Source organism: Streptomyces sp. 3330, from assembly GCF_031456635.1.
Classification (GTDB): Bacteria; Actinomycetota; Actinomycetes; order Streptomycetales; family Streptomycetaceae; genus Streptomyces.
Genome location: NZ_JAVDVA010000022.1, coordinates 57,672 through 115,342, shown reverse-complemented (window position 1 = coordinate 115,342; position 57,671 = coordinate 57,672). Strand labels below are relative to the sequence as shown.

The window sequence follows — 57,671 nt, the reverse complement described above, 5'->3', positions numbered from 1 at the left end:
GTTCTCACATCATGGGACGCCGGTGTGCTGGTGATCACACGGAAGAGCGGCGAGAGCGTCCGCGTTGACGCGTCCTCGCTGGTCGCCGGGAAGGTCGTGCCGGCCGCCCCGGCGCGCCGCCGGGGGCCGGCCGCCGGCTACCGGGAACTCGCGCAGGTCGCCTCCCGGGCCTGGCGTCCCGTGGAGAGCGCGCGGCTCGGCGAGTGGGAGCTGCGGGCCGCCGCCGGGTTCACGCGCCGGGCGAACTCGGTGCTGCCGCTCGGCGAGCCGGGCGTCCCGCTCGACGAGGCCCTGGACGCCGTCCGGCACTGGTACGGCGAGCGCGGGCTGCCCGCCTACGTGCAGACCGCGACGGGGGCCGAGGGCGCCCAGGAGATGCTGTGCGCCGAGCTGGAGCGGCGCGGGTGGGTGCGTGAGGTGAGCGCCGAGCTGTGGATCGGGGCACTGGCGCCGCTCGCCGACCGGGCGGAGGCTGAGGGAGTGGTCCTGTCCCGCGAGGCCGACGCGGCGTGGCTGGCCCGGTATCAGCGCAAGGGGGTGAGCGAGGTGGCCCTGAAGGTGCTCGGAGCGGGACCGTCGGTGTGGTTCGCGTCCGTGCCCGGGGAGTCAGGCGAGGCTCCCGCCGCCATCGGGCGGTGTGTCGTGGACGGGCGCTGGGCCGGGTTCGCGGCGGTCGAGGTCGATCCGGCGCGGCGGCGCCAGGGGCTGGCCACCGTCGTGATGGCCGCGCTCGCCCGGCGGGCACTGGCGGAGGGGGCGTCTGCGGCCTGGCTCCAGGTGGAGGAGGAGAACGCGGGGGCACGGGCGCTGTACGCCGGGGCGGGGTTCGCGGCGCATCACGCGTACCACCACTACCGGGAACCGGCGTGAGCGGGCTCGGGGCCGTGGAGGCGCGGCGGCGGTTCGCCGAGGAGGCGCGGGCCGAGCGGCCCGACCTGGCCCTGCTGTGCCTGCTGATCGGCGCCGAGCCCGACCCGGAGCTGGACGAGGCCGCCCTGGACGCGGCGCAGATCGAGCTGGACCGGCTGGCGGGAGAGCTGCCGTACCGGCCCGGCGGGCCGCGGGCGTGGGCGGAGGCGCTGCGGGAGCTGCTCGGCGAGCGGTACGGGTTCCGCGGCTCGGCCGCGGACTACGAGCGGCTGGACTCGTCGCTGCTGCACCGGGTGCTGGCCCGGCGCCGGGGCCTGCCGATCCTGCTGTCCGTGGTGTGGGTGGAGGTGGCGCGGCGGGCCGGGGCGCCGGTGTACGGGGTCGCGCTGCCGGGGCACTTCGTGGTGGGGTTCGGGCCGCCCGCGGACCTGGGGCGCCAGGTGCTCGTCGATCCCTTCGACGGGGGCCGGATCCTGTCTGGCGATGACGCGGAGTCGCTGGTCATCGGGGCGACGGGGGCGCGGCTCGAACCGTCGATGCTGGTCCCCGCGGAGCCGTTGGACGTCGTGATGCGCGTCCTGAACAACATCCGGTCGTGGGCGGTGGCCCGGCCGGAGCGGTCGGATGTCGCGCTGTGGGCCGTGGAGCTGGCGCTGGCCGTGCCCTCCCATCCGGCCCGGTTGCGGTACGAGAAGGGGCAGTTGCTGGTGCGGCGGGGGGACTTCGTCGGCGGGGCCGTGGAGCTGGAGGAGTACGCGGGGCTGGTGGAGGTCGTGGACGAGGGCACCGCGGAGCGGGTCCGCAAGGAGGCGTTCGCCGCGCGGGCGATGCTGAACTGAGCACCGCGGAAGGGCTTTCGCGGGCCCGCCGGGGCGCCGCCCCTACAGCCAGCCCTTCTCCCGCGCGGTCCGCACCGCCTCGGCCCGGTTGCGCACCGCCAGTTTCTGTATCGCCGTCGACAGGTAGTTGCGGACCGTGCCCTGGGACAGGTGCAGGGCCGCCGCCAGTTCCGCGTTCGTCGAGCCGTCGGCCGCGGCCCGCAGCACCTCCCGTTCGCGGTCGGTGAGGGGGTTGGCGCCGCCCGCCAGGGCCGCCGCCGCGAGCGTGGGGTCGATGACCCGCTCGCCCGCCAGGACCTTGCGGACCGCCTCCGCCAGTTGGGCCGCGGGCGCGTCCTTGACGAGGAAGGCGTCCGCGCCGGCCTCCATCGCGCTGCGCAGATAGCCGGGGCGGCCGAAGGTCGTGAGCACGACCAGCTTCAACCCCGGCAGTTCCTTGTGGAGTTGCGCGGCCGCCTCGATGCCCGTCGCGCCCGGCATCTCGATGTCGAGGAGCGCCACGTCGACGTCGTGGGCGCGGGCGGCGGCCAGGACCTCGTCGCCGCGTGCCACCTGGGCGACCACCTCGATGTCGTCCTCCAGGCCGAGCAGGGCCGCCAGGGCCTCGCGGACCATCGACTGGTCCTCGGCCAGCAGGACCTTGATCATGCCACCACTCATGAGCGGGATCCTACGTCCGGCACCGGGCCGGCCGGGACCCGGGCGGTCAGCCGGAAGCCGCGCCTGACCCGGCCCGCCTCCAGGGTGCCGCCGGCCTTCTCCAGGCGCTCCGTGAGGCCCGTGAGACCGTTGCCGGGGCCCTTGCCCGAGCCGCCGGACCCGTCGTCCTCGACGGAGAGTTCGAGGACCGGGCCGTCCAGGGTCTGGCGCCGCACCAGGTCCACCGTGCAGCGGTCGCCGGCGCTGTGCCGGACGACGTTGGTGATCGCCTCGCGCAGGGTCCAGGCGAGGGCGGCCTCGCTCTCCTCGGGGACGCCGGCGAGGTCCGGTTCGGCGGGGATCGCGGCGGTGAGGCCGGCCGCCGTCAACGCGACCTGCGCGCCCGCGAGTTCGGCGGCGAGGCGGGGGCGCCGGTAGCCGGTGACGGCCTCGCGGACGTCCACCAGGGCCTGGCGGCTGACCTGTTCGATGTCGGCGACCTGCTGGGCGGCCTTGTCGGGGTGGGCGGGGAGCATCCGGCCGGCCAGCTCGCTCTTCAGCGTGATCAGGGAGAGCGAGTGGCCGAGCAGGTCGTGCAGGTCCCGGGCCAGGCGCAGCCGTTCCTCGTTGGCGGCGAGCTGCGCGACCGTGGCGCGGGCCTTGCGCAACTCCACCGTCGTGCGCACCAGTTGGCTCACCCCGGTCATCGCGAAGCCGATGAGGAGGACCAGCAGGAGCAGGTTCAGCGCCTCCTCCTCGCCGGTGCGCAGACCGACGAGGAGCATCACCGCGGCCGTGCCCGGGATCGTCCAGAACGCCACCCGCAGCGGGAGCACCGTCCCGCAGGCCACGGAGACGTAGCAGTACAGGCCGAGCCAGGCGGAGCCGAGGGTCAGGCACAGGACGGTGGCGAGCACCGCCATGGAGCCGATCAGCGCGGCGACGAGCCGGTCGGGGTAGGGCGCGGCGCCCATGTCCCGGAAGAGCAGGGACAGGTAGACGGTGACGAACACCGCCAGGCCCAGCCAGCCCGCCACCGTGCCGCCGGTGGTGTGGCCGCCCGCGACGAGGTCGTGGACCGGCGAGCTGAGGAACACCAGCCAGACGCCGATCCACAGCACCTTGCGCCGCCACAGCTCGCGTGTCGTGCGGGCGGTCTGGCCCAGCGCGATCGGCGATCCGCCCCGGGCCTTCTCCGACAACCGGTCGTCCGTCATGACGCTCACGCCTTCAGCGTGTCCTTCCGGTACAGCCAGGCCGCGCCGCCCGTGAACAGGGCGAAGAAGACGGCCAGGATGACGATGTCCTTGGCATGCGGGGCCTGACTCTGCTCGATGGACTGCCCCAGGGCAGCGTACGCGTGCGTCGGAACCCATTCGGCCAGGTCCTGCAGCCAGGCCGGGAAGGTCGTCGTCGGCATCCACAGACCGCCGAGGATCGACAGGCCGAAGTAGGTGATCATCGTGATCGGGCGGACCGCGTCCCCGGTCGCGAGGTAGCCGATCGCCACGCCCAGGGCCGCGAAGACCAGGCTGCCGGCCCAGATCGCGCCGGTGAGGGCGCACCACTGCCAGGCGTCCAGCCGGACGTCCTTCACGGCGGCGGCGACGGCGAAGACGACGACGATCGAGGGCAGGCTGACCACGGCCGCGCTCGCCGTCTTGGCGAGGACGTATCCGCGGCCCGGGAGCGTGGTCAGGCGCAACTGCCGCACCCAGCCGCTCTGGCGCTCCTTGGCGATGCGTTCGCTGTTGCCCATCAGGACGGCCGTGAGGGCGCCGAAGGAGGCCATCGAGACCATCATGTAGGTCGGCAGGGTCAGGCCCGTGCCGTCGACCTTCTCCGTGCTGTCGGCGCTGCCCGCGATGAGCAGGAACAGGACCGACGGGTAGATCACCGAGAAGAACAGGAACTTGCGGTTGCGCAGGGCGCGGGTGAGTTCCAGCCGGATCAGTCCGTTCACCTGGACTTCGCCTCCTCGGCGGTGGTGAGGGCGACGAAGGCCTGCTCCAGGCCCAGCCCGGCGACCTCGAGGTTGCGGGGGTAGAGCCCGAGGCCGTAGACCGCGTGGACGGTCGCGTCGGCGTCGGTGGACTGGATGCGGACGGTTCCGCCGGAGCCCGCGGCGGAGCCGCTGTGGGACACCGTCAGGGTGGTGAGGAAGGGCAGCGCGCGCAGCGCCGTCTCGTCGATGCCGTCCTCGAGGTCGAAGGCGATCCTGCGCGCCCCCGCCTTGGCCTTGATCTCGGCCGCCGTGCCGTCGGCGAGGAGCCGGCCCCGGTGCAGGACCAGTACCCGGTCGGCGATCGCGTCGGCCTCTTCGAGGTAGTGGGTGGCGAACAGGACCGTGCGGCCCTGGTCGGCCTGCTCGCGCATGGTGGCCCAGAACGCCTGCCGGGTCGTGACGTCCATGCCGGTGGTGGGCTCGTCCAGGACGATCAGGTCGCTGTCGCCCGCGGTGGCGAGGGCGAACCGGACCCGCTGGGCCTGGCCGCCGGAGAGCTTGTCGACCTTGCGGTCGGCGATCTGGGTGACGCCCGCGCGGGCCAGCACATCGGCGACCCGGTACGGCCTGGGATGCAGTCCGCAGGCCAGCGTGACCAGTTCGGCGACGGTGACCTCGTCCATCAGACCGCCGCTCTGGAGCATCGCGCCGACCCGGCCGGCGACGATCGCCTCGCGCGGGCCGGTGCCGAGGACGCGGACCGTGCCGCTGTCGGGCTGCTTGAGGCCGAGGAGGAGGTCGAGGGTGGTGGACTTGCCCGCCCCGTTGGGGCCGAGCAGGGCCACGGTCTCCCCCGGGCGCAGCGCGAGCGTCAGGCCGTCCACGGCCCGCACGTCCCCGAAGCTCTTGCTCACCTGGTCGAACCCGACCACCGGTGCTGTCGTCGTCATGCACCGATCGTCGCCCCGGGGGCCGGGCCGCCGGCAGTGTCGGCCGTCCTCGGTGCCGCATGACATCTGTCATGCGGCACCGCGTCGGGTCAGCTCGGGTCGGTGTCGATGACCCCGGTCCGGTCCGTCTCGCTCTTCAGGGCCGGGCGCAGGGCGCTGATGACGTCCTGGACCGTGACGGCCGTCTTCTGGCCGGTGCCGCGGGTGATCAGCACACCGTTGAAGGTGCCGCCGTAGAGCTCGGTCAGCGCGGCCTGGTCGTAGCTCTCGACGAGCTTGCCGTTGACCGCCTTGACCTGGAGGAACTTCCAGAGGGAGTTCTTCGGGCTGAAGGAGACGGTGTGCGCCGCGTCGGTCATCACGGTGACCTTGCCGGACATCGCCGGTTCGGCGAACTCCTTCATCATCCGGTCGACCTCGGCGTTCGAGATCGTCGGCTGCTTGTCCTTCGTCGGGACCTGCACCGCGGTGGCCGTGCCGGTCTCGACCTGAGTGCGGTAGGCCTCGACGACGGCCTCCTGGGCCTGCGCCGCGTCGATGCCCTTGCCCGCCTTGCCGTAGACGGCCACGGCCTTGCCGGACTCGAACTTGATCGTGCCGTCGGTGGCCGAGCCGGAGCCGCCCGCGGCCGTCTCGAGGGCCGCCTGGAGCTTCTCCTCGTCGACCGGCATCGCCGGCTCGACGACCCGGTGCTGCCCGAACAGCGAGCCGATCACGGAGACCGGGTTGTAGTCGCTCTCGGCGGCGTCGTCGACGGTGGCCTGCAGGTCGAACTGGAGGCCTGCCTGATCCGGCTTCAGGGTGACGGCGTCGCCGTCGACGGACAGCTTCAGCGGCTGGGTGACCCGCTCGCCGAAGGCGTCGTCGAGCTTCTTGACGGCGTCGTCGCTGGTGCCGCCGCCGATGTCGACGCCGAGCACGGTGGTGCCCTTGGGCACGTCGGAGTGGTTCATCAGCAGGCCGGCGCCGTAGAGGCCGATCCCCGCGACGACCACCAGACCGCCCAGCAGCGGCAGCTTGCCGCGGCCCTTCTTCTTTTTCTTCTTGGCGTTCCTGGAGTCGCCCGCGGGCGCGCTCTGCGGGGCCGGGGCAGGACCCTGCGGCGGGGTGTGCGGCAGCGGCCCGTCGGTGCGCGTGCCGGTCTGGCCGCCGGGCACGACGGGGATGCCGCTGGTGACGGTGTTTCCGGAGACGTTGTCGGCGGGACGGCCGCCGTAGCCGCCCGGGCCCGGTTCGGGGGCGGGCTTCTGCGGTGTGAGGATCGCGGTGTCGTCGCTCAGCCCGCCGCCGGGGAGCCGGCCGGTGCCGGGACCCGCGCCGAGGGCGCCCGGGCCGCCGGGACCCGCCGGGCCACCGGGGCCTGCCGGGCCACCGGGGCCTGCCGGACCGCCGCGGCCGTTCGGGCCACCGGGGCCGGAGGGCACGCCGGGCACGCCCGGCGGACGGGTCGCACCGGGAGCGCCGGCCGCGCCGTGCGGGGCGCCGCCCATCGGGGGCACCATGGGGCCGTCGCCGGTGACCGGGCCGCCGGTCGGGCCCGCGGGGCCGCCCTGCGGGCCGCCACGTCCACCGGGGCCGCCGGGTCCGTCCGGGCCGTTGAAGTCGTAGGAACCGCCGGGACCGGACGGGAGACCGCCCTGGGGGCCCTGGCCGGGCGTGCCGTTCGGCGCGCCGAAGCCGTTCTGGCCGTTCTGGCCGTTCTGGCCGTTCTGAGCGTTCTGGGCGTTGCCGGAGAAGTACGGCAGGTTGTCACGCCGCGGCTCGGCACCGCCGGCGCCCTGCCCCTGCCCGGGTCCTTGCCCCTGCACCGGGGGCCGGCCCGGCTGGCCCGGCCGGGGGCCGTTGCCGTGCGGGCCCGCCGCGAGCGCCTCGGTGACGTCGAAGGAGCCCGTGCCGCCGCCGTGTCCCGGAGCCACGGGACCGCCGGTGGCGCCACCGGGGATCCCGGCGCCGTTGGTGCCGCCGGGACGCGAACCGCCCGGCACGCTCATGGAGCCGACCACACCACCGGGACGGCCGTTGCCCGGCCGCGCGCCGCCGGGCGCACCGGCGCCGGGTGCGGCACCCGGCCCCGCGGGGGCGGCGGGCGCGCCCGTACCGGGGGCGGAACCGCCCGGCAGGCCCGCGCCGTTGGTGGAGCCGCCGCCCTGTCCGCCCTTGCCCGGAGCGGACTTGCGTGGCGCGAACCAGTCGCTCGTCTTCTCCTCGGCGGCGGGCGCGGGCTCGGCGGGCAGCTCGAACGAGCCCGTGTCCGACGAGGAGTGGCCGCCGGCGGCCGCCGGGGCGGCCTGCTGCGGGTCGGCGCCCGCGGGGGCGTTGCCCTCGGGGCCCTCGCCGCCCGCGTTGTCCGTGTCGGCGACGGGTGTGCGCACCACGACCGGCGGAATCGGCCGCGAACCCGGGATGTTGATGCGGATCCGGGTCGTCAGCGTGGTCTCGGTCTTGCGTTCCTCCGGCTGCGCGGACGAACGGCCCGCGTCCGCACCGCCGTCGGACACCACGGGGGTGCCGTACGGCGGCGTGCCCGAGGGGTATGCGGCTCCGCCGCGCCCGTTGGGCCCGGAGGACGGACTGTCAGTTTCACGACTCAAGGCAGGTTCTCCAGGTTGGCTCCGCCGCCCGCACGGCCTCACGGGCAGCTCGGCGGCGCGCACCACCATACTGGCCACTTCTGGCCCGTATCCCACGACCGCCGGGGAAACCCGCACGGGACTCCCACCGGCACGCCACGGTGAAGTGGTACGTCACTTGCCAAGTCGGACGTCGCCGCCGACCGGTTGCCGCCCCGAAACAATGGTGGCGCAGATCACAGCAAGTGCCATGCCGCCGAGCAGGAAGAGGTAGGAACCGCCTCCCGCGCCGAACAGGAAGTCACCCTCGGGACGGCCCGCCGTGCACAGGATGACGGAGATCATCCAGCCGGCGGCGGGCGCGACGGCCCCGGCACGGCTGCCGAGCGCCCGCGCCCCGCCGAGGAACAGTCCGGCCGCGCCCGCGAGCGCGAGGAGCAGTCCGCCCGGGAACCAGCCGGCCTGGACGAGCGCCCCCGCGAGACCGGTGACGGCGCCGAGCAGCAGGAGCCCCGCGTAGGCGGCGGTCCGTCCGGCGGGGGGCATCCGCAGCGGCTGGGCGAGCATCGAACCACGGTCGGACATCACGCCTCCTCTTCCGCGTCGCCCGTCCCGGCGAACAGGTCGGTCTCCCTCTTCCGGCCGGACTCACCGCGTACGAGTTCGTAGTACTCGGTCGGGAACAGGGGCTGCGCCAGCGCGTTGGAGAGAGCGAAGTACTGCTCGCCGGGGGCGACTTCGACCTGGGTGGCGTGCGCGCGCATCGCGGCGGCCTTGGCGGCCGCGTACTCGGGGCCGCCGTCGATCACGGCGGTGACCAGGCCGTCGTCCACCACGCCCGGCACGTCGGAGACGACCGCGCTCTCGGTGAACGGCAGCCCCGGCAGCTCCTCCCGGAGCCGTGTGAAGGCGGCCCCGACGACGGAGCGCGGGGCGCGGTTGACGTACACCTTGGGGATGCGCCACCCGGCGTCCTCGGCCAGCTCCGCGGCCCGCATGGCGACACGGTGGGCCTGGATGTGGTCGGGGTGGCCGTAGCCGCCGTTCTCGTCGTAGGTGACGAGGACATGGGGGCGCACGTCGAGGATGACCTGGACGAGGGACGCGGCGGCCTCGTCGACGTCGGCCCGCCAGAAGCAGGCGGGGTCGTCGTTGTCGGGGAGGCCCATCATCCCGGAGTCGCCGTAGCGGCCGGCGCCGCCGAGCAGGCGGAAGTCGTCGACGCCGAGCGCGGCCATGGCGGCGGCGAGTTCCCCGTGCCGGTGCTCCCCGAGGGCCGCGCCGGTCAGGTGCCGCAGCTCCGGCGGGATGACCTCGCCGCGTTCGCCGAGGGTACAGGTGACCAGGGTCACCTGGGCGCCCTCGGCCGCGTACCTGGCCATGGTCGCGCCGTTGTTGATCGACTCGTCGTCCGGGTGCGCGTGCACCAGCAGCAGACGCCGAGCGGCGCGAGAGGGGGTTCCCCCCGGCGGGAGGCCGGGAGAGGGGCGTTCCGTCATGGAGCCAACCCTACGAGGCGGGACTACATCTCCCGCGCAGGGGCAGACGCAGGGTCGGCACGCGTCAGAACTTGATGCTGCCGATCATGCTCGCCACGCTCGTCGTCAGGTCGCTGATCGTCGGGGCGATCGTCGAGGAGGCCAGATAGAAGCCGAGCAGGATGCAGACGACCGCGTGACCCCCTTTCAGTCCCGACTTCTTGACCAGCAAGAAGACGATGATCGCCAGCAGCACCACCGCCGAAATCGAGAGTGCCACGGCGGTTCACCTCCAAGGACCCGGGAACGTGGGGGCAAAAGCAGAACAAGGGAACTTGTAAATCCATACATCAGCCAGCAGGTTCATACCCACACTGCGCCAGTGATCATAACTATGTGTGGGTGCGCATCTCGCGGCGCACAGCCGCACAAGGGGGTCGCATGGCCAATATGGTCGGAGGATGACGACCGAGTCCGACTCCTTCCCCCGCAGGCACGCCCGCACCCAGCGTTTCACCCTCGGCGCGCCGCGTTCGTTCACGGTGGCCCCCGACGGCTCCCGGGTCGTGTTCCTGCGCTCCGGCTCCGGCACGGACCGCGCGGGCGCGCTGTGGGTCCTCGACCCGGCGGACGGCACGGAGCGCCCGGCGGCCGACCCCCGTGCCCTCCTCGGCGGCGCCTCCGAGGACCTCTCACCGCAGGAGCGCGCCCGGCGCGAGCGCAGCCGTGAGGGCGGCGCCGGGATCGTCGGCTACGCCACCGACGAGGCCGTCGAGCTGGCGTCTTTCACCTTGTCAGGGCGGCTTTTCACGGCGGAGCTGCGGGCCGGAACGGCGGCCGAACTCGCGGTCCCGGGGCCGGTGATCGACCCCCGTCCGTCCCCCGACGGGCGGCTCGTCGCCTACGTCGTCGGGGGCGCTCTGCGGGTGGTGGGCGCCGAGGGCGACGGCGACCGGGCGCTGGCGGAGCCGGAATCGGACACGGTTTCCTATGGATTGGCCGAGTTCATCGCGGCCGAGGAGATGGGCCGCTCGCGGGGGTTCTGGTGGTCTCCGGATTCGGATCGGCTGCTGGTCACACGGGTGGACGACACGCCGGTGGAGCGGTGGTGGATCTCCGATCCGGCCCAACCGAAACGTGACCCACAACACGTGGCCTATCCGGCTGCCGGGACGGCCAACGCGGAGGTGCGGCTCTTCGTGTTCGGGCTCGACGGGGTACGCACGGAGGTCGTGTGGGACCGGGCCCGCTACCCGTATCTGGCGCGAGTCCACTGGTCAGGGGCGGGAGCGCCGCTGCTGCTCGTACAGGCGCGCGACCAGCGCAGTCAGCTGTTCCTCGCGGTGGACACCGAGTCCGGGGCGACCCGGATGGTGCACGCCGACGAAGATCGGATTTGGCTGGATCTTTTTCCTGGCGTTCCGTGCTGGAGCCCGTCGGGGCAGCTGGTCAGGATCGCCGACGAGGGCGGCGCCCGGGTGCTGGCGGTCGGCGAACGCCCGCTGACGGGAGCCCAGTTGCACGTACGTGCGGTACTCGACGTCACGTCCGACGACGTGCTGGTGGCCGCCTCGGCCGGGGCGGACGCGGCCGCGCCGGAAACCGGCGAGGTGCACGTCTACCGCGTCAACGAACTCGGCGTCGAGCGCCTCTCCCAGGAGCCCGGGGTGCACTCGGCGGTGCGCTCGGGGGCCGTGACCGTCCTGGTGTCGGCGGTGCTCGACCGGCCGGGCAGCGTGGCGCGGGTACTGCGGGACGGGAAGCCGACGGCCACCGTCCGGTCGTATGCCGAAGATCCCGGTCTGTCCCCCCGCGTGTTCCTCACCGAGGGGGGCGCACGGCGGGTCCCGTGCGCCGTGCTTATGCCTACGGACTACCCCGGTGACACCCCCCTGCCCGTGCTCATGGACCCCTACGGCGGTCCGCACGGGCCCCGGGTCCTCGCCGCGCACAACGCGCACCTGACCTCGCAGTGGTTCGCCGACCAGGGCTTCGCGGTGGTCGTCGCCGACGGGCGGGGCACCCCGGGCCGCTCCCCCGGCTGGGAGAAGGCGATCCACCACGACCTCACGGTCAGCCTCGACGACCAGGTCGAGGCGCTGGAGGGGCTGGCGAAGGACCATCCCCTCGACCTCTCCCGGGTGGCGATCCGCGGCTGGTCGTACGGCGGCTGGCTCGCGGCGCTGGCGGTGCTGCGCCGCCCCGACGTCTTCCACGCCGGCATCGCGGGCGCCCCGGTGACCGACTGGCGGCTCTACGACACCCATTACACCGAGCGCTACCTCGGCGACCCGGCCACGGACCCGGAGGCCTACGCGAAGAGCTCGCTCGTCACCGACGAGGGGCTCTCCGCGGCCGCCGGACCCCACCGGCCGCTGATGATCGTCCACGGTCTGGCCGACGACAACGTGGTCGTCGCCCACGCCCTGCGGCTCTCCTCGGCCCTGCTGGCCGCCGGCCGCCCGCACGAGGTGCTCCCCCTGTCGGGCGTGACCCACATGACCCCGCAGGAACAGGTCGCGGAGAACCTGCTGCTGCTCCAGGTGGACTTCCTCAAGCGCTCACTCGGACCGGCGTGACGCCGTAGGCACGGCAACGGGCCGGGAGACATGGCGCTCCCGGCCCGTTTACGGCACCCGCACGGCCGTACGCTGTCCAGAGTGGCCCGTCCGTATATCGGAATCGGGTCGGTCAAGTTGCCTGCGTGTTAACGCGGTTGATGCGCCTTTGGGTGCCTATGGCGCCCCGTCGCCGTGATCGTCCCGCGATCCTCCCGGCGGTTCCTCCGGGGGGACCACCTGCTTCTCCTCCGCGAAGTGGCACGCCGAGGGGTGGGCCGTCGGGCCGGTCGTGAGCCGGAACAGGTCCGGTACCGCCAGCGCCGGCACCTCCACTTCGCACCGCTGCTGCGCCTTCCAGCAGCGGGTGCGGAAGCGGCAGCCCGAGGGGATGTTCGTCGGGGACGGGACGTCGCCCGCCAGGATGATCCGCTCCCGGTGCTCGCGCGCCTCCGGGTCCGGGACGGGCACCGCGGAGAGCAGCGCCTGGGTGTACGGGTGCGTCGGGTGGTCGTAGATCTCCGCGTCGCGGCCGATCTCCACGATCCGGCCGAGGTACATCACCCCCACCCGGTCCGAGATGTGGCGGACGATCGAGAGGTCGTGGGCGATGAAGAGGTAGGAGAGGTCGAACTCGCTCTGGAGCCGGTCCAGCAGGTTGATCACCTGCGCCTGCACCGACACGTCCAGCGCGGACACCGGCTCGTCGGCGACGATCACCTCCGGGCGCAGGGCCAGCCCCCGCGCGATGCCGATCCGCTGCCGCTGGCCGCCGGAGAACTGGTGCGGATAGCGGTTGATGTACTCGGGGTTGAGCCCGACGACGTCCAGCAGGTCCCGGACCTTCTTGCGCCGGTCGCCCTTGGGCGCCACCTCGGGGTGGATCTCGTACGGCTCCCCGATGATGTCGCCGACGGTCATCCGCGGGTTCAGCGAGGTGTACGGGTCCTGGAAGACCATCTGGATGTTGCGCCGGACCGCCCGCAGCGCCTTGCCCGAAAGGCCGGTGACGTCCTCGCCCTTGTAGCGGATCTCCCCGGCCGTCGGCTTCTCCAGGTTCACCAGCATCTTGGCGACCGTGGACTTGCCGCAGCCGGACTCCCCGACGATGCCCAGGGTCTCGCCGCGGTGGAGGGTGAAGTCGACGCCGTCGACGGCCTTGACCGCGCCGACCTGCTTCTTGAACAGGATGCCCTGGGTGAGCGGGTAGTGCTTGACCAGCCCGCTCACTTCGATGATCGGCTCGGCCGATGCGGAACTAGCCATGCAGGCACTCCCTCCAGAAGTGGCACGCGCTCGTGCGGTCCGCGTCGGACCCGCCGGCCTCGTCGACCTCGTACAGCGGGGGCACGTCCGTACGGCACACGTCCTGGGCCATCGGGCAGCGCGGGTTGAAGGCGCAGCCCGGCGGGATGTGCATGAGGTTGGGCGGCAGGCCCTTGATGGCGTAGAGCTCCTGGCCCTTCTGGTCCAGCCGTGGGATGGAGTCGAGCAGGCCGCGGGTGTAGGGGTGGGCCGGCGCCTTGTAGATGTCGTGGACCGGGGCCGACTCGACGATCCGGCCCGCGTACATCACCGCGATCCGGTCGGCCACGTCCGCGACCACGCCCAGGTCGTGGGTGATGAGGATCAGGCCCATGTGGTACTCGCGCTGCAGTTCCGCGAGCAGGTCCATGACCTGGGCCTGGACGGTGACGTCGAGGGCGGTGGTGGGCTCGTCGGCGATGATGAGCGCCGGCTCCAGGGCCATCGCCATCGCGATCATGATGCGCTGGCGCATGCCCCCGGAGAACTGGTGCGGGTAGTCCCTGACCCGTTCCCGGGCGCCCGGGATGCGGACCCGGTCCATCAGCTCGACGGCCTTGGCCCGCGCGTCCTTCCTGGACATCCCCCGGTGCACGACGAACATCTCGCCGAGCTGGTCGCCCACCGACAGCACGGGGTTCAGGGACGACAGGGCGTCCTGGAAGATCATCGCCATCTCGGCGCCGCGGACCTTGCGGCGTTCCTCCTCCTTGAGCCGCAGCAGGTCCGTGCCGCGGAAGAGGATCTCGCCGCCGGTGATGCGGCCGGGCGGCATGTCGAGGATGCCCATGATCGCCTGGGCGGTGACGGACTTGCCGGAGCCGGATTCGCCGAGCACGGCGAGGGTCTCGCCCGCGTCCACCCCGTAGCTGACGCCGTTGACGGCCCTGGCGATCCCGTCCCGGGTGCGGAACTCCACGTGCAGGTCGCGTACTTCGAGCAGCATCCGGCCGTCACCTCAGCTTCGGGTCGAGGGCGTCGCGCACCGCGTCGCCGAGCATGATGAACGCCAGGACCGTGAGGGCCAGGGCGCCCGAGGGCCACAGCAGGGCGTGCGGGGCGTTGCGGATGTAGGGCGAGGCGGCGGAGATGTCGATGCCCCAGGAGACGGTCGGCGGTTTCAGCCCGACGCCGAGATAGGACAGGGTCGCCTCCAGCGCGATGTACGTGCCGAGCGCGATGGTCGCCACGACGATCACCGGGGCGACCGCGTTCGGCGCGATGTGCCGCAGCAGCAGCCGGGAGTGGGTGGCGCCCAGAGCCCGGGCCGCCTGGACGTAGTCGTTCTGTTTGGCGGTGATCACCGAGCCGCGGGCGATCCGGGAGATCTGGGGCCAGCCGAGCAGCACCATGAACCCGATGACCGGCCAGACCGTATTACTGGTCACCACGGAGAGGAGGACCAGGCCGCCCAGGACGACCGGGATGGCGAAGAAGATGTCGGTGATCCGGGACAGGATCGAGTCCCCGACGCCGCCGAAGAACCCGGCCAGGCCGCCCAGCACGCTGCCGAAGAGGGCGACGCCGAACGTGGCCAGGAAGCCGACCGTGACGGAGGTGCGGGCGCCGTAGACCGTGCGCGTGTAGACGTCGCAGCCCTGGCCGTCGAAGCCGAACGGGTGACCGGGCTGGGAACCCTCCTGGGCCTTGGCGAGGTCGCACTTGAGGGGGCTCATCCAGGTGATGGCCCCGGGCCACAGGGAGATGAAGACCAGGAAGAGGATGACCAGGCCGGAGATGATGAAGACCGGGTTGCGGCGCAGGTCCCGCCAGGCGTCGGACCAGAGGGAACGGGCCTTCTCGGACGGCCCCGTGCCCTGCGGCCCGCCGGGTGTCTTCTCGAGGGTCTCCCCCTCCGCCGTGGCCAGGTCCATCGCGCCGCCCATGCCGGTGTCGGCGATGGCGCCCTCCTCCGGGGTGCGGCCCGCGCCCGGCAGGTGCTGCTCCGGCGGCATCGGCTCAGGCATAGCGGATCCTCGGGTCGAGTACGGCGTACAGGAGGTCGACGAGCAGGTTGGCCACCAGGAAGACCAGCACGAGGACGGTCACGAAGCCGACGACGGTCTGGGTGTTCTGGCGGAGGATCCCCTGGTAGAGCTGGAAGCCGACGCCGTGGATGTTGAAGATGCGCTCGGTGACGATCGCGCCGCCCATCAGGGCGCCGATGTCGGTGCCGATGAAGGTGACCACGGGGATGAGGGAGTTGCGCAGCAGGTGCCGGGTGACGACCCGGCGGCGGGGCAGCCCCTTGGCGACGGCCGTCCGGACGTAGTCGGACCGTTTGTTCTCCGCGATGGAGGTGCGGGTCAGCCGGGTGACGTACGCCAGGGAGACGGAGGCGAGCACCAGGCCCGGCACGATCAGCTCACCGAAGGTGGCCTCCGAGGAGACCGACGGTTTGATCCAGCCCCATTCGACGCCGAGCAGCAGCTGGAGCAGCAGGCCGGTGACGAAGGTGGGGACGGAGATCACGACGAGGGTGAGCAGCAGGACCCCGCTGTCGACGGGGCGGCCCCGGTGCAGGCCGGTGACGACACCCAGGGTGATGCCGATGACGATCTCGAAGAAGATCGCGACGATCGTCAGCCGGATGGTGACCGGGAAGGCCGTCGCCATCAGTTCGGTGACCGGCTGGCCGTTGAACGCCGTACCGAAGTCTCCGGTGAAGACGTTCCCCATGTAGGTCAGGTACTGCTGCCAGACGGGCTTGTCGAGGCCGAACTCCTTCTGCAGCTGGGCGGCGGTGGCCGGGTCGCACTCCCGGTCGCCGCACAGACCCGCGATGGGGTCGCCCATCACGTTCACCATCAGGAAGATCAGCAGCGTCGCTCCGATGAACACCGGGATCATCTGGAGCAGACGCCGGATCACATACCGGCCCATGGCGGGTCAGCTGACCTTGATCTCGTTGTAGACCGGGACGGAGAACGGGTTGAGCTTGACGTTCGAGAGCCGCTCCGCGTAGCCGGCGCTGCCGTTCTGGTACCAGAGCGGGATGGCGGCCATGTTGTCGCGGACGACCTCCTCGGCCTGCTGGAAGGTCTCCACCGCCTTGGCGGTGTCGGTCTCGGCGTTGGCCTGGTCGACGAGCTTGTCGAAGTCCTTGTTGGACCACTTGCCGTCGTTGGAGGAGGCGTTCGTGTAGTAGAGCGGCTGGAGGAAGTTCTGGATGAGGGGGTAGTCCATCTGCCACCCCGCCCGGAAGGGGCCGGTCATCTTCCGGTCGCCGATCTGAGTGCGGAAGTCGGCGAAGGTGCCGACCGGGTTGCCGACGCAGGCCTTGTCGTTGTCGAGGGCGTTGTTGATCGAGTTGCAGACCGCGTCGACCCACTGTTTGTGCGATCCGGTGTCCGCGTTGTATGTGATCTTGACCTGGCCGCCGGGCAGGCCGCCGCCCTCCTGGATGAGCTTCTTCGCCGCGGCGGGGTCGTAGTCGCAGGCGTCCCCGCACAGGCCTTCCTTGAAGCCGCCCTCCTCGCCGAGCACCGGCGAGGTCCAGTCGGTGGCGGGGGTGCGGGTGTTCTGGAAGATCGTCTCGGTGATCTGCTTGCGGTCGATCGCGCGGGAGAGGCCGGTACGGACCTTGTCGGAGCCCGGGGCGTTCCACTTCTTGTCGTAGAAGGGGAAGGCCAGGGTCTGGATGATGCCGGCCGGGGTGTTCAGGTAGCGGTCGCCGAGGTCGTTCTTGACGTTCTTCAACTGGGCCGCGGGCACGTCGTCGACGAGGTCGAGGTTGCCGGCCAGCAGGTCGGTGTAGGCGGTGTTGTTGTCGGTGTAGACCTTCAGGGTCACGCCGCCGTTCTGCGCCTTGTCGTCACCGGGGTATCCGTCCCACTTCTTCAGGACCATCTGGGAGCCCTTGGTGTAGGAGTCGATCGTGTACGGCCCGTTTCCGATGGGTTTCTTCACCCAGTTCGCGTGGTCGGTGAAGAAGGCCTGCGGGAGCGGGGCGTAGGCGGGGTAGCCCAGGGTGTCGGGGAAGGTGGAGAACTTCTGCTTGAGCTTGACGGTGAAGGTCCTGTCGTTGATGACCTTGAGCCCGGAGAGGACGTCGGTGGTCTGCGAGCCACTGGCGGGGTGGGCCGCGGTGTAGCCGTCGATGTACTCGAAGAAGTAGGCGTTCTTCTGGTTGTTCTTCAGACTCGCGGCGTAGTTCCAGGCGGTGACGAAGGATTTCGACGTCACTTTCTCGCCATTGCTGAACGTCCAGCCGTCCTTGACGGTGATCGTGAAGTTCTGGGAGTCCGTGGTCTCGATCTTCTCGGCCAGCATGTCCTCGGCCGCGCCGGTCTCCGGGTTGTACTTCTTGAGGCTGCGGAAGATCATGTCGAGGACCTTGCCGCCCTGCACCTCGTTGGTGTTGGCGGGCTCCAGCGGGTTCTGCGGGTCTCCCCATGAGGAGCTGAGCACCGCGCTCCCGTCGCCGCTCCCGCTCCCCCCGCCCCCGCACGCCGTCGCCGCGAGTGCTGCCGCCGCCGCGCATGCGGCCCACTTGGCGTGCGTGGCTCCACGCATGGATGCCTCCTCATTGACCGCGCTTTACCTGAGCGCTGTGCCGTCAGCACCGAAGCACTGATCCATCAACGGTAAATATCAACTGAAAAGGTGCATGACGCACACGGGCCGCGCCCAACGGGAGGCCATCGGAGGGCTATTCGGGGGAACGGCACAAGTGCGCCGGACGCCGGCAGCAGGATCCTGGTGGGGGGTCGAAAAGGATCTTCTTCGCAGGTCGCGGTGGATCTTCGAGGTGTACGCAACGGATCTTCACGATCCGATGCCGAACCGTTGGATTGCGACCTCGGGATGTACGCATTCCGACACCCTGGCGTCCGAATATCGAACCCCTTGACCGTTAAGCGCAGTTGGCCCGAATTCAGACACGGAACGATCACGGCGCGCTACACGCGTAGCTACGATATGGTCAAGCTCAGGTAAAGAAAGTAAAGAGAAAACCAAGGCAGACCAGAATTTATTGACCGTGAACGAATTGCGTTGAAAAAGTCCGGCGTAGCCCGTAGGGAGTGCCCTGCGGAGTCATCAGACCCTCCCGTGGGCCAGGAGCACCATGACCCCCCCAACTCCATCAGCGGCCGCCCCCCTCGAGGTGACCGACGAGAGCGTCGAGAAGTCGCCCACGCCCTCCACCCCCAAGGGCAGCGAGGGCCGCTCTCCCGGACGGCTGGCGTGGAACCGCTTCAAGCGGGACCACACGGGCGTCATATCCGCGTGCATCGTGGGCTTCTTCTTCGTGATCGCCCTCGGCGCTCCGTTGATAGCCAAGCTGTACGGCAAGGACCCCTACACCACTTACGCCAGCCAGCGCCCCGAGCTGCTGAACCCGTTCGCGTACCCGTCGGGCCCGAACGGCGGCATGAGCTCCGAGTTCTGGTTCGGCATCGAGCCCCAGCTGGGGCGCGACGTCTTCACCTTCCTGCTCTACGCGATCCGCAACTCGCTGGGCATCGCGCTCGCCGCCACCGTGCTCACCGTCGTCCTCGGCGTGGTCATCGGCACCACCGCGGGCTACCTCGGCGGCAAGACGGACTACCTCGTGGGCCGGGTCATCGACATCCTGCTGTCGTTCCCGTCCACGCTCTTCTTCATCGCCTTCATGCCGGTCGTGTTCGGGCTCTTCGTCGCTCCCGACGAGGAGATCCCGACCTGGCTGCGGGCCACGGCTCTGATCATCGTCCTCTCCGCCTTCGGCTGGGCGTCCATCGCCCGACTGCTGCGCGGCCAGGTACTGGGCCTGCGGGAACGGGAGTTCGTCGAGGCCGCGAAGGTCACGGGCGCATCACCGGGGCGTATCGTCTTCAAGGAACTGCTGCCCAACCTGTGGACGCCGATCATCATCCAGACCACGCTGATGCTCCCGGCGTACGTCACCGCCGAGGCCGGTCTCGCGTTCCTCGGAGTCGGCATGATCGACCCGACCCCGGACTGGGGCGTCATGATCGCGCGGGGGGCAAGTTTCTACACCGAGGACCTCACCTTCATGCTCTTCCCGGGCCTGGCCATGGTGATCTTCGTCCTCGCGTTCAACCTGCTCGGTGACTCGGTGCGTGACGCACTCGACCCGAAGTCCAAGCGCTAGCTCCGGCCCTCTTCAGGACCACGGCAAGGACGCCGGGGTGCCGGATCTCTCTCATCACTCCCACTTCAAGGCAGGCAGCATGTCCTTCTCGCGCAGAAACTTCCTCATCGCCACCGGCGTTGCCGCGGCGTCGACGTCGGTGCTGAGCGCCTGCAGCAGCGGCAACGAGGGGGGCTCCTCGCAGGACAAGGCCCCCAAGGTCACCGGGGCCAAGACCGTCGAGATCCCGGTCGGCACCAAGGCCGACTCCACCGGTCCGGCCCCCGAGGTGGCGGGCGCGGTCAAGGGCGGGACGATCTACTCGCTCCAGCAGTTCGACATGGACCACATGGACCCGGCGCAGATCTACGTCTCCACCGAGGCCGCCATCACCGTGCCGATCATGCGTGGCCTGACCGGCTACAAGCTGGACGCCAAGGGCAACGCCACCCTGGTCGGCGACGCCGCGACCGACGCCGGCACCATGAAGGACGGCGGCAAGACCTGGACCTTCACCCTGAAGGACGGTCTGAAGTGGGAGGACGGCGCCGAGGTCTCCTCGGAGGACCTCCGCCACACCTTCGAGCGCCTCTTCGCCACTTTCGTCACCGAGGGTCCGCGCTACGTCCAGGACTTCCTGGTCGGCGGCGACAAGTACAAGGGCCCGTACGAGGGCAAGAGCCTGGACTCCATCGAGGTCGACGGCAAGACCATCACCTTCCGCCTCAAGGAAGCCCGCGCCGACTTCAACTTCACGCTCGCGATGCGTGCCTACTCCCTGGTGCCCAAGAAGCACGACACCAAGGAGAAGTACGACAAGCAGCCGATCTCCTGCGGTCCGTACAAGGTCGAGAGCCGCAACATCGGCAAGTCGATGACCTTCGTGCGCAACGAGCACTGGGACCCGAAGACCGACGCGATCCGCAACGCGTACCCGGACAAGTACCTCTTCCAGATGGGCTACGAGCTCGTCGCGTCCACCGACCGTTGGATCGCGGACAAGGGCACCGACCAGTACGCGGTGCCGATCTTCAACGAGGTCGCGCCCGAGCGCATCGCCCAGGTCCTCACCAACGCCGATCTGAAGAAGCGCGTCCTCACCGCGGTCGACACGGTCACCTACTACTGGCCGATCAACATGACCCGCATCAAGGACCTCAAGGTCCGCCAGGCCATCAACTACGCGTGGCCGCACCAGCAGCTGCAGACCATCGGCGGCGGCGCCTACAGCCAGGAGATCGCCACCACGATCTTCGCCCCGGTGACCCCCGGCTACACCAAGTTCGACCTGTACGGCGTCGACAAGAAGCCGGGCGGCAACCCCGAGAAGGCCAAGGCCCTGCTGAAGGAGGCCGGCAAGGTCGGCCAGAAGCTGGTCATCGCCTACCAGCAGTCGGACACCGCGGTGAAGACCGCCGTCGCCATCAAGAACGCGCTGGAAGAGGCCGGCTTCACGGTCGTCAACAAGCAGGTCGACAAGTCGACCTTCTACACCCAGATCGGCAAGATCGACAACGACTTCGACCTGTTCGCGGCCGGCTGGAGCCCGGACTGGCCGAACGGCTACTCGCAGTTCTACCCCTGCTGGAGCGGCAAGAACATCGGCGACGGCCGCAGCAACTACGCCCAGCTGAACGACCCGAGCGTCAACAAGGCCATCGACGCGGCCTCCCAGATCGCGGACGTCGAGGAGGCCAACAAGGCCTGGGGCAACATCGACAAGATGATCATGGAGCTGGCCGCGGTCGTTCCGGACTACCACAAGATCCGTAACTACCTGTACGGCTCCAAGGTCGGCAACGTCCTGTGGGACAACGCCAACACCTGCGTCGCGCTCTGCAAGCTCTACGCCAAGAAGTAAGCGCACGCCCCCGGGGGTGGCCGTCACGATGGCCACCCCCTGCGGTCCACCCCCCTCTCCTTACCGCGGCGACGGCGCCCCGTCCGGAAAGTCACGCCTCATGCTCCGCTTCCTTGTCCGCCGAGTCATCGGCGCGCTGGTCATTCTGTTGATCATCAGCGCCATCACCTTCTGGCTCTTCTACGCCGTGCCGCGTGACCCCGCGATGATGTCCTGCGGCAAGAACTGCACGCCTGAGAACCTCGCGCAGATCCGGAAGAACCTGGGCATCGACCACTCCATCCCGGTGCAGTACTGGTACTGGCTGAAGGGTGTCTTCGCCGGTCGCGACTACGCCGGTTACGGGTACTGCGACGCGCCCTGCTTCGGCTACTCCTTCGCCAACAACGTGCCGGTCTTCGACACGATCATGGACCGCCTGCCGACGACCCTCTCGCTCGCCTTCGGCGCGGCCGTCGTCTTCCTGGTCCTCGGTGTCGGCGCGGGCATGCTCGCGGCCCTCAAGCAGGGCAGGTTCCTGGACAAGTTCGCCAGCTCGGCGTCGCTGCTCGGCTCGTCGCTGCAGATCTACTTCGTCGGCTACATCGCGATGTACTACTTCGTCGCGCAGCTGGGATGGCTCGACCAGCCCTCGTGGACCCCCTTCAGCGAGGACCCGGTCGCCTGGTTCTCCGGACTGCTGCTGCCCTGGCTGGTCCTGGCGATCATCTTCACCGCCAACTACACCCGTATGACCCGCTCGCAGCTCGTGGAGCAACTGAGCGAGGACTACGTCCGTACCGCCCGCGCCAAGGGCCTGTCCCGGTCGAACGTGTTCTTCCGGTTCGCCTGGCGTGGCGCGATGGGCCCGATCGTCACGGTGTTCGGCATCGACCTGGGCACGCTGATCGGCGGCGCCATCATCACCGAGCAGACCTTCAGTCTCCCGGGCATCGGCCGGCTCGCGGTGAAGTCCGTGGACCAGAGCGACCTGCCGATGCTGCTCGGCGTGACCCTCCTGGCCGCCGGTGCGATCGTGTTCTTCAACATCATCGTCGATGCCGTCTACGCTCTCATCGACCCGCGGATCCGGCTCGCCTGACCTCCGCCAAGCCCCCTACCTCTCGCATCACCCCCCAGGAGCGTCCCCGTGACGAGCACCGATCAGCAGCCCTTCCTCTCCGTCAGGGACCTGAAAGTCCACTTCTCCACCGAGGACGGCATCGTCAAGGCCGTCGACGGGCTCTCCTTCGACCTGTTGAAGGGCAAGACGCTCGGCATCGTGGGCGAGTCGGGCTCCGGCAAGTCGGTCACCAACCTGGCCATCCTGGGTCTGCACGACCGCGACCGTACGGCGATCGAGGGCGAGATCCTGCTGGACGACAGGGAACTGCTGACCGCGTCCGAGAAGCAGCTGGAGCGGCTGCGCGGCAACAAGATGTCGATGATCTTCCAGGACGCGCTGGCCTCGCTGTCGCCGTACCACACCATCGGCAAGCAGATCGGTGAGACGTACCGCAAGCACACCGGCGCCTCCAAGAGCGAGTCGCGTGCCCGGGCGATCGAGATGCTGAAGCGGGTGGGCATCCCCCAGCCGGAGGTCCGGGTGGACGACTACCCGCACCAGTTCTCCGGCGGTATGCGCCAGCGCGCGATGATCGCGATGGCGCTGGTCTGCGACCCGGAACTGCTGATCGCCGACGAGCCGACCACGGCCCTCGACGTGACGGTGCAGGCCCAGATCATGGACCTGCTCAAGGACCTCCAGCAGGAGTTCGGCACCTCGATCGTCTTCATCACGCACGACCTGGGCGTCATCGCCGACATCGCCGACGACGTCCTGGTGATGTACGGCGGCCGGTGCGTGGAGCGAGGCACCAAGCGGGAGGTGCTGCGGAGCCCGCAGCACCCCTACACGCTGGGCCTGCTGAGCTCGATGCCGAACCTGGACCACCCGGTGGACGTCCCGCTCAACCCGATCCCCGGTTCGCCGCCCTCGCTGCTGAACCCGCCGACGGGCTGCCGGTTCCACCCCCGCTGCACCTTCGCCGAGAAGGTCGAGGGGGGCCTGTGCTCCACGGAGCAGCCGCCGCTGGAGGTCACGAACGGTCGGGGTTCCGCCTGCCACCTGACCGCCGCCCAGCGCGCCGAGTACTTCTCCGACCTCGCCGGCAGCGCCGCGAACTGACGTACAAGAGACGGGATTTCACCACCATGAGCAGCACCGTTCCCCTCCTGGACGTCTCCGGGCTCACCAAGCACTTCCCGATCAAGGGCGGCTTCCCGATCCGGCGCACGGTCGGCGCCGTGCAGGCCGTCGACGGGCTGGACTTCCAGGTCGCCGAGGGCGAGAGCCTGGGCCTGGTCGGCGAGTCCGGCTGCGGCAAGTCGACGACGGGCCGCCTGATCACCCGGCTTCTGGAGCCGACGGGCGGCCGGATCTCCTACCGCGGCGAGGACATCACGCACGCGGGCCGCAAGCAGCTGGCCCCGATCCGCTCCGAGATCCAGATGATCTTCCAGGACCCCTACGCGTCGCTGAACCCGCGCCAGACGGTCGGCAAGATCATCTCGGGCCCGATGGAGATCAACGACATCCACCCGGCCGGCGGCCGGGAGAAGCGGGTGCGTGAGCTGCTGGAGATCGTGGGTCTCAACCCCGAGCACTACAACCGGTTCCCGCACGAGTTCTCCGGCGGCCAGCGGCAGCGGATCGGCGTCGCCCGGGCGCTGGCGCTGGAGCCGAAGCTGATCGTGGCCGACGAGCCGGTCTCCGCGCTCGACGTGTCCATCCAGGCGCAGGTCGTCAACCTGCTCCAGAAGGTCCAGCGGGACCTGGGCATCGCGTTCGTCTTCATCGCCCACGACCTGGCCGTCGTCCGGCACTTCTCGCAGCGCGTGGCGGTCATGTACCTCGGCCGGATCGTCGAGATCGCCGACCGCGACGACCTGTACGGCAACCCGCGTCACCCGTACACCCGGGCGCTGCTGTCCGCCGTGCCCGAGGCCACCGTGCAGGACGAGGGCGTCGCGGGCCGCGAGCGCATCCGCCTCGTCGGTGACGTGCCCTCGCCCATCAACCCGCCCTCCGGCTGCCGCTTCCGCACCCGCTGCTGGAAGGCGACGGAGAAGTGCGCGACCGAGGCCCCGCCGCTGGTGCAGGTCGAGGGCAACAAGCCCGGCCACCTGACGGCGTGCCACTACCCCGAGACGGCGGACGTCCCGGCCACCGTGCCGGCCCCGCGTCTCGCCAAGGACCCCGAGGCGGCGGCCTGACACACCCCTTTTCGTCAGCCGCTTTCTTTCGGAGCGGACTTTCCAGGCCCATTGACCCGAGCCCATGAACGTCCGGTCCAGGGGACGAAGGCCCGCGCTCACCCGGCGCGGGCCTTCACTCGTCCCCCGGCCCCTGTGGCCCTCGTACCCCCCTCCCCCCGCCGGGCGACGCCGGGCCCGGCGGCAGCCGTGCAGCATCCATGCGCCAGCCGAACACCACGCGCGCACAGTGGTGACTCGAGTGGTTCGAGGTACGGGGGGTACATGGAAATCCAGCTGCTGGGCTGCGTCGAGGCACGGGCCCGCTCCGGCGACAAGCTGCCGCTTCCGCACGGCACCAAACTGCTGCTGGCGGCGCTGGCCTGGACCCCCGGCGCGTTCGTCGCCGACGAGACGCTGATCGAGCGGGTGTGGCAGGAACGCCGGCCCCAGCATCCGCGCGACGCCCTGTACATCCAGGCCACCCGGCTACGGAAGGCGCTGCGGGCCGACGGGCAGCTGCCGAGGGCTTCGAACTGATCCGGAAGCGGGGCGGATACGTCCTCGCGATCGACGAGCGCTGCGTCGACACCGCACGGTTCCGCGCCCTCGTCCGGCAGGCGCAGCAGGAGGCCCGAACGGGTGACACCGAGACGGCCCTCGGTCTCTACGCCCGGGCCCTGGAGCTGTGGCGGGGCGAGCCGCTGTCCGACGTGCGCACGGCCTGGGCGGAGTCGACGCGGGTGACACTGCGGCGCGAGCACCGGGAGGCGCTGGTCGGGAGCACCGAGCTGTACCTGCGCGCGGGGCGGCACGAGGAGTGCCTGCCGCAACTGCACTGGCTGGTCGAGATGCATCCCTTCGACGAGAAGGTCACGGGCCTGCTGATGCTCGCCCTGCACCGCGGGGGACGCCAGGCGGACGCGCTGGACTGCTTCCAGCTGCTGCGCCTGCGGATGATCGACCTGCTGGGCTGTGAACCGGGACCGGAACTGAGGTCCCTGCAGGAACGGATCCTCGCCCGCGATCCCGGGCTGCGGCTGGGCAGCGCGTACGCGACGTCCGTCTGAACAGGGCTCAGCCGTCGAAGTGCTCGGTCAGGTAGAGGGTGAGGCGGGACTCGGCGTCCGGAGGGAGTTCACGGTGACGATGACGGGAAAGCGGGCGGGACGGCACGGACGCCCCGGACGGGTGGCGGACGCCGAGCGCCGCGTACAGGGCGCTCGCCTCCGCCCTGGCCCCGTGCGCCGGCCCGCTGTCGCCGCGCGCCTCGTGGGCGCGGGCGAGGGCCTCCGTGGCACGGGCGTGCAGAAGACGCTGGCCGGAGTCGCGGGCGAGGGCGGCCGCCAGGGCCGCCGCGTCCCGGGCCCGGGCGGGGACGGCGTCGGCGTCCGTGCCGGTATCGGCGTCCGTGCCGCTTCCGGTCTCGGTCTCGGTCTCGGTCTCGGTCTCGGTCTCGAGGAGCGTCAGGGCGGTGGCGAGGTGGACGCGCGGGAGGGTGAGGGGGTTGCCGTCGGCCGCGAGGCGCTCGGCGCGCTCCAGCCGGCCCAGGGCGTCGGCCGGGCGGCCCTGGGCGCGGGCCAGGTCGGCGCGGGCCAGCAGGACCTCGACGAGACCCGCCCGGTGGCCGGTGCGCTCGGCGATCTCGAAGGCGGCGTCCAGGTGTTCGGACGTCTCCTCGGTGCGGCCCGCGCGCAGCTTCACCGAGGCCACCCCGACCAGGCTGTCGACCTGGCAGTTGCGGTTCTCCACCCGTCGGGAGACGGCGAGGGCGTCCTCGTAGGCGAGCAGCGCCAGGTCGTCGCGGCCGGCGTCGGCGCGGACGCGGCCCAGCGCCTCCAGGGCGACGGCCTCCGTATAGGTGGACCCGGAGTCCCGGGAGACCAGGAAGCAGGTGCGCAGCGCCGCCGTCGCCTCGTCGAACCGGGCCTGCTTCTGCAGGACCAGGGCGAGGTTGACGAGGGCCATCGCACGGTTGTGGTGGACCGTGTCGCCGATCAGGTCGAGGGCCGCGCGCGCCGCCTCCTCGGCCGCGTCCAGACGCCCCAGCGCGAGGTTCAGGGACGCCGTGTTGATCAGCATGATCTCCACGTTCTTGACGTTGTCCAGGGTGCGGTAGAGCGCGAGCGCGCGGTCGTAGCAGGGCAGCGCGCGGCGCAGCTCGCCCAGCAGCTTGAGGGTGACGCCCTTGCCCTGGAGGCTGCCGGCCTCGCCGTACGTCCAGCCGGCCCGGCGGGCCAGCCGCTCCGCCTCCTCGTACTCCGTCAGGGCGCCCCGCAGGTCCCCGTCGCGCCAGCGCGCGCTGCCCAGGGACAGGCTCATGGAGGCCTGGCCGACCTCGTCCCCGCCGCGCGCGGCCACCTCCCGGGCGAGGGTGGCCAGCCGCATCCAGTCGGAGAGCGGCCTGCGGTGGTGGAAGAGGTCCTGGAGCGCGTCCACCAGCCACCACACGTACGGCGCGGGGCCGTTCTCGGCGGCGTGGCCGATCGCGGCCGCGATGTCGTCCCACTCGCCGTCGAACCAGGCGTACGCCTCCTCGGCGCCGGTGAACTCCCGCGGCAGGGAGCCCTCGACGGCGGGCGGACGGGTGCGCATGACGTACAGACCGGCCGTGGCCGCCGCGTTGACCACGCTCTGCAGGTAGTGGTCGAGGACGCGGGTGACGGCGGCGGTCCGCTCCTCGGGGGAGTCCTCCGCGGCCGTCCGGTCACGGGCGTACTCGTGCACCAGGTCGTGCCAGGCCGGACGGCCGTGCTCGACGTCGCGCAGCAGATGGACCCGCTGGGCCAGCCGCAGCAGGTCGGCCAGGCGATGCGCGTCGGTCCCGGCGGCCGCGGCGGCCGCCGGGACCGACCGGCCGGTGCCCGGCAGCACACCGAGCGAGCGGAAGGCGCGCCGGGCCTCGTCCGGCAGCACTCCGTACGACAGGTCGAGCGCGGCCCGTACGGCGACCGACTCCTCGCCCTCGACGTGCAGCCGGGCCAGTCGCCCCCGGTCCGCGAGGTCACGGACGTATGCCCGGATACTGCCTGGCCGGTCGCCGATCCAGGAGCCGGCGACGCACAGGGCGAGCGGCAGGTGGTCGCAGAGTTCGACGAGCCGCGCCGCGGCCTCCGGGTCGGCGGCGACGGCCTGCGCGCCGACCGCGCCGCTGATCAGCTCCAGCGCGGCGGCGCTGTCGAGGACGTCGCAGGACACCCGGTAGGCGCCGTCCAGCGTGACCAGGCCGCTGAGCTTGTCGCGGCTCGTCACCAGCGTCAGCGAGCCCGCCGAGGCGGGCAGCAGCCGCCGTACGTACGACGCGTCGGCCACGTCGTCGAGGACGACGAGCACCCTGCGGTCCGCGAGCATCGTCCGGTACAGCGCGGTCTGCGCCTCGGCGCCCAGCGGGATGTCGCGCGGGGCGCAGCCCAGGCCCTGGAGGAGCAGCGGCAGGGCCTCCGCGGGGGTCATCGGCTCGGCGTTGTCGAAGCCGCGCATGTCGAGGAAGAGCTGGCCGTCGGGGAAGCGGTCGGCGACCCGGTGGGCCCAGTTCAGGGCCAGCGCGCTCTTGCCGACGCCCGCCGGTCCCACGATCAGGGCGAGCGGCTCCGCGTTGTGCAGACAGGAGTCGAGGCGGTCGAGTTCACGGTCGCGGCCGACGAACCGGCGTGGGGTGGGCGGGAGTTGACGCGGCACGGGGCGCTCGGACGCGGCCGGGGCTGACCTCTCGGGCGGCGCGGTGGCCGCGGAGACACCGTCGCCGCCTCGCAGCAGCCGCTGGTGCAGGTCCCTGAGGTCGGCCGAGGGCTCCATGCCGAGTTCGTCGACCATGCGCCGGCGCAGCGCGGTGTACAGCTCCAGGGCCTCGGCGCTGCGGCCGTCCCGGTGCAGGGCGCGCATCAGCAGGCCGTGCGGGCGTTCGCGCAGCGGGTGGGCGGCGGTCAGCCGGAGGAGTTCGGCGATGGCCTCGCGGTGCCGGCCGGTCTCGATCCCCGCCTCGGCCACGCCCTCGCGGGCCACCAGGTGCAGTTCGGCGAGGCGCTGGCGCTCGGCCTCGCGCACCGCGACCTCCGGCAGGTCGGGCAGCGGCTCGTCGCGCCACAGCGCGAGGGCCTGTTCGCCGCCGCGCCGGGCCGTCCGCCAGTCGCCGTCGGCCGCGGCCCGCGAGGCGTCCCTGATGAGGTTCTCGAAGGCCAGCAGGTCGAGGTCGTCCGGGCCCACGTGCATGACGTAGCCGGGCCGACGGGTGGTCAGCAGCTCCGTGCCCGACGGGCCGAGGGCGCGCCGCACCTCCGCGACGAGGGCCCGTACCCGGGCGGCGCCCGCGCCGGGCGGGCGGTCGTCCCACAGGCACTGAATCAGCCGGTCGACGGAGACGACGTGGTTGGCGTGCAGCAGGAGCACGGCGCACAGCGCGCGTTGCCGGCCGGTGAGTACGACGGCCCGTCCGTCGATCTCGACGTCCAGCGGTCCGAGCAGGCGGAACCGGGGCCGTGGGGTGAGCATTCACAGAACGTAGTCCAGGGCCGACGGCCGGGCAACGCCGACCTGCACGATCGGCGACCCGCGGGCGACGCGGCGTCGGAATCCGGCCAATGCAGGAGGCCGGGGCAGGGGGCGGCGGCCGGGCACCCCTGGAGGCGGACGGCCGGGGCCGGGGGCGGGGCGGGCGCCGCCTGTCCCCCGTCGGTCGCCCGCCCCGTACAAGAGTCTCGCCGGGCCGCCTTTCCGCACTCCTTCGGCGGTCTTTCATCCGTCTTTCACCCCCGGCCCGACCAGCGCGAACGCGCTCGGCGCCGGGGGGACGCGTGACTAGACGCCGGTGCGGCCGTCGATCAGTTCGCGCAGGATGTCGAGGTGGCCGTTGTGCCGGGCCGTCTCCTCGATCAGGTGCAGGAGGATCCAGCGCAGGTCCACGTGCCGGCCGTCGCGCGTCGCCCGCTGTGCCGTGGCGCCGAGTTCGTGCCCGGCCACCAGCGCGCGGTGCCGCTCGGCGTGTTCGGCGTACTCGTCGAGCACCTGCGCGAGCGGGAGGTCGACGGCGATGCGCATCTCGCGGTCGGGGTCCTCGTCGGTCCACGGCCCCTCGTCCTCCTCACCGAGGAACACGACCCGGAACCAGTAGTACTCGACCCAGCGCAGATGGTTGACCAGGCCGCTCGGGGTCATCAGCGGCGAACCCGGCAGGGGCGCCTTGCGGGCGTCCTCGGCGGACAGGTCCTCGCACTTGGCGCGCGCGGTGTCGCGCGCGTAGTCGAGGAAGGTGGTGAGCTGGGTGCGCTCGTCCCAGGCGGGAGGCATGTCGTCCGTTCTCGTCATCGCGCAGAGCATGTCCGGCCCCCGGCCCGCCTGTCGAGCGGATTCGGATGTTCTGGATCTTGTCCTGCGCCGCGCCGAGGTGTGGCACACTGCCGCGGTGGTCGATCATTCGTTCGCGGATCTGACACTCGCCGCGCTGTACGACAGCATCAATCCGTGGGGGCCGGACGACGACTTCTACCTGAACCTGGTGAGATCCGCCGACTCGGTGCTCGACGTCGGCTGCGGTACGGGCCGACTCCTCGCGCGGGCCGCGTCGGAGGGCCACCCGGGACGGCTCACGGGCCTCGATCCGGCGGCCGCGATGCTCGTACAGGCCCGGCGCCGGGCGCCCGGCGTGGAGTGGTTGCTGGGGGACCTCGACACCTGCCTGTGGCAGGGCGACTTCGACCTCGTCATCATGACGGGCCACGCCTTCCAGGTGCTGCTCGGCGACGAGGAGCTGCGCGGCGCGCTGCGGTCCGTGCGGTCGGCCCTGAGCGACGGCGGCCGCTTCGTGTTCGAGACCCGCAACCCGGCGGCGCGGGCCTGGGAGTCCTGGACCCCGGACCGGGTGCGCGAGGTCACCGACGCGGACGGCCGGGTCGTACGGGTCTGGCACGAGGTGGAGGGCGAACCGTCCGGCGAGCGGGTCACGTTCACGGAGACCTTCGACTCCCCCGACTGGCCCCGCCGCCACACCGGCCGCGCCACCCTCCGCTTCCTCTCCCCGGGGAGCCTGACCGGTTTCCTGACGGAAGCGGGCCTGCGGGTGGAGGAACAGTACGGCGACTGGAACCGCGCCCCCCTGACCCCGACCAGCCCGGAAATCATCACCACAGCCACCCCGGCCGGCTGACCCCGACTCCGACCGGCCCCGCAGGGGATGCGGGGCCCCGGCCCCGCCAAAGGGCGCGGGACCCGCACAAGGACGCGGGACCCGCACAGGGGCGCGGGTGGCGCGAGCCCGGGCGGTCCGCAGGGTCAGCCGGGGGCGCGGGGAACTGCGCGACCAGCCACGCCGCACCCGCACCCGCACCCGCACCGACCCACCCACCCCTCAGAGGCGCGGGGCCCGCCGAGGGCGCGGGTGGCGCGAGCCCCGGCGGCCCGCAGGGCCACCGAGGGGCACGGGAACTGCGCGGCCACCCCCACCGACCCGCACCATCAACCACACCCGCCAGGACGGCATCCCCACCTCACCGCCCCGCCGGGACGGCACCGCACCCTCAGCCCGCCCCTTCCTCCAGCGCCGCCAGCGCGGGATCCAGCACGATGTCCTCCTCGCGCGCCTCGATCGTCGGCTCCTCCGGAAAGTGGCAGGCCGTCAGATGGCCTTCGTGGTTCCCGGAGATCCGGACCAACGGCGGCTCCTCGGAAGCGCACTTGTCCTGCGCCTTCCAGCACCGGGTCCGGAACCGGCAGCCCGAGGGAGGGGCGATCGGCGACGGAACGTCCCCGGCCAGCCGGATCCGCTCCCGTGCGGCCGTCTCCCCGGCGACGTTCACCTCGGGGACCGCGGAGAGCAGGGCGTGGGTGTACGGGTGCCGTGGCCGGGTGTAGATGGAGTCACGGTCGCCGACCTCGATGATCTTCCCGAGGTACATGACCGCCACGCGTTGCGAGAAGTGCCGGACGACGGCCAGGTCGTGGGCGATGAACAGGAACGCGATGCCGAGCTCCTGGCGGACCTGCTGGAGCAGGTTGACGACCTGCGCCTGGATGGACACGTCGAGCGCGGAGACCGGCTCGTCGGCCACGATCAGCTTCGGCTCCAGCGCCAGCGCCCGGGCGACGCCGATCCGCTGACGCTGGCCGCCGGAGAACTCGTGCGGGAACCGGTTGTAGTGCTCGGGGTTGAGACCCACGATCTCCAGCAGCTCACGCACCCGCTTCTCCCGGCCGCCCGCGGGCTCGATCCCGTTGACCTCCATCGGCCCGGAGATGATCTTGCCGACGGTCTGCCGGGGATTGAGGGAGGAGTAGGGGTCCTGGAAGATCATCTGGATCTCGGAACGGATCGGCGCCAGCTGCCGGCGCGAGGCGTGCGAGATGTCCTGCCCGCGGTAGGTGATCGTCCCGGCCGTGGGCTCCAGGAGCCGGGTGATCAGCCGGCCCGTCGTGGACTTGCCGCACCCCGACTCCCCCACCAGGCCGAAGCTCTCGCCGGCCCGCACGCTCAGGTCGATGCCGTCCACGGCCTGCACCTGACCGACCGTGCGCCGGATCGGGAAGCCGCCCTTGACCGGGAAGTGCTTGGTGAGCCCCTCCACGACGAGCAGCTGCTCCCCCTCGCCGTCGGCGCCCGCCTCGCGCGGGGCGGGGAGAACGGGTTCCTCTTTCTTCACGTGCTCCTCCTGGCCTTCGTCACGTGCTTGCTCCTCAGGTCCTGCCCCTACCCCAGTCGGGGCTTGATCTCGTCCGCGAAGATGCTCCGCTTCTGCTCCGCCGTGAGGTGGCAGGCGGAGGCGCGGTCCGGGGCCAGCAGGGGCCGTTCGGTCACACAGCGGTTGCCGCCCACCCGGTCCTGGAAGGTGCAGCGGGGGTGGAACCGGCAGCCGGAGGGCGGGGTCAGCAGCGACGGCGGGGCGCCGGGGATGGGGGCGAGCGGAGTGCCCAGATCCGAGTCCAGCCGGGGCATGGAGTTCAGCAGGCCCCAGGTGTACGGGTGTTGCGGCGAGCGCAGCACCTGTTCGGTCGTCCCGCGCTCGACCGCGCCGCCCGCGTACATCACCATGATGTCGTCGGCCATGTCGGCGATGACCCCGAGGTCGTGCGTGATGAAGATGATCGCGGTGCCGAACTCCCGCTGGAGGTCCTTCAGCAGGTCGAGGATCTGCGCCTGGACGGTGACGTCGAGCGCGGTGGTCGGCTCGTCGGCGATCAGCAGGTCGGGGTCGCAGACCAGCGCCATCGCGATCATCGCGCGCTGCCGCATGCCGCCGGAGAACTGGTGGGGGTAGTCCTTCGCCCGTTCCCGGGGGTTGGGGATGCCGACCTTGCCGAGCATCTCCACCGTGCGTTCCCAGGCGGCCTTCTTCGAGGCGCCCCGGTGCTTCATGTACGGCTCGGCGATCTGCCGGCCGACGGTGTAGTACGGGGAGAGCGCGGTGAGCGGGTCCTGGAAGATCATCGCGACCTTGTTGCCGCGCAGCTTCTCCAGTTCCGGCTCCCGGGCGGTGGTCAGCTCCTGGCCCTCCAGCAGGATCTCGCCCTCGACGGTGGTGAACATCGGGTTGTGCAGCCCGAGGACGGTGAGGTTGGTGACGGACTTCCCCGAGCCGGACTCGCCGACGATGCCGAGGGTGCGGCCGCGTTCGAGGTCGAAGGAGAGCCCGTCGACGGCCCGGACGGTTCCGTCCTCCGTGCTGAAGCTGACGTGCAGGTCCCGCACCGAGAGGAACGCGCCCGCGCCGGCCGGGACGGGCGCCCCGGCCTCCTTGGTCACAGTGGTCACGACAAAGCTCCTGACGACAGTCCGGGAAACGGCTAGGACAGCCGTACGCGCGGGTCGATGAAGGCGTAGCAGGCGTCGACGACGATGTTGCACAGCAGGATCACGGCGGCGGCGAAGAGCATCACGCCCAGCAGCAGCGGAAGGTCGCTGAACTGCACGGACTCCACCGCGAGATGCCCGAGGCCGGGCAGTCCGAAGGTGTACTCGGTGATGATGGCGCCGCCGAGCATCGAGGAGAGGTCGATGCCGAGGATGGTGACGATCGGGATGAGGGAGCCGCGCCAGGCGTACCGGAAGAAGACGTACCGCCGGCTCATCCCCTTGGCGCGGGCGGTGCGGATGTGCTCCTCCTGGAGCTGCTCGATCATCGACGAGCGCGCCATACGGGTGTACTGCGCGGCGAAGATCGTGGACAGCACGACCCAGGGGATCATCAGCCCGGTGAACCAGGCGACGGGATCCCGGGTGAGCTCGGTGTACCGGGGCTCGTCGAACAGGTGGGTCTGGTAGACGAGCACGGCGAGGGCGAGCGGGCCCAGGAAGTAGATCTGCATCGAGCTGAGCACCATGGAACCCGCGGTGAACGACTTGTCGATGAGCGTGCCGCGCCGCCAGGCGGCCAGCATGCCGGTGCCGAGGCCGACGAACAGGAAGACGACGGTGGCGCCGAGCGCGAGCGAGACGGTGAGCGGCAGCCGGTCCATCAGGGTCGACCAGACCTGCTCGTTGGTGTGGTACGAGTAGCCGAAACAGGGGGCGGGGCAGGGTCCCTGGGCGAAGTCGTCCCGGCCCGCGACCAGCCCTTGCAGGAAGATCCAGAACTGCTCGGGGATCGACTTGTCGATGCCGAGCGTGCGGTGGATGTTCGCCAGCGCGTCGGGCGTGCACGTCTTGCCGCACATCAGCAGCGCCGGGTCACGGGGCATGCCGAAGAACAGCAGGAAGGCGACGACGGTCAGCAGGACCAGGATCACCAGCGAGCCGAGGGTCCGGCGAAGGAGGAAGCGCAGCATCTCAGTGGCAGCTTTCGGGCTCGTGAGGCCGGCTCGCGGAGCCGGCTCAAAGGGCCGTGCGGGCCGGTGCGCCCCGTCGCGGAAGCGGGACGGGGCGCACCGGGCGCCGCGCTCGGGAAGGGGTTACTTCACAAACAGCCTGCGCGGGTCGATGCCGCCGATGACGTCGTCGTAGACGAGGCCGCCGATCTTCGAACCGGCGATCTGGGTCTGCTTGTAGTACGCCGTCGGGATGTTGGAGACGACGTCCTTCACGATGTACTCGTTGATCTTGTTCCAGGCCTCCGCGGCCTTGACCGGGTCGGTGATGGTGCTCGCCTTGTCGATGTCGGCGTTCACCTTCGGGTCGTTGATGTGCGAGTAGTTCGCGGCGCCGTCCTGGATCTGGCGTCCGTCGTACAGCGGGGGGATGACGGTCGACGCGCTCGGCCAGTCGGCGCCCCAGGCGGTGTGGTAGATGTCGAAGTTGTTCTTCACCTTGCCGACCTGGTCGTAGTACGTCTCGGCCGGGATCTCCTGGCGCTGGACGTCGAAGCCGGCCTTCTCCAGACCCGCGGCCATGGCGGTGGAGTACTGCTGGCCCTCGGGGGTGTTGATGTAGCCGAAGGTCAGCTTCAGACCGACCTTGCCGGCCTTCTCCAGCAGTTCCTTGCCCTTGGCCGGGTCACCGGCGGGCTTCTTCTTCTTGCCGAAGGGGTCGAAGTTCGGGTTGTAGCCGGAGACGGTCGGGCTGATCAGACCGCCCGCCACCTCGCGGGCCGCGGTGCCGCCGTAGGCGCGCACGAACGGCGTGATCGGCAGGGCGTAGGCGATGGCCTCGCGGACCGTCTTGTCCTGCATCTCCTTCTGGGACAGGTTGATGTCGATCTGACCCACGTACGGCTGGTAGCCCGCGACGGTGCGGGACTTCAGCGCCGCGTCGGCGAGGACCTTGGACAGGTTGCCCGCGTCGACCTCGTTGTTGAAGCTGACCGCGGTGGCGTTGGCCCCGGAGTCGTCGAGGATGGCCTTGGTGGAGTCCTCGTACTGCTTGTTGAACGCGAAGGTGAACTGGTCGATGTACTGGTGCCGGATCGGGTCGGTCTTCGGGTCCCAGTTGGTGTTCTTCACCAGGACCATGGACTTGCCGGACTTGAATTCCTGGATCTTGTACGGGCCCGCGGTCATCGGGGCCTTGTCGTACTTCTCCTTGGTGTCCTTCGCCTTCGAGACGAGCGAGTAGCCGGCCATGGCCAGCGCGTACGGCAGGTCGGGCTTGGCCTTCTTGAACTTGAAGACGATCGTCTTCGCGTCCGGCGTCTCCAGGACGGTGTCCGGCAGGTGCTTGCCGCCGTACGGGCCGTCCTTGAGCAGGTCGCGGTACCCGGTGCCCGGCGTGTCGGCGAGCCACTGCTGGATGAAGGTCGGGCCGTTGGCGACGAACGGCGCGAACAGCCGCTCGAAGGTGTGCCGCACGTCGGTGGCGGTGATCGCGGAGCCGTCGGCCCACTTGACCCCGTCCTTGAGCGTGTACTTCCAGGTCTTGCCGCCGTCGGTGGTGGTGCCGCTGTCGGTGGCCAGGTCGCCGACGACCTCGTGCTTCTTGCCGTCCTCGCTGGTCGCCTTGTAGCCGGTCAGGCCGCGGTGGATGAGCTGCGACAGGGCCATCTCGTCGGAGACGTAGATCTGCCCGGGGTCGAGGTGCGCGTAGCTGTCTCTCTGGAGAACGGTGACCGTGCCTCCGGGCTTGGCGCCGGGGACCTCGGCGGCCGGGCCCGTCGAGGCCTTCGCGTCGCCGAAGTCGATGGAGGACTGCTGCCGTTGGGCGTTCTCCTTGTCGTCCTTGTTGCTGCCTTCCTTGCTGCCGCCCTCGCTGCAACCGGAGAGCACGAGCGCTCCGGCAGCGACCAGCGAGAGCGCGGCGTACGCGCGGCGTCCACCCTTACCCATCACTCGTTTCCCACCCATCTCTGTGAGTCCAGCAGTCCGTGAGTCAAAAGACGTGATGTGCGGATCAGCGCGCCGTCTTGGGATCGAAGGCGTCCCTGACCGAGTCCCCGAGCAGGTTGAAGGCCACGATGAAGATGATCATCGAGATACCGGGGAAGAACATGTAGGTGATGTCGTTCTGCATCACGAGTTCGGTCGCCGCCTTGGAGAACATCTGGCCCCAGTCCGGCGTCGGTTCGACCAGGCCCACGCCGAGGAAGGACAGCCCGGCCTCGGCGGTCACGAAGTTCGGCAGCATGTAGGTGGCCTGCACCAGGATCGGCGTGACCACGTTGGGCAGGATCTCCTTGCGGATGATCCGGCCCGGTGGCGCCCCGCTCACCTTGGCCGCCTCGATGAACTCCCGTTCCCGCAGGGCGAGACTGGTGCCGCGCAGGATGCGGCCGAGGCTCATCCAGCCGAGGACCCACTGCACCGAGATCAGGGCGACGACCCGGACGTAGACGGGTGTCTCGTCGCGCGGGCTGACGAACAGCGAGACCACGACCGGCATGCTCGCGATGAAGAACAGCTGGGCCGGGATGGCGAGGAGGAAGTCGATCACCCGGCTGATCAGGAAGTCCGTCCTGCCGCCGAGGTAGCCGGCCGCGACCCCGAGGACGATGCCGGTCAGCACCGTGGCGAGGGTGACCGCGAGGGAGATGCCCAGGGAGTTGCGGATGCCGTAGAGCAGCTTGGTGAAGACGTCGTAGCCGTTGCCCGGTTCCAGGCCGAACCAGAACTCGCCGCTGATCCCGCCGTTGGGCTGCACCGGCACACCCGCGCTGTCGAACAACTCCGGCCGTTCGTCCGCGTACACGGTGTACGGGTTCTTGCCGTAGAGCTTCGAGATCAGCGGGGCGAGCAGGCCGATCAGGAAGAAGAACAGCACGACGTAGGCGGAGATCACGCCCGTGCGGTCCCGCTTGAAACGGAGCCACATGAGCTGACCGGGGGACCGGCCCACGGGCACCTTGGCCTCGGACGCCGGCGCCGGCTCCTGGTCGCCGTCGACGACGACCGCCGTGCCACCGCCCTCGATGTCGGTAGGACTTGTCACAGTTCGCCCATCTCACTTCACGGGTGTGGGTGTGCCGAACCGGCGACGGGCGCGGGGTGCCGCGCGATCGCCGATCGGTGCATGAAGGGACGCCGGAGCGCGCCGTACGGACGGCTCGGAAGAAGCCGCAGCCGGACGCGCGTAGCCGGACGGCCGCGGTGGGCGGCCGTGGTTCAGGTCAGTGACAGTCGCCGCGGGCGGGGGCGGACAGACCGGTGAGGGACCGCGGGGGCCGGTTGACTGACATGGGGATCCTCCTTGTGACTCCACGTGTTCACCGACAGGAGGGGGCGTTCGTCCGACCTCCGACACCCCTGACGGAGGGTCAGACACCCCCTGGTGCTCGCGAGTCGGCGCTGTCCCCACAGCGCGAGACCCATTGACCCGAGCGTTACGCGGCTAACTATCTGGCACTCGTCCCGCGCCGACCACCGTCTTTAAATCTCAATTCAGTCACAGCTGACGCCTAGATCTTCCAAAATCCGGACAAAGCCTCTGGCGCGAGAAGGCCGCGAAACGGACTTGTTACATGGCTATCGGGCGAGGATCTCCGCATTTCGGACAGACATCACCGCGGGGGTTCCAAAAAACGGGTTGCGAAAAGCCCGGGCGTCCCCACGATGGGGACACCCGGGCTTCCGAGTGTGCTGCGGCGGTGGACTACCCGCGGATCAGCCGTGCTTGGCGCGGCTCGCGGTGCGGGCGCGGTCACGCTGGTCGAGCACGACCTTGCGGATGCGAACCGCCTCCGGGGTCACCTCGACGCACTCGTCGTCACGGCAGAACTCCAGCGACTGCTCGAGCGACAGCTTGCGCGGCGGCACGATCGCCTCGAACGAGTCGGCCGAGGACGACCGCATGTTCGTGAGCTTCTTCTCCTTGGTGATGTTCACGTCCATGTCGTCGGAGCGCGAGTTCTCGCCGACGATCATGCCCTCGTACACCTCGGTGCCGGGGTCGGTGAACAGCACGCCGCGCTCCTGGAGGTTCGTCATCGCGAACGCGGTGACGGCACCCGCGCGGTCGGCGACCAGCGAACCGTTGTTACGGGTCGTCAGCGTGCCGAACCACGGCTCGTGGCCCTCGTGGATGGAGTGGGCGATACCCGTGCCGCGCGTACCGGTCAGGAACTCGGTACGGAAGCCGATGAGACCGCGGGAGGGGACGACGAACTCCATGCGGACCCAGCCCGAACCGTGGTTGGACATGTTGTCCATCCGGCCCTTGCGGACGCCCATGAGCTGCGTGACCGCGCCCATGTGCTCCTCGGGCACGTCGATCGTCATGCGCTCGACCGGCTCGTAGACCTTGCCGTCGACGTCCTTGGTGACGACCTGCGGCTTGCCGATGGTCAGCTCGAAGCCCTCACGGCGCATCTGCTCGACCAGGATGGCCAGCGCCAGCTCGCCGCGGCCCTGCACCTCCCAGGCGTCGGGACGCTCGGTGTCCAGGACGCGGAGGCTGACGTTACCGACCAGCTCGCGGTCGAGGCGGTCCTTGACCTGGCGGGCGGTGACCTTGCGGTCCTTGACCGCGGCCTTGTTCTCCGCGCCCTTGCCGGTGCCGCCCCGGCCGACCAGCGGCGAGGTGTTGGTGCCGATGGTCATGGAGATGGCCGGCTCGTCGACCGTGATGAGCGGCAGCGCGATCGGGTTCTCGGGGTCGGCCAGGGTCTCGCCGATCATGATCTCCGGGATACCGGCGACGGCGCAGATGTCACCGGGGCCCGCCTTCTCGGCCGGCTTGCGGGTGAGCGCCTCGGTCATCAGCAGCTCGGTGATGCGCACGTTGGACATGGTGCCGTCGCGCTTGATCCACGTGACGGTCTGGCCCTTGCGCAGCTCGCCCTGCTCGACGCGCAGCAGCGCGATCCGGCCGAGGAAGTTGTCGGCGTCCAGGTTGGTGACGTGCGCCTGGAGCGGGGCGGCCTCGTCGTACTCCGGGGCCGGGACGTGGGACAGGATCGTGGAGAAGAAGGGCTCCAGGCTGTCGCTGTCCTGCGGGACCGTGCCGTCCTCCGGCTTGGTCAGCGAGGCCACGCCGTCCCGCGCGCAGGCGTAGACGATCGGGAACTCGATCTGGTCCTCGTCGGCGTCGAGGTCGAGGAAGAGGTCGTACGCCTCGTTCACGACCTCGTCGATGCGCGAGTCCGGCCGGTCCGTCTTGTTGATGCACAGGATGACGGGCAGGCGGGCCTGCAGCGCCTTGCGCAGCACGAAGCGGGTCTGCGGCAGCGGACCCTCGGAGGCGTCCACCAGCAGCACGACGGCGTCGACCATCGACAGGCCGCGCTCCACCTCGCCGCCGAAGTCGGCGTGACCGGGGGTGTCGATGATGTTGATCGTGATGACCTCCCCGCCGTCCTTGGGGTGGTACTTCACCGCCGTGTTCTTGGCGAGGATCGTGATGCCCTTCTCACGCTCCAGGTCGTTCGAGTCCATCATGCGGTCGTCGAGCGACTCGGCGGCGTGCGCGGCGAAGGCACCGGCCTGCTTGAGCATGGCGTCGACCAGAGTCGTCTTGCCGTGGTCGACGTGGGCGACGATGGCTACGTTGCGAATGTCGTGGCGCGTGGCCATAAAGCGGCGTTCTCCCGGAGTGTGAGGGCGACCCTGCTGCGTACGTGTTACGCGGGCCCTGCCGGGCTTGACACGCCACGGCCTCACCCCATGGTACGTGGCCCGGCGGGGGACGGCCCCCGCAGGGCCACCGGGCTCACTTCCCGCTCACTTCTCGGAGGGGCTCGCGGAGGCCTCGACCGCCTTCCCGGCGCCCTTCTTCAGGAAGCCCATGTCCTCGTAGACGGGGGTCTGGAAGCCGAAGGCACCCGCGTTGACCACGGTCTTCCGTACCGCGGTGAGCTGGGGGCGCTGATAGAGAGGAATCGATCCGGCAGCGGCCCAGATGCGGGAGTCGGCCTTGCGGATCAGGGACCGCTTCTCGCCCGCGTCCAGGGTCGAGACGGCCTGTTCGAACAACTGATCGACCTGGTCGGTGCCGACCCGGGTGTAGTTCTGCTCGACGCTCAGCGAGCCGTCGGCGGCCGGCACCGGCTTGGCGTAGATCGGCCGGGCGTCGGTGGCGGGGAAGGCGGACCCGGGCCAGGAGTACAGGGCGAGGTCGTACTGCCCCGAGGCGATGTGGTCCTTGAAGTAGCTCTCGTCCGAGACCTTGGTGATGTCCGTGCCGATGCCGACCTTCGCCAGCATCTTCGTGATCCGCGCGGCGACCGCCGCCAGTGGCTCCGACCCCGGACCGGACGGCAGCACGAACCGCAGAGTGAGCGCCTTGCCGTCCTTGGCCAGCGCCTTGGCCGGGGCGCCGGCCGGGGCCGCGGTGCCCTTCGGCGCGTAGGCGCCGGGAGCGCCGCCCTGGTGCATCTGCTTGAACTGCTTGCCGTCCTGGGCGAGCTGCCGCCCGCCCTCGTCGCTCCGGCGCGCGCCCCGGGCCTTGTCGTCCTGACCGACGATGTACGTGCCGTCGCCGTCAGCGGAGTCGTCGTCGGAGTCCGCTTTCCTCCCCTCCGACCCGGCCGCCTTCTCGCCCTTCTCCTGCTTCTTGACCGGGCCTCCGGGCACCCACCCGGCGTCCGCGAGCAGCGCCTGCGCCTCGGCGGTGTCCTGCCCGCCCAGCGCCCCGCTGTTGTCCGCGTACGCGTCCTGACCGGCCAGGGCCAGGTGGCTGCCGACCGGCTCCGCGGGCAGCCCCAGCGGCTTCAGCACGACCTTGGCCAGCTCCTTGCGGTCCAGCGCCCGGGCCACGGCCCGCCGCACCCGCTCGTCCGCCAGCGGCCCGTCCGCGCCGTTCAGCGCCAGCTGCGTGTACGCCGGCTCCAGCGATCTGCGCACCTCGAAGCCGCGCAGCGCCTTCTGCTGCTGCTCCCACTTCGCGATCGCCTTGCGCAGCTCGGAGCGGGCCTCCACCTCGTCCTCGGCCGTGTCCTCGTCCGAGCCGTGGGCGAGCGCCCAGGACCGCAGCGCCTTCGCGGCGGTGCGCCCGGAGCCGGGGCCGGCGAGCGGTCCGGCCGTGCCGTTCGCGGCGCCGTCGATGCGCTGCGCCGCGGCCGGGTCGATCTCGGCCAGGTCGATCTTCCCGGCGGCCAGGGCGGACGTGCGCTCGTCGCGCGGGACGGCCGTCAGCACGATCTCGGAGAGCTTGGCCGGCCGCCCCCACCAGCGGGTGTTGCGGGTGAGGCGCACCTCGTCCTTCTTGCGGTCGACCTTCTTCACCACGAACGGCCCGGCGGTCACCTTGAGCTTGCGGCGGGCCGCGTCGTTGAACGCGTCCGGCGTGCCCATGACGTCCTTGGGGTACAGCGGCGAGAACAGCGACTGCCAGTCGGCGTAGGTCCGCTTGAAGGTGACCCGGACCTCCAGGTCGTTGGCGCCGCGCTCGATCTTCTCGATGCGCTCGTAGCCTGCGTTGCGGGCGGTCCAGTAGGCGCTGTCCTTGCCCGCCAGGGCCCGCCACTGGGCGGCGAAGTCGGCGGCACCGATCTCCCGGCCGTCGCTCCAGACGGCCTGCTGGTTCAGCTTGTACAGGACGACCTGCTTGGGCTCGGTGTCGACGACCTTCGCGGACTCCAGGTAGTCGGCGTCGCGCTGCGGGCGCCCGGTCGCGTCGAGCCGGTACATCGAGGGCAGGACGGCCTGGGCGACCCGCGTGGTCGTCGCGTCGGCGTCCGACTGGAAGGCGTTGAAGGTCTCCGGCACCGCGTCCACCGCCCAGCGCAGCGTGCCGCCCTCGGCGATCCGGGCGCGGCCGGCCGGGGCGATGTCCTGGCGGGCCAGGGGCTTGCCCGCCTCGTCCGCGGATCCGCAGCCGGACAGCAGGGGCACCGCGAGCGCGCCCGCGGTGAGGAAGGCGACCGAGCGCATGACCGCGCGCGGGCCGACGCCGTCGTGGGACATCTCTGGTACCTCCGGTGAGCCGCTGGCGCCGGTGACCCGACACCCCGGCATGCGTGGACGCGGATACGTCGACGCGGGTGCGTTTTGATCACGTTCGGCGGTATTTTGGAGTTGATCAGATCTACAGCTCACTGAAGAGGAAAGGGTTCGCCTGCCGTGGGCGACACGGCGGCAGCGCCCGCGAAGGCCACTCGTGCGGAGCAACGCACCGGCCAATCGCTGCACACGCCTTCACACCGAGCGGTGTGACGCGCAACACTCGCAGGCGCATGAACGTTGCCGTCCAGGGCTCGGCCCCCACGGAAGCGAGGACTGCTCATGTCCGTGCACGACGATCTGACAACGACCCAGCGCTGCCTCGACGACCTCTCCCGGTCCGTCGGCCGCCTGGAACAGCAGCTCGGCAGCACCGGCCTGGAGATGCGACGGGTCCGTGCCGACGCCGATCATCTGAGGGAGAGCGTCGCGCTGCTGCGCGAGGCCGTCTCCCAGCCCGGCTCGTCGCGCAGGCCCGAGCTCGTCACCATCCCCGACACCCCGTACGACGACTCCCTGTGGATCGACACGGACGACGAGGGACTCGGCGCCCGGGGCCGGCACGCCCCCTGACCCGGCACGACCCCCGACCCGACCGGAGTCCCGAGTTGGCCACTGGTACGGAACCCTCACCCACGGACCATCGTCCCCCGAGCGGCGTACGCGGCGCCGGCCGCGCCGCCATCGCCGCTCCCCATCTGCGGACCGACCGCTGGTGGCTGGCTCCCGCGGTCACCGCCGCCGGCCTGCTGGCGTTCGTCGTCTACTCGACCTGGCGGGCCCTCGCGAACGCGGACTACTACGCGGCGCCGTACGTCTCGCCGTTCTTCTCCCCGTGTCTGGCGGAGAACTGCCAGGCCATGCGGTCCGGCCCCAACTGGGAACTGTTCGGCGGCTGGTGGGGCCTCTCCCCCGCGATCATCATCCTGATCTTCCCGCTGGGCTTCCGCCTGACCTGCTACTACTACCGCAAGGCCTACTACCGCGGCTTCTGGGCGTCGCCGCCCGCCTGCGCCGTGGCCGAGCCCCACCGGAAGTACACCGGCGAGACCCGCTTCCCGCTGATCCTCCAGAACATCCACCGGTACTTCTTCTACGCGGCGATCGTCGTGGCCGGGATCCTGACCTACGACACCGTGCTCGCCTTCCGCGACGAGCACTACGCGTGGGGTCACATGGGCCTCGGGACGCTGGTCTTCCTGGTCAACATCACGTTGATCTGGGCGTACACGATCTCCTGCCACTCCTGCCGGCACATCGTCGGCGGCCAGCTGAAGCACTTCTCCCGGCATCCCGTGCGCTACCGGGCCTGGCGGTTCGTGGGGAAGCTGAACGCCCATCACATGCTGCTGGCGTGGGTGTCGCTGGTGAGCGTGGCGCTCGCCGACTTCTACGTGTATCTCGTCGCGTCCGGTGTCTTCGACGATCCGAGGTTTTTCTAGATGAGTGGGGCCTGCTGATGTCCGTGGTCGACCGCCAGGAGTGGGACGTCGTCGTGGTCGGCGCGGGAGGCGCCGGACTGCGTGCCGCCATCGAGGCGCGCGAACGCGGCGCCCGCACCGCCGTCATCTGCAAGTCGCTGTTCGGCAAGGCGCACACGGTGATGGCCGAGGGCGGCATCGCGGCGGCGATGGCCAACGCCAACGAGCACGACAACTGGCAGGTGCACTTCCGCGACACCCTGCGCGGCGGCAAGTTCCTCAACCAGTGGCGGATGGCCGAGCTGCACGCCCGGGAGGCCCCGGACCGGGTGTGGGAGCTGGAGACCTGGGGCGCCCTCTTCGACCGCACCGCGGACGGCCGGATCTCCCAGCGCAACTTCGGCGGCCACGAGTACCCGCGCCTCGCGCACGTCGGCGACCGGACGGGCCTGGAGCTGATCCGCACGCTCCAGCAGAAGATCGTCTCGCTCCAGCAGGAGGACCACCGCGAGACCGGCGACTACGAGTCCCGGCTGAAGGTCTTCCAGGAGTGCACGGTCACCCGGGTCCTCAAGGACGGCTCCCGCGTGAGCGGGGTCTTCGCCTACGAGCGCGAGACCGGCCGGTTCTTCGTCCTCCAGGCGCCCGCCGTGGTGATCGCGACGGGCGGCATCGGCAAGTCCTTCAAGGTCACGTCGAACTCGTGGGAGTACACGGGCGACGGCCACGCGCTGGCCCTGCTCGCCGGTGCGCCGCTGCTCAACATGGAGTTCGTGCAGTTCCACCCGACGGGCATGGTCTGGCCGCCGTCGGTGAAGGGCATCCTCGTCACCGAGTCGGTGCGCGGCGACGGCGGGGTGCTCAGGAACTCCGAGGGCGAGCGGTTCATGTTCGACTACGTCCCGGACGTCTTCAAGGAGAAGTACGCCGAGTCGGAGGAGGAGGGCGACCGCTGGTACGAGGACCCGGACCACAACCGGCGCCCGCCGGAGCTGCTCCCGCGTGACGAGGTGGCCCGGGCGATCAACTCCGAGGTGAAGGCGGGCCGCGGCTCCCCGCACGGCGGGGTCTTCCTGGACGTGTCGACGCGGATGCCCGCCGATGTCATCAAGCGCCGGCTGCCCTCCATGTACCACCAGTTCAAGGAGCTGGCCGACGTCGACATCACGGCGGAGGCCATGGAGGTCGGGCCGACCTGTCACTACGTGATGGGCGGGATCGCGGTCGACTCCGACACGGCGGCCGCCCGCGGGGTCCCGGGGCTGTTCGCGGCCGGCGAGGTCGCCGGCGGCATGCACGGCTCCAACCGGCTCGGCGGCAACTCGCTCTCCGACCTGCTGGTGTTCGGCCGCCGGGCGGGGCTGCACGCGGCGCGGTACACCGCCGAGGCCGGCGCGGGACGTCCGGCGGTGGACGACGAGCAGGTCGACGCGGCGGCCGCGGAGGCGCTGCGGCCGTTCTCCGCGGAGGGCCCCGGGGACCGGGCGGACCACGCGCCGGAGAACCCGTACACCCTCCACCAGGAGCTCCAGCAGACCATGAACGACCTGGTCGGCATCATCCGCCGCGAGGGCGAGATGGAACACGCCCTGGAGAAGCTGGCCGAGCTGCGGGTACGGGCGTCGCGGGCCGGGGTCGAGGGGCACCGGCAGTTCAACCCCGGCTGGCACCTGGCGCTCGACCTGCGGAACATGCTGCTGGTCAGCGAGTGCGTGGCCCGGGCGGCGCTGGCACGCACCGAGTCGCGCGGCGGGCACACCCGCGAGGACCACCCCACGATGGACCGCGCGTGGCGCCACGTGAACCTGCTGTGCGCACCCGTCGAGCCCGGCGACGGCGCGACGGCGGCGGACCCCGCCCGCGGCCGGATCGCCCTCACCCGAGAGACCACCGAACCCATCCGCCCCGACCTGCTCGCCCTCTTCGAGAAAGAGGAGCTGGTCAAGTACCTCACCGAAGAGGAGCTGTACGAGTGAGCAGCTACGAGGCCCGCTTCCGGGTGTGGCGGGGCGACATCGAGGGCGGCGGCCTGAAGGACTTCGAGGTCGAGGTCAACGACGGCGAGGTGGTGCTGGACATCATCCACCGTCTCCAGTCCACCCAGGCGCCCGATCTCGCCGTCCGCTGGAACTGCAAGGCGGGCAAGTGCGGTTCGTGCTCCGCGGAGATCAACGGGCGGCCGCGGCTGCTCTGCATGACGCGCATGTCGGTCTTCGACCGGGAGGAGACGATCACCGTCACGCCCCTGCGCGCCTTCCCGGTGATCCGTGATCTCGTCACCGACGTCGGCTTCAACTACCACAAGGCCAGGGAGGTTCCGGCGTTCGTGCCGCCCGAGGGGGTGGGTCCGGGCGAGTACCGGATGTTCCAGGAGGACGTGGACCGTTCGCAGGAGTTCCGCAAGTGCATCGAGTGCTTCCTGTGCCAGGACACCTGCCATGTCGTCCGCGACCACGAGGAGAACAAGACGGCGTTCGCGGGACCCCGCTTCCTCATGCGGGTCGCCGAACTGGACATGCACCCGCTGGACGCGGCCGAGGAGAGCGGCCTGGACCGCAAGCGCACGGCCCAGGACGAACACGGCCTCGGCTACTGCAACATCACCAAGTGCTGCACGGAGGTCTGTCCCGAGGGCATCAAGATCACGGACAACGCGCTCATCCCCCTGAAGGAACGCGCGGTCGACCGCAAGTACGACCCGCTGGTGTGGCTGGGGTCCAAGATCAGGAGGCGCTCGTCGTAGGCGCCGGGGGCGGCCGGGGCGGGCCGCCGGGACGCCGCGCGAGCCTCCGGAGGGCGGGCCCGCCGAGGTGGTGAGGGGCCCGTCCCGCGGACCGGCCTACCGGACCCAGCCCTTCTCGTACGACGTCCAGTCCTGCTCGGTGGCCGCGAAGTCCACGTACGCCGCGACACCGAAGTTCTCCCGGCCGGCGTCGGTACGGGACAGTCCCAGCCGCACGCCCCGGACGGCGGCCGCGACGGTCTCGGCGTGATTCCAGTGGCCGAACCGGTTCTCGTGGTAGAAGGGCAGGCCCATCAGCAGGTCGGTGGAGTCCGGGGTGACCTCCAGGGCGAGCGAGGTCTGCTGGGCGACGTATCCGCCGTACGTGCTCTCCAGCGGCTGGAGGGTGTCGTACGACATCACGGCGATCTGGTCGACGCGGCGGGCGACCTGGCCGAAGAACTTCTGCGACCACCACTTGGGGTGGCCGGTGGTGGCCCCCCAGAAGGAGTGGAAGCCGGGCACCGGGTCGATCTGGTGGGCGGCGACGGAGAGCTGGGCGCCGTGGGCCCGGGTGACGGCGCGCAGGTCGTCCAGGAGGCCGAGGTAGTCGCCGTCGCCGGAGTGGAGCGGTTCGAGGTCGAAGTGGGCGCCCTGGAAACCGGCGGCGAGAATCTCCCGGGTGGACCGCACGACCGCGGCGCGGGTCCGGGCCCGTTCCAGCCGCATGCCGTGCGGGCTCTCGCTGGCGAGGACGTCGCCGAGCCAGGCCTGGACGCGGAGCTTCGGCGCCTCGCGGTGGACGGCGGCTATGAAGCCGCGCGCGCCCGCGTACGCCGACGCGGGCAGGGTGCCGTCGTGCTCCAGCGGGCCGGCGTGGACGTACAGGTCGCGGATGCCGGTGTCCCCGAGACGGTCGGCCAGGGCCTTGACGTCCGCGTCGGTCTTGCGTCCGTCGACCCACGCGTGGCCGAGCCAGATGGCGTCCTTGCCCCGGGTGTACGTGCCGTCGGCCGGGTCGCCCAGGTAGTTCACGCGCAGGGCCGCCTGGGCGGCGAGGACCGGGACGACGAGAAGCAGGACCAGGACGAGGGCGGCACGCCGCACCCGCCGCCCGCGCCGCCCACGCCTACGGGCCTCCCCGGCGCCGGGACCCTCCCCGGCGCCGGGACCGCTCCCTCCGGCGCCGCCGGCACCACCGCGGGCGCCGCCCAGGTCACTGCCTTCGGCCACCACCGGCTCGCCCGGCGCCTCGACCGTCGCCTCACCGGACGCCTCGGCCGTCACGGCCGCCCCGGCACCGGGACCATCGCCCGTCCCGCGCTCCCCGGCGGCTCCACCAGCGGCACTCCCGTCGGCCACCACGGGCTCGGCCGTCGCCCCGGCCGTCGCGGCCCGCGGCCCCGTCTCCGGCTGCCCCTCCACGGTGTCCCGGCCCGTCCGCGGCCCGGCGGCCCCCGGCTCCCCCTCCAGGTCCGACACCGTCCGCGGCTCCGGCTCCGGCTCGCCCTTCTTCTCGGTCTCCGTCTCCGTCCGACCCGGTGGCCGTTCCATCGCGGTTCCCCCTCGCGTGTCGTTCCGCCCCACCACCCCCGTGTCGGGTGCATCCCGGTCGCGTCGCCGTATTCGCGGCCATACGCTCCCAAATGTGACCTCTTCCATGCTCCGGGGCCGGCCGCGGCGGGCCACATCGCACATATCCGTGCGGGTGGCGCATGCCGTGCTGGGCGGTGCGGTCGGGGTCGTGTGGCTGGTGTTGCCGGTGATGACGTCGGGTGGCGACGCTCCGGTTGCGATCAAGAACCCGGCGCCCGGCGCGAGCGCCGCCGCGGCCGACGACGACGAGAAGTCCACCGTCGATCTGGTGCTGCCGCTGGTCGCGGTCGGCGCGGCCGGGGCGCTCGCCGGGTACGGGTACCTACGACGCGTCCGCCGCACCCGCGCCCGGACGACCCCCGGCGGAGCCGGCAGCCCGCCGCCGAGGTCGTCGTCGCCCCTGGCCGCCCTCGACGAGGAGGCCTGTGCGGCGCTGGTCGAGGCGGACGACCGGGTCCGGGCGGCACGCACCGAGCTCGGCTTCGCCGGGGAACCGCGCGCGCCGGAGGACCTGGAGACCTTCCGCCGGGCGGTCCGCGCGGCGGAGGGCGAACTCACCGCGGCGTTCCGCATGCGGCAGCGGTACGACGAGGGCGTACCGAAGGAGGAGGCGGCCCGGGAGCACGCGCTCGCCGGGATCCTCGGACGGTGCGCGGAGGCCGGGCGGCGGCTGGACTCCGTGGCCGGGGAGTTCGGGCGGCTGCGGGGGCTGGAACAGGGGCTGGGTGAGGCGTTGGGGGTCGCCGAGAGCCGCTTCCGGGAGTTGGCGGGCCGCGCGGGGGCCTCGGCGGCGGTGCTCGCCGGGCTCAGGGAGCGGTACGCGCCCACGGCCACCGCCTCCGTCACCGGGAGTGTCGAACAGGCCAAGGACCGCCTTCTGTTCGCGACCGTGCGGCTGAACCGGGCGCGCCAGTCGGCCGATTCGGGGCAACCGGAGCGGGCGGCCCGGCACCTGCGGGCCGCCGAGGGCGCCATCGCCCAGGCGGCCGTCTTCGTGGAGGGCGTGGACCGGCTGGCCGCGGAGCTGCGGACGGCCGAGCAGACCGTGCCGGCCGCCCTCACCGGCGCGGAGGCGGAGCTGGCCTGGGCCAGAGGGCGGACGGACCCGGCTGCGCGACGGCGACCGGCCCCCGTGCCGGCGTCCCCGCCACCGGACGCGCCCGACCCGGTAGCGCAGGCCGCCGCCGCCGGGACGACGGTGGGCGGGTTCCAGGCCCGGCTGCTGCACGTGGACGCCGTGCTCGGCTCCGTGCGGCAGGAGTTGACCGGCGGTCAGCCCAGGGATCCGGTCGGGGTGCTGCGCCGGGTCCTGCGGGCGACCGCGCCGGTCGCCTCGGGGCGGGCCGGGGTGCTGCCGGCCGCCGCCCTGATCACGGCACGCAGCGCCACCGCGGCCGCGGCCGACTTCGTCGCGACGCACCGGGGCGCGGTCGGCGCCACCGCGCGCACCCGGCTGGCGGAGGCGGAACGGCTCCTCGCCACGGGCGACCCGGCGGACCGCCCGCCCGCCGACGTCCTCGCGCTGGAGGCCCGGGAGCTGGCCGAACGCGACGTCCGCGCGCACGGGAACCCGTACGTGGACGCCGTGGACGCCGAGGAGACGGCCGGCACCGGCGGGGCCGTGCTCGGCGGCATCGTCCCGGCCGAGGATCCCGAGGACGGGACGCCGGCGGGCTTCGCCGGCCCGGCACGGCCCGCCCCGGCACGGCGCGGCCCCGCATGAGCGCCGACCCTGCGCCGGGTGCGCGGCGTCCGCCGGAAGGGTCCGGCGGACGCGGCGCAGCCCGTTCAGAACAGGCTCAGCAACGCCTCCGCCGGGTCCGCCAGACCCGTCTCGCCGTCCGGCAGCGGGAGTTCGAACCACACCGTCTTGCCGCGCGGCGTGCGGCGCGAGCCCCAGGCCGCCGACAGCAGGCCCACGAGCTGGAGGCCCCGGCCGCCCTCGTCGGTGTCCCGGGCGCGGCGGCGGCGCGGCTGGACGAGGCCCGCGTCCCAGACCTCGCACACCAGCGTGCGGTCGAGGAGCAGCCGGAGCCGGATCTCGCCCTCGCCGTACCGCAGGGCGTTGGTGACCAGCTCACTGACCAGCAGTTCCGTCGTGTCGACGAGGGGTTCGAGGTCCCAGGACAGCAACTGGCTGCGGGCGTGCTCCCGGGCCCGGCCCACACTGCGCGGCTCCCGCGGCAGCGTCCAGTCGCCGACCGAGTCGACGGGCAGGCCCTGCACGCGTGCCATCAGCAGCGCGATGTCGTCCTCGCCGTGGTGCGAGTCGAGGGTGTTGAGGACGTGGTCGCAGACGTCCTCCAGCGGGCTGGAGGGGTCGGTGAGGGCTCCGACGAACGCGTTGAGGCCCTCGTCCAGCGGGTGGTCGCGCGACTCGACGAGTCCATCCGTGTAGAGCGCCAGCAGGGCGCCTTCGGGGAGGTCCACCTCCACCTCCTCGAAGGGCTCGCCGCCCACGCCGAGCGGGAGGCCGGGCGGCACGTCGAGCATCAGCGCCGACTCGCCGGGTTCGACCAGCACCGGGGGCAGATGGCCCGCGTTGGCGAACGTGCAGCGCCGGGTCACCGAGTCGTAGACCGCGTACACGCAGGTCGCGAGGTACACCTCGGACAGGTCGGCCTCACGGGGGCGGCGGGCGGCCCGGGTGGCCTGCTGGACCCCTCCCGGGGTGCCCAGGCCGCGGGCGATCTCGTCCAGCGCGGAGAGGACCTCGGCCGGTTCCAGGTCCAGCAGCGCCAGCGTGCGGACGGCCGTGCGCAGCTCGCCCATCGCGACCGCCGCCCGCAGACCGCGGCCCATCACGTCGCCCACCACCAGCGCCGTGCGGTGGCCGGGCAGTTCGATGACGTCGAACCAGTCGCCGCCGACCTCGCTCGGACGGCCGGTCGAGGCGTTGCCCGGGAGATAGCGGCAGGCGATGTCCAGACCCGAGGCCACCGGGTCCCCGGGCGGCAGCAGCGACCGTTGCAGTATCAGCGCCCGTTCGTGCTCCCGCCGGTAGAGGCGCGCGTTGTCGATACAGACCGCGGCCCGCGCCGCCAGCTCCACGGCCAGATCACGGTCCCGGTCGCCGAACGGCTCGCTGCCCTTCGTCCGGGAGAACTGCGCGAGGCCGACGACGGTGTCGTGGGCGACCATCGGGACGGCGAGGGTGGACTGCACGAGGCCGCCCTCCTCGCCGGGGATGGCCTGCGGGCGGGCGGTGCGCAGGGCGTCCGCGCAGGGCGAGTTGAACGGGAAGTGGTGGACCGCGCCGACGGCGACGGGCGCTCCGGCCCCGGGGAACGGCGCGTCGGAGACGGCCGAGGAGAAGGCGACGCGGCGCAGTTCGGCGCTGCCGTCGGCCAGGCCGGGCGGGGTCTCGTCGCCGGCCAGCAGGCCCTGGTAGAGGTCCACGGTGGCGAGATCGCAGAAGCCGGGTACGACGACGTCGAGGAGTTCGCGCGCGGTCGTCTCCAGGTCGAGGGAGTTCCCTATGCGGGCGCCCGCCTCGTTCAGCAGGGCGAGATTGCGCCGGGCCGCGGCGGCCTCACGGGCGGCGGCGCGACGCGCGGTGATGTCGGTGCCGAGCCAGGCGACGCCGATGGGACGACCGGTGCCGCTGTGCACGCGGTAGAGGTTGATCGACCAGTGCCGGCGCTCGTCGGAGCCCGGTACGAAACCGGTGACGTGCATGTCCGTGATGGAGTCGCCGGTCTCCAGGACCCTGCGCAGGGTCGCGCTGACCCGGTCGGCCTCGGGCCGGGGCAGGTAGTCGTGGACGCCCTTGCCGCGGTGGTCGTCGGGGCTGCCGCCGAAGATCGAGGCGAACCGGTGGTTGGCGCGGCGGACCCGCAGGTCGGGGTCGATGAGCAGGAAGCCGAACGGGGATTGGCCGAAAATGGCCTGCGAGGCGGCGAGGTCGGTCTCGATGCTGCGCAGGGTGCGGACGTCGACGACGATGCACACGGCGGTCTTCTCACCGTCGAGACTGCGCGTCGGCATGACGTAGACCTCGGCGAGGCCCCTCTCGCCGCGGCCGCCGCCGGGCACCGGGTCCGGCAGCCGAAACGGCACCACGCCGGTCCACTCCCGCCCGTCGAGGATCTCGGCCATCTTCCGCTGGCCGCGTTCACGCAGGTCGGGGTCGATGAACGCGTCGATGGGGTCCATGCCGAGAGCCCGGTCGGCGGGGATGCCGAAGATCTGCTCGGCGCGCAGGCTCCACTGGTCGACGAGGCCGTCGGGGCCGATCGAGAACGAGGCGACCTTGATGTAGTCGTAGATCGAACCGGGCGGACTGCTCTGCCACATCGCGTCACCCGGCGTCGCCGCCTCACCCGGGCCGTCGGCGAGGCCGTACGCGGCATCGGCGGCGAGCGCACCCGCGGCCCTCGCCCTCGCGCCGCCCGACGGGTCCTCGGACTCCGTGGCCTTCGCTGGTATCTCGCTCACGCGAACCGTCCCCTCCAGCTCACCGCGTCCGGCACCGGTCACCGGCGGCGGCTGCCCGCAGTATCCAGCACTACGGGTCCGCACGACACGGTGTTCACGATCACAGCACGGTCCAGGCGTTTTTTGGCCCGTCCCGTGACAACACTTCCAGTCTTCTAACCAGCGGACACGCCGTCGAACCACCTCTTCCGGGACCGGTCGGAGACCGGAACCGAACGGGCGACGCCGAGAGCCCCGCTGTACACCGGCTCATCCCCGCGAGACGCCCCGTCAACCCGGCACCGCGAGCTCGAACCAGACCGTCTTCCCGGTGTTCCCGGGGCGGGTACCCCAGCGGCGCGAGGACGAGGCCACCAGCTGCAGTCCGCGCCCGGTCTCGTCCTCGGGCCGGGCGATCCGCTCGCGCGGCAGCTCCGGCAGCGGGTCGGAGACCTCGACCAGCAGGACGCCCACGAGTCCGGCGGGGCGGACCAGACGAAGACCGATGGGGCCGGTCGCGTGCCGCAGGGCGTTGGTGACCAGCTCGCTGACCAGCAGCGCCGCGATGTCGCTCAGGCTGTCGAGGTGCCAGTCGCGCAACTGGCCGCGGACGGCGCCGCGTGCGGTGCGGACCGCACCGGGGTCCGCTGCGAACGTCCACTCGGCGCATTCTCCGTCGGTGTCGATCACGCCGATCACTTCCCGGGCCAGCGAGTACACCCATGTCCGCTTTCGTGGGGTTAATGGCCACATACCCGATATTCGGGAGGCAGTACCGCACAGCAGGGCGCACTGTGACACGAACGGCGCACGCGACGGCCCGTCCCCCGGGCGAAGCGCCCCCGGCCCGTCCTGCCGCCACCCGGCGCGCCCCGACCCCGGCCCGGTGCAGGGGAATCCGGGTCAAGAGAATCCGGGTCAGGTGAATCCGGTTCAGGGGAGCCGGTTCAGCGGAGCCGGTTCAGCGGAGCCGGTTCAGCGGAGCCGGTTCAGCGGGGGCCGGGGTCGGCGGGGGCCGGGGTCGGCGGGGCTCGTGGTGCCGAGTCCGGGCAGTACACCGCGTACCGCGGGGACGTCCTGGTCCAGCCAGGCGACGTCCCAGATCTCGGCCGGGGTGAGCCAGCGCAGCATGTCGTGGTCCTGGAGCGGCTCGGGCGCGGCGGAGCCGGGGCGCAGCCTGGCGGTCCACACCTGGAGGACGTAGGGCCCTCGGAGCGGCCACTCCCCGGGGACGCGCTCCACGGTCTCGGCGTCGACGCCGAGTTCCTCGCGCAGCTCGCGCACGAGGGCGGCCTCGGGCGCCTCCCCCTGTTCGACCTTGCCGCCGGGCAGCTCCCAGCGGCCGGCGTGTTCCGGGGGTGCGCTGCGGCGCGCGGCGAGCAGGCGGCCGGCGTCGAGCAGGGCGGCTCCCACGACCACGATCCGTTGCGTCATGCGCCGGAGCCTACGGGACCGCACGGAACGTCAGTTCCGTGTGCCGTCCCCGTTCTGGGCCTGCGCCGGGCCCTGACCCTGGGTCTGGGTCTGGCCGATGCGCTCGACCCAGTAGAGCTGCTTGTGGCCGCGGCTGTCGAGGCTGTCCGCGATCTTCTGGGCCTCCGCCCGGGTCGCGTACCGGCCCACGCGGTAGCGATTGCCGTTGTCGTCCTGCCGTATGACGAGCCAGGGCAGAGAGACGGCGCTGTCGTTCATCGAGCCCCACGCCCCCTTCTCGTCCCGGCCCGCCCGGATCCCGTCCGCGGCACGCCTCGCGCCCCGCCGCCCTCTAAGGAAACCGCAATCCGCATATGCCCGAGCGTACGCCTTACCTTTACGCACCGAACACGACTTTGCACAAAGAGGTACGCAACCAGCCAAGACGCAGGGGGCGCACGAGGCCGAACGCGCCGTGCGCGCGCCACGATGCGTCCGGTCGGCGGGGGTACGGGCGCCCATGGGGCGACCTGCGGGAACATCCGGAAACGACCGGATTCCGACGGCGCGCGGGTCCGCTCAGGGCAGGCGGTTACCGGGGGCAACTGCCGGAAGGGTGTGCGCCGCCCCGGCGAATGCGCTACCGCCCCGGGCGCCTCCCCGCCCCTCACCGCCGAGCCCTCGCCCGGCCCGCCCGCCGGACGGCTCTTCCGGGGCGGCGGTACGGCCGCTACTTCACCGGCAGGTGGTAGGCGACCCGGTACCGGTCGGCCGGGATCACCACGTCGGCCGTCTCGACCGGGCGGCCCGAGGCGAAGTACGTGCGCTGGACGACCAGGACGACATGCCCCGGGACGCCGCCGAGGGCGAGGAGCTCCTCCGCGAGACCGGGCCGGGCGCCGACCTCCTCGGTGACGTTGTCGACGATCACGTCGATCGCGCGCATCCGCTCCACGACGCCCATGCCGCCGAGCGGGCCCTCCTCGGGCAGCATGACGGGGGTGCGGCCGGTGACGGCGAGGGGCTCCCAGGAGGTGGAGAGCATCATCGCCTCGCCGCCCTCACGGAAGACGTACCTCGTGCACATCACGCGGTCGCCGGACGCGATGCCGAGCCGCTCGGCGACGGAGACGCCCGCCTCGACCTGCTCGCTCCTCGACTCCCACGTGCCCCGCGTGTGCGCCTCCGCCTGCTCCTGCCGGAACGGCGTGGCGCCGCTCACGGGGCGGTAGCCGGAGCGGGCGATCCGGCGCGGCACCGGCCGCTCGCGCACGTAGGTGCCCGAACCGGAGCGGCCCTCCACCAGCCCCTCGGCCATGAGCACCTTGCGCGCCTCGAGGGCGACGGTGTCGGAGACCCCGTACTCCTCCCGGATTCTCGCTTGCGAAGGCAACCGGGTGTGCGGTGGCAGCGACCCGTCGGTGATCTTCTTGCGGAGATCACCCGCGACACGCAGATACGCCGGCTGCTCACCGAATGTCACTGGCCACTCCCATCAGGTTGTACAGACAGCTACAGCCTGGCAACCGTGGGTTGGACCGTGCAAGCAAAGGCCAGAGAATCACTCGATGTGATGACATGTGCCCGGGAAACGCTTTACCCAGGCACTTTCTCCCCGCTATGGACGCGATCACACATCCAGACCGCTGTCGCTGTCGCCCCCGCCCGTGCCGCCGCTGCCGCTGTCGGAGTCCTCGTCGTAGGTGGGCGGCGTGGTGGCCAGGCCCAGAGCCTTGCGGGCGGTGACCGTGGTGGCGCCGTCGACGTAGGCGTAGGCCTTGTCGTAGTGCGCGTAGAAGCCGTCGGCGTCGGTGGCCTTCGCGGCCGCCGCCCACTCCTTCGCCGCGTCCTGCATGTCCTTCACCAGGGCGGCCACGGGCTGTTCGTCCTCCGGCAACCAGATGTGCGTGTCCAACGAGGCCGCCTGGTCGCCGGTCACGTCACCTGTGTCGCCGGCCCAGGTGAGGTTGCTCTCGAGGTCCTCCTCGGCGTACTCCTCCGGCTCCTCGTAGAGGACCTCGTCGACGGCGGCCATCGCCTTCAGGAAGGCGAACTGGTGGGCGTCGAGCGTCGTCTCGTCGGCGCGCAGGGAGCCGGTCAGGGTGCCCTTCTCGTCCACGTTGGCGAAGACGCAGGTGATCTCGCGGTCACCCCAGCTCCAGCTGTCGGCGGTGGGCGTGAGGTAGTAGATGTCGACCTCGTCCGTCAGCGCCCACGGGTCCATCGCGTAGGCGTCCTGGAGCGTGTAGCACTTGTCGTCGGCCACCTGCGTGACGTGGTCGTCGCCCGGGTAGCTGTCGCCGGACAGCGGGACGCTGGCGAACACCTCGGCGTCGTGCTCACCGGAGCAGGCGACCTCGTCGACGTCGTAGACGTCCTCGTCGAAGGTCTCGCCCGGCACGTCGAAGCAGTCGCCCTTGGCGAGCGCGAAGCTGGAGTTGCCGCTCGCGCCCTCCTTGAAGCCGTCCCAGACGTCGGAGGCGCCTCCGGTCGACAGCGCGAGGACCCACACCGCCAGTCCGATCGAGGACAGGACCGTGCCCACGACCGCCATCGCCTTGCCGCGCTCCCCCCGCTTCCTGATCTGCACCAGCGCGATGATCCCGAGGAGCAGACCGACGCCCGGCAGGAAGCAGAGCAGGCCGAGGACGAGGGCGGCGATGGCCACGCCGTTGACCGGCGAGGGCCGGCCGTAGGGGCTGTAGCCCTGCCCCCAGACGGGGTAGGGCACCGCACCGTACGGAGCCTGCGGGTAAGGGGCCTGCGGGTACGGAGCCTGCGAATGGGGCCCCGCCGGGCCCGGACCGGCCGGGCCCGCGCCCATCGGACCCTGCGGACCGTACGGCCCCTGGGCGTACGGGTCCTGCGGGGGCGGGGCGAACGGGTCCTGCGGGTAGGGGCTCTGCGGCTGCGGAGGCTGGTACGGGTCCTGGGGCCGGTGCGGCCCGGGAGGCGGGGGTATGGACACGAGTACCGTGCTCCTGGTTCGGACGGTTCAGGCAGTTGTACGACTGCGCGCATCGTAAGCGCGCCACCACCTGCGGCGGAACGGAGATTCGGTTCAGGCGGCCGCGCCCGCCTCCTCGGCGAGCAGCTCCCGGGTGCAGTCCCGGATCAGGCCGTGGAACGAGAACCGGGCCGGGGTGTCCTCCCGGATCAGGTTGTTCTCGATCAGCGCGTCGAAGTGGTGTTCCACGTCCCCGGCCGGCAGACCCGTGACGCGCGCCGCGTGCGCGATGTCGTAGGAGGCGGCGGGCTGGAGACTGATGAGCCTGCTGAACCGCCTCTCGGGCGCGCTCAGATGGTCGTAGGACACCCGCAGCACGGCCATCAGGTCACGGTCGGCGGTCCGCAGACAGCGGGCCCGCTGCGCCGGGTGCGCCAGGCGTTCGACGAGGTCGGCGACGGCCCACGCCGGACGGTCGCGCAGCCGGGTGGCGGCGATCCGCAGGGCCAGCGGCAGCCGTCCGCACAGCTCGACGGCCCGCGCGACCTGCGTCGGCTCGCGCCGTGCGCGGGACTCCCCGACGATCCGCCGGAACAGCGTCACGGCGTCGGCGGGCGGCAGCACGTCGAGGCAGAGCGGCCGGGCGCCGTCCAGGGCGGTGAGCTTGCGCCGGCTGGTCACCAGCACCAACGTGCCCCCGGTGCCCGGCAGCAGAGGGGTGACGTGGGCGGTGTCCGCCGCGTCGTCGAGCACGACCAGGCAGCGGCGGCCCGCCAGACGTGAGCGCCACAGCGCGCTGCGCTCCTCCAGGCTGGGCGGGATCTCCCGTGCGGTGAGGCCGCTCGTCTGCAGCAGGACGGCGAGCGCCTGCTCGGTCGGCACCGGCGACCGGGTCGCGCTGAAGCCGTGCAGGTTGATGAAGTACTGGCCGTCCGGGTAGAGCTCGGTGACGCGGTGGGCGAGGCGCACCGCGAGCGTCGTCTTGCCGACCCCGCCCATCCCGTCGATCGCCACCATCACCGGCGAGCCGCCCGGCTCCTGCGCGGCGACGGCCGACAGGGCGGCCAGCTCCGCGGTGCGCCCGGTGAAGTCCGTGAGGTCGTGGGG

The 57,671-nt window shown here is 71.4% G+C and carries 46 protein-coding genes (2 of these 46 cut by a window edge); 16 read left to right on the top strand and 30 right to left on the bottom strand.

The window, feature by feature from the left end; all coding sequences use genetic code 11:
* Positions 1-870 carry the 3' portion of a GNAT family N-acetyltransferase gene (locus J2X68_RS30595; RefSeq protein ID WP_310435840.1) on the top strand. It extends 126 nt beyond the left edge of the window, so 870 of the gene's 996 nt are visible here — the last part of the coding sequence; its start codon lies off the left edge, out of view; its stop codon occupies positions 868-870.
* Positions 867-1,709 (top strand): transglutaminase-like domain-containing protein, encoded by an 843-nt coding sequence (locus J2X68_RS30590; RefSeq protein WP_310435839.1) that lies wholly within the window; start codon positions 867-869, stop codon positions 1,707-1,709. Before J2X68_RS30595 ends, J2X68_RS30590 begins: the two co-directional genes overlap by 4 nt.
* 42 nt (positions 1,710-1,751) lie before the next feature.
* On the opposite strand, the gene J2X68_RS30585 is transcribed toward J2X68_RS30590, so the two are convergent.
* From J2X68_RS30585 to J2X68_RS30550, 8 genes are all read right to left on the bottom strand, one after another.
* On the bottom strand, positions 1,752-2,369 hold the full coding sequence (locus J2X68_RS30585; protein ID WP_230194734.1) for a response regulator transcription factor: 618 nt from the start codon (positions 2,367-2,369) through the stop codon (positions 1,752-1,754).
* Complete coding sequence (locus J2X68_RS30580) at positions 2,366-3,565, bottom strand: histidine kinase (RefSeq protein WP_310435874.1); 1,200 nt, start codon at positions 3,563-3,565, stop codon at positions 2,366-2,368. The genes J2X68_RS30585 and J2X68_RS30580 overlap by 4 nt, the downstream gene beginning before the upstream one ends.
* Positions 3,566-3,570: 5 nt before the next feature.
* Positions 3,571-4,311, bottom strand: coding sequence for an ABC transporter permease (locus J2X68_RS30575; protein WP_310435838.1), 741 nt, complete (start codon positions 4,309-4,311; stop codon positions 3,571-3,573).
* A complete protein-coding gene (locus tag J2X68_RS30570; RefSeq protein WP_310435837.1) occupies positions 4,308-5,243 on the bottom strand; it encodes an ABC transporter ATP-binding protein in 936 nt (311 codons plus the stop codon). The genes J2X68_RS30575 and J2X68_RS30570 overlap by 4 nt, the downstream gene beginning before the upstream one ends.
* Before the next feature lie 89 nt (positions 5,244-5,332).
* Positions 5,333-7,834, bottom strand: coding sequence for a hypothetical protein (locus J2X68_RS30565; protein WP_310435836.1), 2,502 nt, complete (start codon positions 7,832-7,834; stop codon positions 5,333-5,335).
* 153 nt (positions 7,835-7,987) lie between these two features.
* On the bottom strand, positions 7,988-8,398 hold the full coding sequence (locus J2X68_RS30560; protein ID WP_310435835.1) for a DUF6113 family protein: 411 nt from the start codon (positions 8,396-8,398) through the stop codon (positions 7,988-7,990).
* Positions 8,398-9,312 carry an N-acetyl-1-D-myo-inositol-2-amino-2-deoxy-alpha-D-glucopyranoside deacetylase gene (mshB, locus tag J2X68_RS30555; protein ID WP_310435834.1) on the bottom strand — a complete coding sequence of 305 codons (915 nt, stop codon included), beginning with the start codon at positions 9,310-9,312 and terminating at the stop codon, positions 8,398-8,400. Before mshB ends, J2X68_RS30560 begins: the two co-directional genes overlap by 1 nt.
* 64 nt (positions 9,313-9,376) lie before the next feature.
* The gene (locus J2X68_RS30550; protein WP_020127941.1) at positions 9,377-9,571 is read right to left on the bottom strand and encodes a hypothetical protein; all 195 of its coding nucleotides are present in this window, start codon (positions 9,569-9,571) and stop codon (positions 9,377-9,379) included.
* Positions 9,572-9,752: 181 nt separating this feature from the next.
* Here J2X68_RS30550 and J2X68_RS30545 point away from each other — a divergent pair, with 181 nt between their 5' ends.
* Positions 9,753-11,870: a prolyl oligopeptidase family serine peptidase gene (locus J2X68_RS30545; RefSeq protein ID WP_310435833.1), complete on the top strand. Its 2,118-nt coding sequence runs from the start codon at positions 9,753-9,755 to the stop codon at positions 11,868-11,870.
* Between the two features lie 156 nt (positions 11,871-12,026).
* Here the strand turns inward: J2X68_RS30545 and J2X68_RS30540 are convergent, their stop codons facing one another.
* Genes J2X68_RS30540 through J2X68_RS30520 form a run of 5 tightly spaced genes read right to left on the bottom strand, consistent with a single transcriptional unit; the run spans position 12,027 to position 17,669 of the window.
* A complete protein-coding gene (locus J2X68_RS30540; protein ID WP_310435832.1) occupies positions 12,027-13,115 on the bottom strand; it encodes a dipeptide ABC transporter ATP-binding protein in 1,089 nt (362 codons plus the stop codon).
* Positions 13,108-14,100, bottom strand: a complete 993-nt coding sequence (locus J2X68_RS30535; RefSeq protein ID WP_310435831.1) for an ABC transporter ATP-binding protein — start codon at positions 14,098-14,100, stop codon at positions 13,108-13,110. The genes J2X68_RS30540 and J2X68_RS30535 overlap by 8 nt, the downstream gene beginning before the upstream one ends.
* A 7-nt stretch (positions 14,101-14,107) precedes the next feature.
* Positions 14,108-15,121 carry an ABC transporter permease gene (locus J2X68_RS30530; protein WP_310435830.1) on the bottom strand — a complete coding sequence of 338 codons (1,014 nt, stop codon included), beginning with the start codon at positions 15,119-15,121 and terminating at the stop codon, positions 14,108-14,110.
* Positions 15,114-16,037 (bottom strand): ABC transporter permease, encoded by a 924-nt coding sequence (locus tag J2X68_RS30525; RefSeq protein ID WP_310435829.1) that lies wholly within the window; start codon positions 16,035-16,037, stop codon positions 15,114-15,116. The genes J2X68_RS30530 and J2X68_RS30525 overlap by 8 nt, the downstream gene beginning before the upstream one ends.
* Positions 16,038-16,043: 6 nt before the next feature.
* Positions 16,044-17,669 (bottom strand): ABC transporter substrate-binding protein, encoded by a 1,626-nt coding sequence (locus J2X68_RS30520; RefSeq protein ID WP_310435828.1) that lies wholly within the window; start codon positions 17,667-17,669, stop codon positions 16,044-16,046.
* Between the two features lie 553 nt (positions 17,670-18,222).
* On the opposite strand from J2X68_RS30520, the gene J2X68_RS30515 reads away from it, so the two are divergent.
* From J2X68_RS30515 to J2X68_RS30485, 7 genes are all read left to right on the top strand, one after another.
* Positions 18,223-19,251 carry an ABC transporter permease gene (locus J2X68_RS30515; protein ID WP_310435827.1) on the top strand — a complete coding sequence of 343 codons (1,029 nt, stop codon included), beginning with the start codon at positions 18,223-18,225 and terminating at the stop codon, positions 19,249-19,251.
* 79 nt (positions 19,252-19,330) lie between these two features.
* Positions 19,331-21,091 (top strand): ABC transporter substrate-binding protein, encoded by a 1,761-nt coding sequence (locus J2X68_RS30510; protein ID WP_310435873.1) that lies wholly within the window; start codon positions 19,331-19,333, stop codon positions 21,089-21,091.
* 100 nt (positions 21,092-21,191) lie between these two features.
* Positions 21,192-22,172, top strand: a complete 981-nt coding sequence (locus J2X68_RS30505; RefSeq protein WP_310435826.1) for an ABC transporter permease — start codon at positions 21,192-21,194, stop codon at positions 22,170-22,172.
* Positions 22,173-22,220: 48 nt separating this feature from the next.
* Positions 22,221-23,258 (top strand): ABC transporter ATP-binding protein, encoded by a 1,038-nt coding sequence (locus tag J2X68_RS30500; protein ID WP_310435825.1) that lies wholly within the window; start codon positions 22,221-22,223, stop codon positions 23,256-23,258.
* A 26-nt stretch (positions 23,259-23,284) separates the two neighbouring features.
* On the top strand, positions 23,285-24,346 hold the full coding sequence (locus J2X68_RS30495; protein WP_310435824.1) for a dipeptide ABC transporter ATP-binding protein: 1,062 nt from the start codon (positions 23,285-23,287) through the stop codon (positions 24,344-24,346).
* A 264-nt stretch (positions 24,347-24,610) separates the two neighbouring features.
* Complete coding sequence (locus tag J2X68_RS30490) at positions 24,611-24,865, top strand: winged helix-turn-helix domain-containing protein (RefSeq protein WP_310435823.1); 255 nt, start codon at positions 24,611-24,613, stop codon at positions 24,863-24,865.
* Positions 24,757-25,395, top strand: coding sequence for an AfsR/SARP family transcriptional regulator (locus tag J2X68_RS30485; RefSeq protein ID WP_310435822.1), 639 nt, complete (start codon positions 24,757-24,759; stop codon positions 25,393-25,395). The genes J2X68_RS30490 and J2X68_RS30485 overlap by 109 nt, the downstream gene beginning before the upstream one ends.
* 7 nt (positions 25,396-25,402) lie before the next feature.
* Here the strand turns inward: J2X68_RS30485 and J2X68_RS30480 are convergent, their stop codons facing one another.
* Together J2X68_RS30480 and J2X68_RS30475 are read right to left on the bottom strand one after the other, a co-directional pair.
* Positions 25,403-28,813 carry a BTAD domain-containing putative transcriptional regulator gene (locus J2X68_RS30480; RefSeq protein WP_310435821.1) on the bottom strand — a complete coding sequence of 1,137 codons (3,411 nt, stop codon included), beginning with the start codon at positions 28,811-28,813 and terminating at the stop codon, positions 25,403-25,405.
* 306 nt (positions 28,814-29,119) lie between these two features.
* A complete protein-coding gene (locus J2X68_RS30475; protein ID WP_310435820.1) occupies positions 29,120-29,626 on the bottom strand; it encodes a DinB family protein in 507 nt (168 codons plus the stop codon).
* Positions 29,627-29,723: 97 nt separating this feature from the next.
* On the opposite strand from J2X68_RS30475, the gene J2X68_RS30470 reads away from it, so the two are divergent.
* Positions 29,724-30,464 carry a methyltransferase domain-containing protein gene (locus J2X68_RS30470; protein ID WP_310435819.1) on the top strand — a complete coding sequence of 247 codons (741 nt, stop codon included), beginning with the start codon at positions 29,724-29,726 and terminating at the stop codon, positions 30,462-30,464.
* Between the two features lie 370 nt (positions 30,465-30,834).
* Here the strand turns inward: J2X68_RS30470 and J2X68_RS30465 are convergent, their stop codons facing one another.
* The 7 genes from J2X68_RS30465 to J2X68_RS30435 form a co-directional block, all read right to left on the bottom strand.
* Positions 30,835-31,953 carry a dipeptide ABC transporter ATP-binding protein gene (locus tag J2X68_RS30465; RefSeq protein WP_310435818.1) on the bottom strand — a complete coding sequence of 373 codons (1,119 nt, stop codon included), beginning with the start codon at positions 31,951-31,953 and terminating at the stop codon, positions 30,835-30,837.
* A gap of 47 nt (positions 31,954-32,000) precedes the next feature.
* Positions 32,001-33,062, bottom strand: a complete 1,062-nt coding sequence (locus tag J2X68_RS30460) for an ABC transporter ATP-binding protein (protein ID WP_310435817.1) — start codon at positions 33,060-33,062, stop codon at positions 32,001-32,003.
* Between the two features lie 32 nt (positions 33,063-33,094).
* Positions 33,095-34,075, bottom strand: coding sequence for an ABC transporter permease (locus J2X68_RS30455; RefSeq protein ID WP_081551877.1), 981 nt, complete (start codon positions 34,073-34,075; stop codon positions 33,095-33,097).
* 123 nt (positions 34,076-34,198) lie between these two features.
* Positions 34,199-36,004 carry an ABC transporter substrate-binding protein gene (locus tag J2X68_RS30450; protein ID WP_310435816.1) on the bottom strand — a complete coding sequence of 602 codons (1,806 nt, stop codon included), beginning with the start codon at positions 36,002-36,004 and terminating at the stop codon, positions 34,199-34,201.
* A gap of 64 nt (positions 36,005-36,068) precedes the next feature.
* Positions 36,069-37,103, bottom strand: a complete 1,035-nt coding sequence (locus J2X68_RS30445; protein WP_310435815.1) for an ABC transporter permease — start codon at positions 37,101-37,103, stop codon at positions 36,069-36,071.
* A 671-nt stretch (positions 37,104-37,774) separates the two neighbouring features.
* Positions 37,775-39,682 (bottom strand): translational GTPase TypA, encoded by a 1,908-nt coding sequence (gene typA / locus J2X68_RS30440; protein ID WP_310435814.1) that lies wholly within the window; start codon positions 39,680-39,682, stop codon positions 37,775-37,777.
* Positions 39,683-39,829: 147 nt separating this feature from the next.
* Positions 39,830-42,013 (bottom strand): ABC transporter family substrate-binding protein, encoded by a 2,184-nt coding sequence (locus tag J2X68_RS30435; protein WP_310435813.1) that lies wholly within the window; start codon positions 42,011-42,013, stop codon positions 39,830-39,832.
* Positions 42,014-42,331: 318 nt separating this feature from the next.
* Between J2X68_RS30435 and J2X68_RS30430 the strand changes: the two genes are divergently transcribed.
* The 4 genes from J2X68_RS30430 to J2X68_RS30415 are packed head-to-tail and all read left to right on the top strand — an operon-like array spanning position 42,332 to position 46,213.
* Positions 42,332-42,622, top strand: coding sequence for a hypothetical protein (locus tag J2X68_RS30430; RefSeq protein WP_310435812.1), 291 nt, complete (start codon positions 42,332-42,334; stop codon positions 42,620-42,622).
* 35 nt (positions 42,623-42,657) lie between these two features.
* Positions 42,658-43,491 (top strand): hypothetical protein, encoded by an 834-nt coding sequence (locus J2X68_RS30425; protein WP_310435811.1) that lies wholly within the window; start codon positions 42,658-42,660, stop codon positions 43,489-43,491.
* Positions 43,492-43,508: 17 nt separating this feature from the next.
* Positions 43,509-45,446: a fumarate reductase/succinate dehydrogenase flavoprotein subunit gene (locus tag J2X68_RS30420; protein ID WP_310435810.1), complete on the top strand. Its 1,938-nt coding sequence runs from the start codon at positions 43,509-43,511 to the stop codon at positions 45,444-45,446.
* Positions 45,443-46,213 carry a succinate dehydrogenase/fumarate reductase iron-sulfur subunit gene (locus tag J2X68_RS30415; protein ID WP_310435809.1) on the top strand — a complete coding sequence of 257 codons (771 nt, stop codon included), beginning with the start codon at positions 45,443-45,445 and terminating at the stop codon, positions 46,211-46,213. Before J2X68_RS30420 ends, J2X68_RS30415 begins: the two co-directional genes overlap by 4 nt.
* Positions 46,214-46,309: 96 nt before the next feature.
* Here the strand turns inward: J2X68_RS30415 and J2X68_RS30410 are convergent, their stop codons facing one another.
* Positions 46,310-47,617 (bottom strand): hypothetical protein, encoded by a 1,308-nt coding sequence (locus J2X68_RS30410; RefSeq protein WP_399041238.1) that lies wholly within the window; start codon positions 47,615-47,617, stop codon positions 46,310-46,312.
* A 223-nt stretch (positions 47,618-47,840) separates the two neighbouring features.
* On the opposite strand from J2X68_RS30410, the gene J2X68_RS30405 reads away from it, so the two are divergent.
* Positions 47,841-49,511, top strand: coding sequence for a hypothetical protein (locus J2X68_RS30405; RefSeq protein WP_310435808.1), 1,671 nt, complete (start codon positions 47,841-47,843; stop codon positions 49,509-49,511).
* A gap of 65 nt (positions 49,512-49,576) precedes the next feature.
* On the opposite strand, the gene J2X68_RS30400 is transcribed toward J2X68_RS30405, so the two are convergent.
* The 7 genes from J2X68_RS30400 to J2X68_RS30370 all read right to left on the bottom strand — a co-directional run.
* Positions 49,577-52,225 carry a SpoIIE family protein phosphatase gene (locus J2X68_RS30400; protein WP_310435807.1) on the bottom strand — a complete coding sequence of 883 codons (2,649 nt, stop codon included), beginning with the start codon at positions 52,223-52,225 and terminating at the stop codon, positions 49,577-49,579.
* A gap of 270 nt (positions 52,226-52,495) precedes the next feature.
* On the bottom strand, positions 52,496-52,924 hold the full coding sequence (locus J2X68_RS30395; RefSeq protein ID WP_310435806.1) for an ATP-binding protein: 429 nt from the start codon (positions 52,922-52,924) through the stop codon (positions 52,496-52,498).
* Positions 52,925-53,179: 255 nt separating this feature from the next.
* The gene (locus J2X68_RS30390) at positions 53,180-53,638 is read right to left on the bottom strand and encodes a (deoxy)nucleoside triphosphate pyrophosphohydrolase (protein WP_310435805.1); all 459 of its coding nucleotides are present in this window, start codon (positions 53,636-53,638) and stop codon (positions 53,180-53,182) included.
* A gap of 30 nt (positions 53,639-53,668) precedes the next feature.
* Positions 53,669-53,896, bottom strand: coding sequence for an SPOR domain-containing protein (locus J2X68_RS30385; protein ID WP_310435804.1), 228 nt, complete (start codon positions 53,894-53,896; stop codon positions 53,669-53,671).
* A 451-nt stretch (positions 53,897-54,347) separates the two neighbouring features.
* On the bottom strand, positions 54,348-55,100 hold the full coding sequence (locus J2X68_RS30380; RefSeq protein ID WP_310435803.1) for a GntR family transcriptional regulator: 753 nt from the start codon (positions 55,098-55,100) through the stop codon (positions 54,348-54,350).
* A gap of 147 nt (positions 55,101-55,247) precedes the next feature.
* The gene (locus tag J2X68_RS30375) at positions 55,248-56,585 is read right to left on the bottom strand and encodes a DUF4190 domain-containing protein (RefSeq protein ID WP_310435802.1); all 1,338 of its coding nucleotides are present in this window, start codon (positions 56,583-56,585) and stop codon (positions 55,248-55,250) included.
* Positions 56,586-56,678: 93 nt separating this feature from the next.
* On the bottom strand, positions 56,679-57,671 hold the 3' portion of the coding sequence (locus J2X68_RS30370) for a BTAD domain-containing putative transcriptional regulator (protein ID WP_310435801.1). Its footprint extends 840 nt past the window's final position; 993 of the gene's 1,833 nt are visible here — the last part of the coding sequence; the start codon falls outside the window, past its right edge; it ends in the stop codon at positions 56,679-56,681.

Bases quoted from the DNA above. Each gene is read 5' to 3' on its own strand.
- J2X68_RS30490 (WP_310435823.1), top strand. From the start codon at position 24,611: ATGGAAATCCAGCTGCTGGGCTGCGTCGAGGCACGGGCCCGCTCCGGC.
- J2X68_RS30520 (WP_310435828.1), bottom strand. From the start codon at position 17,669: ATGCGTGGAGCCACGCACGCCAAGTGGGCCGCATGCGCGGCGGCGGCA.
- J2X68_RS30560 (WP_310435835.1), bottom strand. From the start codon at position 8,398: ATGTCCGACCGTGGTTCGATGCTCGCCCAGCCGCTGCGGATGCCCCCC.
- J2X68_RS30525 (WP_310435829.1), bottom strand. From the start codon at position 16,037: ATGGGCCGGTATGTGATCCGGCGTCTGCTCCAGATGATCCCGGTGTTC.
- J2X68_RS30535 (WP_310435831.1), bottom strand. From the start codon at position 14,100: ATGCTGCTCGAAGTACGCGACCTGCACGTGGAGTTCCGCACCCGGGAC.
- J2X68_RS30505 (WP_310435826.1), top strand. From the start codon at position 21,192: ATGCTCCGCTTCCTTGTCCGCCGAGTCATCGGCGCGCTGGTCATTCTG.
- J2X68_RS30420 (WP_310435810.1), top strand. From the start codon at position 43,509: ATGTCCGTGGTCGACCGCCAGGAGTGGGACGTCGTCGTGGTCGGCGCG.
- J2X68_RS30515 (WP_310435827.1), top strand. From the start codon at position 18,223: ATGACCCCCCCAACTCCATCAGCGGCCGCCCCCCTCGAGGTGACCGAC.
- J2X68_RS30435 (WP_310435813.1), bottom strand. From the start codon at position 42,013: ATGTCCCACGACGGCGTCGGCCCGCGCGCGGTCATGCGCTCGGTCGCC.
- J2X68_RS30480 (WP_310435821.1), bottom strand. From the start codon at position 28,813: ATGCTCACCCCACGGCCCCGGTTCCGCCTGCTCGGACCGCTGGACGTC.
- J2X68_RS30570 (WP_310435837.1), bottom strand. From the start codon at position 5,243: ATGACGACGACAGCACCGGTGGTCGGGTTCGACCAGGTGAGCAAGAGC.
- J2X68_RS30510 (WP_310435873.1), top strand. From the start codon at position 19,331: ATGTCCTTCTCGCGCAGAAACTTCCTCATCGCCACCGGCGTTGCCGCG.
- J2X68_RS30580 (WP_310435874.1), bottom strand. From the start codon at position 3,565: ATGACGGACGACCGGTTGTCGGAGAAGGCCCGGGGCGGATCGCCGATC.
- J2X68_RS30475 (WP_310435820.1), bottom strand. From the start codon at position 29,626: ATGACGAGAACGGACGACATGCCTCCCGCCTGGGACGAGCGCACCCAG.
- J2X68_RS30540 (WP_310435832.1), bottom strand. From the start codon at position 13,115: ATGGCTAGTTCCGCATCGGCCGAGCCGATCATCGAAGTGAGCGGGCTG.
- J2X68_RS30495 (WP_310435824.1), top strand. From the start codon at position 23,285: ATGAGCAGCACCGTTCCCCTCCTGGACGTCTCCGGGCTCACCAAGCAC.
- J2X68_RS30530 (WP_310435830.1), bottom strand. From the start codon at position 15,121: ATGCCTGAGCCGATGCCGCCGGAGCAGCACCTGCCGGGCGCGGGCCGC.
- J2X68_RS30430 (WP_310435812.1), top strand. From the start codon at position 42,332: ATGTCCGTGCACGACGATCTGACAACGACCCAGCGCTGCCTCGACGAC.
- J2X68_RS30545 (WP_310435833.1), top strand. From the start codon at position 9,753: ATGACGACCGAGTCCGACTCCTTCCCCCGCAGGCACGCCCGCACCCAG.
- J2X68_RS30455 (WP_081551877.1), bottom strand. From the start codon at position 34,075: ATGCTGCGCTTCCTCCTTCGCCGGACCCTCGGCTCGCTGGTGATCCTG.
- mshB (WP_310435834.1), bottom strand. From the start codon at position 9,312: ATGACGGAACGCCCCTCTCCCGGCCTCCCGCCGGGGGGAACCCCCTCT.
- typA (WP_310435814.1), bottom strand. From the start codon at position 39,682: ATGGCCACGCGCCACGACATTCGCAACGTAGCCATCGTCGCCCACGTC.
- J2X68_RS30390 (WP_310435805.1), bottom strand. From the start codon at position 53,638: ATGACGCAACGGATCGTGGTCGTGGGAGCCGCCCTGCTCGACGCCGGC.
- J2X68_RS30450 (WP_310435816.1), bottom strand. From the start codon at position 36,004: ATGGGTAAGGGTGGACGCCGCGCGTACGCCGCGCTCTCGCTGGTCGCT.
- J2X68_RS30585 (WP_230194734.1), bottom strand. From the start codon at position 2,369: ATGAGTGGTGGCATGATCAAGGTCCTGCTGGCCGAGGACCAGTCGATG.
- J2X68_RS30385 (WP_310435804.1), bottom strand. From the start codon at position 53,896: ATGAACGACAGCGCCGTCTCTCTGCCCTGGCTCGTCATACGGCAGGAC.